Annotated in this window: 55 protein-coding genes and 1 pseudogene (2 of these 56 cut by a window edge); 30 read left to right on the top strand and 26 right to left on the bottom strand. The window is 33.9% G+C overall.

The features are described 5' to 3' along the window. Together RTY06_RS09620 and RTY06_RS09615 are read right to left on the bottom strand one after the other, a co-directional pair. A protein-coding gene (locus RTY06_RS09620; RefSeq protein WP_312824520.1) for an HD domain-containing protein crosses the window boundary here: on the bottom strand, positions 1–518 show its 5' portion. It extends 907 nt beyond the left edge of the window; the window shows 518 of its 1,425 coding nt (coding positions 1–518); its start codon is at positions 516–518; the stop codon falls past the left edge of the window. Positions 519–780: 262 nt separating this feature from the next. After that, positions 781–1,335 (bottom strand): L-threonylcarbamoyladenylate synthase, encoded by a 555-nt coding sequence (locus RTY06_RS09615; RefSeq protein WP_312824519.1) that lies wholly within the window; start codon positions 1,333–1,335, stop codon positions 781–783. Positions 1,336–1,621: 286 nt separating this feature from the next. Here RTY06_RS09615 and RTY06_RS09610 point away from each other — a divergent pair, with 286 nt between their 5' ends. The 4 genes from RTY06_RS09610 to RTY06_RS09595 all read left to right on the top strand — a co-directional run bounded on the left by RTY06_RS09610 (position 1,622) and on the right by RTY06_RS09595 (position 7,097). Continuing rightward, positions 1,622–4,102, top strand: a complete 2,481-nt coding sequence (locus tag RTY06_RS09610; RefSeq protein WP_312824518.1) for a TonB-dependent receptor domain-containing protein — start codon at positions 1,622–1,624, stop codon at positions 4,100–4,102. A 31-nt stretch (positions 4,103–4,133) separates the two neighbouring features. Then, positions 4,134–5,348, top strand: coding sequence for a hypothetical protein (locus tag RTY06_RS09605; RefSeq protein ID WP_312824517.1), 1,215 nt, complete (start codon positions 4,134–4,136; stop codon positions 5,346–5,348). 453 nt (positions 5,349–5,801) lie between these two features. Continuing rightward, positions 5,802–6,494 (top strand): dipeptidase PepE, encoded by a 693-nt coding sequence (pepE, locus tag RTY06_RS09600; protein ID WP_312824516.1) that lies wholly within the window; start codon positions 5,802–5,804, stop codon positions 6,492–6,494. Positions 6,495–6,503: 9 nt separating this feature from the next. Continuing rightward, positions 6,504–7,097, top strand: a complete 594-nt coding sequence (locus RTY06_RS09595) for an HD family hydrolase (protein WP_116034451.1) — start codon at positions 6,504–6,506, stop codon at positions 7,095–7,097. A 63-nt stretch (positions 7,098–7,160) separates the two neighbouring features. On the opposite strand, the gene secG is transcribed toward RTY06_RS09595, so the two are convergent. After that, positions 7,161–7,484 (bottom strand): preprotein translocase subunit SecG, encoded by a 324-nt coding sequence (gene secG / locus RTY06_RS09590; RefSeq protein WP_312824512.1) that lies wholly within the window; start codon positions 7,482–7,484, stop codon positions 7,161–7,163. A 64-nt stretch (positions 7,485–7,548) separates the two neighbouring features. Next, positions 7,549–8,046, bottom strand: a complete 498-nt coding sequence (locus RTY06_RS09585) for a T9SS type A sorting domain-containing protein (protein ID WP_312824511.1) — start codon at positions 8,044–8,046, stop codon at positions 7,549–7,551. A 214-nt stretch (positions 8,047–8,260) separates the two neighbouring features. Here RTY06_RS09585 and RTY06_RS09580 point away from each other — a divergent pair, with 214 nt between their 5' ends. After that, positions 8,261–10,255, top strand: coding sequence for a S9 family peptidase (locus tag RTY06_RS09580; RefSeq protein ID WP_312824510.1), 1,995 nt, complete (start codon positions 8,261–8,263; stop codon positions 10,253–10,255). Positions 10,256–10,364: 109 nt separating this feature from the next. Here the strand turns inward: RTY06_RS09580 and RTY06_RS09575 are convergent, their stop codons facing one another. Beyond that, positions 10,365–11,231, bottom strand: coding sequence for an aldose 1-epimerase family protein (locus RTY06_RS09575; protein WP_312824509.1), 867 nt, complete (start codon positions 11,229–11,231; stop codon positions 10,365–10,367). Positions 11,232–11,358: 127 nt separating this feature from the next. On the opposite strand from RTY06_RS09575, the gene RTY06_RS09570 reads away from it, so the two are divergent. From RTY06_RS09570 to RTY06_RS09555, 4 genes are read left to right on the top strand one after another with little or no spacing between them, the layout of a single operon-like run. Next, positions 11,359–12,519 carry a HAMP domain-containing sensor histidine kinase gene (locus tag RTY06_RS09570; RefSeq protein ID WP_312824508.1) on the top strand — a complete coding sequence of 387 codons (1,161 nt, stop codon included), beginning with the start codon at positions 11,359–11,361 and terminating at the stop codon, positions 12,517–12,519. A gap of 14 nt (positions 12,520–12,533) precedes the next feature. After that, positions 12,534–13,661: a DUF6438 domain-containing protein gene (locus tag RTY06_RS09565; RefSeq protein WP_312824507.1), complete on the top strand. Its 1,128-nt coding sequence runs from the start codon at positions 12,534–12,536 to the stop codon at positions 13,659–13,661. Between the two features lie 49 nt (positions 13,662–13,710). Further along, complete coding sequence (locus RTY06_RS09560) at positions 13,711–15,063, top strand: DEAD/DEAH box helicase (RefSeq protein ID WP_312824506.1); 1,353 nt, start codon at positions 13,711–13,713, stop codon at positions 15,061–15,063. A gap of 22 nt (positions 15,064–15,085) precedes the next feature. Continuing rightward, the gene (locus tag RTY06_RS09555; RefSeq protein WP_312824504.1) at positions 15,086–16,021 is read left to right on the top strand and encodes a 3',5'-cyclic-nucleotide phosphodiesterase; all 936 of its coding nucleotides are present in this window, start codon (positions 15,086–15,088) and stop codon (positions 16,019–16,021) included. Between the two features lie 66 nt (positions 16,022–16,087). On the opposite strand, the gene RTY06_RS09550 is transcribed toward RTY06_RS09555, so the two are convergent. Together RTY06_RS09550 and RTY06_RS09545 are read right to left on the bottom strand one after the other, a co-directional pair. Next, entirely contained in the window at positions 16,088–17,398 is a 1,311-nt protein-coding gene (locus RTY06_RS09550) for an ABC transporter permease (RefSeq protein ID WP_312824502.1), read from the bottom strand. A gap of 52 nt (positions 17,399–17,450) precedes the next feature. Then, entirely contained in the window at positions 17,451–18,356 is a 906-nt protein-coding gene (locus tag RTY06_RS09545) for an ABC transporter ATP-binding protein (protein WP_312824500.1), read from the bottom strand. 725 nt (positions 18,357–19,081) lie between these two features. On the opposite strand from RTY06_RS09545, the gene RTY06_RS09540 reads away from it, so the two are divergent. The 5 genes from RTY06_RS09540 (at position 19,082) to RTY06_RS09520 (ending at position 23,151) form a co-directional block, all read left to right on the top strand. Then, positions 19,082–20,155 carry a diphosphomevalonate decarboxylase gene (locus RTY06_RS09540; protein ID WP_312824499.1) on the top strand — a complete coding sequence of 358 codons (1,074 nt, stop codon included), beginning with the start codon at positions 19,082–19,084 and terminating at the stop codon, positions 20,153–20,155. A gap of 371 nt (positions 20,156–20,526) precedes the next feature. Continuing rightward, complete coding sequence (locus RTY06_RS09535) at positions 20,527–20,847, top strand: GIY-YIG nuclease family protein (RefSeq protein ID WP_312824498.1); 321 nt, start codon at positions 20,527–20,529, stop codon at positions 20,845–20,847. A gap of 91 nt (positions 20,848–20,938) precedes the next feature. Continuing rightward, the gene (bla, locus tag RTY06_RS09530; RefSeq protein WP_312824497.1) at positions 20,939–21,805 is read left to right on the top strand and encodes a subclass B3 metallo-beta-lactamase; all 867 of its coding nucleotides are present in this window, start codon (positions 20,939–20,941) and stop codon (positions 21,803–21,805) included. Between the two features lie 34 nt (positions 21,806–21,839). Continuing rightward, on the top strand, positions 21,840–22,772 hold the full coding sequence (locus RTY06_RS09525) for a hypothetical protein (RefSeq protein ID WP_312824495.1): 933 nt from the start codon (positions 21,840–21,842) through the stop codon (positions 22,770–22,772). Between the two features lies 1 nt (position 22,773). After that, positions 22,774–23,151, top strand: coding sequence for a VOC family protein (locus RTY06_RS09520; RefSeq protein ID WP_312824494.1), 378 nt, complete (start codon positions 22,774–22,776; stop codon positions 23,149–23,151). Positions 23,152–23,223: 72 nt separating this feature from the next. Here RTY06_RS09520 and RTY06_RS09515 read toward each other — a convergent pair whose 3' ends face one another. Continuing rightward, positions 23,224–23,610: a DUF1634 domain-containing protein gene (locus tag RTY06_RS09515; RefSeq protein ID WP_312824493.1), complete on the bottom strand. Its 387-nt coding sequence runs from the start codon at positions 23,608–23,610 to the stop codon at positions 23,224–23,226. Continuing rightward, entirely contained in the window at positions 23,611–24,441 is an 831-nt protein-coding gene (locus RTY06_RS09510; RefSeq protein ID WP_312824492.1) for a sulfite exporter TauE/SafE family protein, read from the bottom strand. Positions 24,442–24,625: 184 nt separating this feature from the next. Between RTY06_RS09510 and RTY06_RS09505 the strand changes: the two genes are divergently transcribed. Together RTY06_RS09505 and RTY06_RS09500 are read left to right on the top strand one after the other, a co-directional pair. Then, the gene (locus tag RTY06_RS09505) at positions 24,626–25,066 is read left to right on the top strand and encodes a nuclear transport factor 2 family protein (protein WP_312824491.1); all 441 of its coding nucleotides are present in this window, start codon (positions 24,626–24,628) and stop codon (positions 25,064–25,066) included. 163 nt (positions 25,067–25,229) lie between these two features. Then, positions 25,230–26,342 (top strand): 5-(carboxyamino)imidazole ribonucleotide synthase, encoded by a 1,113-nt coding sequence (locus RTY06_RS09500; RefSeq protein WP_312824489.1) that lies wholly within the window; start codon positions 25,230–25,232, stop codon positions 26,340–26,342. A 55-nt stretch (positions 26,343–26,397) separates the two neighbouring features. Here RTY06_RS09500 and RTY06_RS09495 read toward each other — a convergent pair whose 3' ends face one another. Together RTY06_RS09495 and RTY06_RS09490 are read right to left on the bottom strand one after the other, a co-directional pair. Further along, positions 26,398–26,811, bottom strand: a complete 414-nt coding sequence (locus RTY06_RS09495) for a hypothetical protein (RefSeq protein ID WP_312824487.1) — start codon at positions 26,809–26,811, stop codon at positions 26,398–26,400. A 73-nt stretch (positions 26,812–26,884) separates the two neighbouring features. After that, positions 26,885–27,856 carry an EamA family transporter gene (locus tag RTY06_RS09490; protein ID WP_312824485.1) on the bottom strand — a complete coding sequence of 324 codons (972 nt, stop codon included), beginning with the start codon at positions 27,854–27,856 and terminating at the stop codon, positions 26,885–26,887. A gap of 15 nt (positions 27,857–27,871) precedes the next feature. On the opposite strand from RTY06_RS09490, the gene purE reads away from it, so the two are divergent. Together purE and RTY06_RS09480 are read left to right on the top strand one after the other, a co-directional pair. After that, the gene (gene purE / locus RTY06_RS09485; protein ID WP_312824483.1) at positions 27,872–28,375 is read left to right on the top strand and encodes a 5-(carboxyamino)imidazole ribonucleotide mutase; all 504 of its coding nucleotides are present in this window, start codon (positions 27,872–27,874) and stop codon (positions 28,373–28,375) included. A gap of 58 nt (positions 28,376–28,433) precedes the next feature. Next, positions 28,434–29,276: a hypothetical protein gene (locus RTY06_RS09480; RefSeq protein WP_312824482.1), complete on the top strand. Its 843-nt coding sequence runs from the start codon at positions 28,434–28,436 to the stop codon at positions 29,274–29,276. A 26-nt stretch (positions 29,277–29,302) separates the two neighbouring features. On the opposite strand, the gene RTY06_RS09475 is transcribed toward RTY06_RS09480, so the two are convergent. The 7 genes and pseudogenes from RTY06_RS09475 to tsaE form a co-directional block, all read right to left on the bottom strand. Continuing rightward, positions 29,303–30,148 (bottom strand): prephenate dehydrogenase, encoded by an 846-nt coding sequence (locus tag RTY06_RS09475; protein ID WP_312824481.1) that lies wholly within the window; start codon positions 30,146–30,148, stop codon positions 29,303–29,305. Between the two features lie 279 nt (positions 30,149–30,427). Next, positions 30,428–32,703: pseudogene (locus tag RTY06_RS09470) on the bottom strand (cation:proton antiporter). Positions 32,704–32,818: 115 nt separating this feature from the next. Then, a complete protein-coding gene (locus tag RTY06_RS09465; RefSeq protein WP_312824480.1) occupies positions 32,819–33,526 on the bottom strand; it encodes a LytTR family DNA-binding domain-containing protein in 708 nt (235 codons plus the stop codon). Next, complete coding sequence (locus RTY06_RS09460) at positions 33,501–34,274, bottom strand: histidine kinase (RefSeq protein ID WP_312824478.1); 774 nt, start codon at positions 34,272–34,274, stop codon at positions 33,501–33,503. Before RTY06_RS09460 ends, RTY06_RS09465 begins: the two co-directional genes overlap by 26 nt. A gap of 50 nt (positions 34,275–34,324) precedes the next feature. Next, complete coding sequence (locus RTY06_RS09455; RefSeq protein WP_312824476.1) at positions 34,325–34,696, bottom strand: hypothetical protein; 372 nt, start codon at positions 34,694–34,696, stop codon at positions 34,325–34,327. A 9-nt stretch (positions 34,697–34,705) separates the two neighbouring features. Continuing rightward, a complete protein-coding gene (locus RTY06_RS09450) occupies positions 34,706–35,905 on the bottom strand; it encodes an alanine dehydrogenase (RefSeq protein ID WP_312824474.1) in 1,200 nt (399 codons plus the stop codon). A 57-nt stretch (positions 35,906–35,962) separates the two neighbouring features. Next, complete coding sequence (gene tsaE, locus RTY06_RS09445) at positions 35,963–36,370, bottom strand: tRNA (adenosine(37)-N6)-threonylcarbamoyltransferase complex ATPase subunit type 1 TsaE (RefSeq protein WP_312824472.1); 408 nt, start codon at positions 36,368–36,370, stop codon at positions 35,963–35,965. A 117-nt stretch (positions 36,371–36,487) separates the two neighbouring features. Here tsaE and dnaG point away from each other — a divergent pair, with 117 nt between their 5' ends. Continuing rightward, the gene (dnaG, locus tag RTY06_RS09440; RefSeq protein ID WP_312824471.1) at positions 36,488–38,413 is read left to right on the top strand and encodes a DNA primase; all 1,926 of its coding nucleotides are present in this window, start codon (positions 36,488–36,490) and stop codon (positions 38,411–38,413) included. A 124-nt stretch (positions 38,414–38,537) separates the two neighbouring features. Here the strand turns inward: dnaG and RTY06_RS09435 are convergent, their stop codons facing one another. Beyond that, the gene (locus RTY06_RS09435) at positions 38,538–38,918 is read right to left on the bottom strand and encodes a cyclic nucleotide-binding domain-containing protein (protein WP_312824468.1); all 381 of its coding nucleotides are present in this window, start codon (positions 38,916–38,918) and stop codon (positions 38,538–38,540) included. 428 nt (positions 38,919–39,346) lie between these two features. On the opposite strand from RTY06_RS09435, the gene RTY06_RS09430 reads away from it, so the two are divergent. The 11 genes from RTY06_RS09430 to RTY06_RS09380 all read left to right on the top strand — a co-directional run bounded on the left by RTY06_RS09430 (position 39,347) and on the right by RTY06_RS09380 (position 52,202). After that, positions 39,347–42,010 carry a hypothetical protein gene (locus tag RTY06_RS09430; RefSeq protein WP_312824466.1) on the top strand — a complete coding sequence of 888 codons (2,664 nt, stop codon included), beginning with the start codon at positions 39,347–39,349 and terminating at the stop codon, positions 42,008–42,010. Between the two features lie 23 nt (positions 42,011–42,033). Further along, positions 42,034–42,585 (top strand): hypothetical protein, encoded by a 552-nt coding sequence (locus RTY06_RS09425; protein WP_312824465.1) that lies wholly within the window; start codon positions 42,034–42,036, stop codon positions 42,583–42,585. A gap of 1,252 nt (positions 42,586–43,837) precedes the next feature. After that, the gene (gene clpP / locus RTY06_RS09420; RefSeq protein WP_312824464.1) at positions 43,838–44,515 is read left to right on the top strand and encodes an ATP-dependent Clp endopeptidase proteolytic subunit ClpP; all 678 of its coding nucleotides are present in this window, start codon (positions 43,838–43,840) and stop codon (positions 44,513–44,515) included. Between the two features lie 303 nt (positions 44,516–44,818). After that, a complete protein-coding gene (locus RTY06_RS09415; protein ID WP_312824462.1) occupies positions 44,819–45,073 on the top strand; it encodes a hypothetical protein in 255 nt (84 codons plus the stop codon). Between the two features lie 136 nt (positions 45,074–45,209). Then, positions 45,210–46,592, top strand: coding sequence for a dipeptidase (locus tag RTY06_RS09410; RefSeq protein WP_312824460.1), 1,383 nt, complete (start codon positions 45,210–45,212; stop codon positions 46,590–46,592). A 162-nt stretch (positions 46,593–46,754) separates the two neighbouring features. Further along, positions 46,755–47,456, top strand: coding sequence for an SDR family oxidoreductase (locus RTY06_RS09405; RefSeq protein WP_312824459.1), 702 nt, complete (start codon positions 46,755–46,757; stop codon positions 47,454–47,456). A gap of 266 nt (positions 47,457–47,722) precedes the next feature. Further along, on the top strand, positions 47,723–48,469 hold the full coding sequence (locus RTY06_RS09400) for an electron transfer flavoprotein subunit beta/FixA family protein (RefSeq protein WP_312824458.1): 747 nt from the start codon (positions 47,723–47,725) through the stop codon (positions 48,467–48,469). A 25-nt stretch (positions 48,470–48,494) separates the two neighbouring features. Next, positions 48,495–49,442: an electron transfer flavoprotein subunit alpha/FixB family protein gene (locus RTY06_RS09395; RefSeq protein WP_312824457.1), complete on the top strand. Its 948-nt coding sequence runs from the start codon at positions 48,495–48,497 to the stop codon at positions 49,440–49,442. 178 nt (positions 49,443–49,620) lie between these two features. Continuing rightward, positions 49,621–50,226, top strand: a complete 606-nt coding sequence (locus RTY06_RS09390) for a bifunctional nuclease family protein (RefSeq protein WP_312824455.1) — start codon at positions 49,621–49,623, stop codon at positions 50,224–50,226. A gap of 27 nt (positions 50,227–50,253) precedes the next feature. Continuing rightward, the gene (locus RTY06_RS09385; protein ID WP_312824454.1) at positions 50,254–51,588 is read left to right on the top strand and encodes an MFS transporter; all 1,335 of its coding nucleotides are present in this window, start codon (positions 50,254–50,256) and stop codon (positions 51,586–51,588) included. A gap of 38 nt (positions 51,589–51,626) precedes the next feature. After that, positions 51,627–52,202: a hypothetical protein gene (locus RTY06_RS09380; protein ID WP_312824453.1), complete on the top strand. Its 576-nt coding sequence runs from the start codon at positions 51,627–51,629 to the stop codon at positions 52,200–52,202. 26 nt (positions 52,203–52,228) lie between these two features. Here the strand turns inward: RTY06_RS09380 and RTY06_RS09375 are convergent, their stop codons facing one another. From RTY06_RS09375 to RTY06_RS09345, 7 genes are all read right to left on the bottom strand, one after another. Continuing rightward, a complete protein-coding gene (locus tag RTY06_RS09375; RefSeq protein WP_312824451.1) occupies positions 52,229–52,549 on the bottom strand; it encodes a DUF6804 family protein in 321 nt (106 codons plus the stop codon). Positions 52,550–52,653: 104 nt separating this feature from the next. Continuing rightward, positions 52,654–53,631, bottom strand: coding sequence for a chorismate-binding protein (locus RTY06_RS09370; RefSeq protein WP_312824450.1), 978 nt, complete (start codon positions 53,629–53,631; stop codon positions 52,654–52,656). Between the two features lie 11 nt (positions 53,632–53,642). Further along, positions 53,643–54,074, bottom strand: a complete 432-nt coding sequence (locus RTY06_RS09365; RefSeq protein ID WP_312824449.1) for a hotdog fold thioesterase — start codon at positions 54,072–54,074, stop codon at positions 53,643–53,645. A 2-nt stretch (positions 54,075–54,076) separates the two neighbouring features. Then, the gene (locus RTY06_RS09360) at positions 54,077–54,649 is read right to left on the bottom strand and encodes a 1-acyl-sn-glycerol-3-phosphate acyltransferase (RefSeq protein WP_312824448.1); all 573 of its coding nucleotides are present in this window, start codon (positions 54,647–54,649) and stop codon (positions 54,077–54,079) included. Between the two features lie 247 nt (positions 54,650–54,896). Beyond that, complete coding sequence (locus RTY06_RS09355) at positions 54,897–55,727, bottom strand: GLPGLI family protein (RefSeq protein WP_312824447.1); 831 nt, start codon at positions 55,725–55,727, stop codon at positions 54,897–54,899. 93 nt (positions 55,728–55,820) lie between these two features. Continuing rightward, positions 55,821–57,548, bottom strand: coding sequence for a PspC domain-containing protein (locus RTY06_RS09350; protein WP_312824445.1), 1,728 nt, complete (start codon positions 57,546–57,548; stop codon positions 55,821–55,823). A 4-nt stretch (positions 57,549–57,552) separates the two neighbouring features. After that, positions 57,553–57,671 carry the end of a PadR family transcriptional regulator gene (locus RTY06_RS09345; protein WP_027382663.1) on the bottom strand. It continues 223 nt past the right edge of the window, so only the last 119 of its 342 coding nucleotides appear in the window; its start codon lies beyond the right edge, outside the window — the gene reads right to left on this strand; the stop codon is at positions 57,553–57,555.

The following is a 57,671-nucleotide window of genomic DNA, read 5'->3' as shown; positions in this document are numbered from 1 at the left end:
ATTCTCAATGGATCGTCGGAATAAGTCTGATGAGGTTCCAAAGGTGTTCTCAGAATTTTATCAGACAAATCCTGCATTCCGCCAAATGGATCAATTAATTCTCCGAAATTATCTTTGTTAAGAGAAATTGCCATTGCATTGATGGTAAAATCTCTTCGTTTTTGGTCATCTTCAATCGTTCCGATTTCTACAGATGGCTTTCTGGAATCCTCGCTGTAGCTTTCTTTTCTGGCGCCAACAAATTCCAGTTCCAAATCTTTGTAACGAAACATCGCAGTTCCATAAGTTTTGAAAACTGCCACTTTTGTTTTTGGGTCGATTTCTTTGGCGATGCTTTCTGCCAATTCTATTCCGCTGGATTCTGTGACGAAATCAATATCGGTTGGGGCTTTTCTTTGCATCAGTAAATCTCTTACGAATCCACCAACAGCGTAAACGGATTGTCCGTTTCTGTCAGCAACTTCAGAAATGATTTTGAAAAGTTTGAGGTTTTTATTTTGGTTGAGGTTTATGAACATTACTAAATTTAAAAATAAAGTCATTATATATAATGACTCTTTTATAGGTTACAAAGATAATTGTTTTTGAGGTTTTATCTTGTTTTCTGAAAATCAAGACTTTTTGTCTTTTGTGCTTGGTTTAAATACTGGAAATCAGACATTCTGCTATGAAAATGGGAGCGGTATTCTTTTTGAGATTAAGGTAAATACAAAAAGTAGTTTTTTTTTCATAGTTTATTTTCCGGCGGATGGTCTTGCAAAAGGTCATCCGCTGGTTTATTTATTCGCGAAGGATTTTAATCTGATTATTATTCCAGACTTTGATAACAGATGAACCGGAAAATTCCGAAACCTTGTCGTGATTGTCTTCTACTATATAGTCAACAGAATTTTTTATATCCTCAGAGATATCATTAAATTTCATAGGTGACTTTTGTCCACTCAAATTAGCAGAAGTTGAAACCAAAGGTTTGTTGAGTTTTGAAATCAGTTTTTTGCAGTAATCATTTTTCACAATTCGGATTCCGACGCTTCCATCTTCTGCCAATAATTCTTTGGGGAGATTCTTCGGATTTTCATAAACTATTGTTACGGGTTTCTCGCTTAGGTCGATGATTTGCCAAGCCATTTCCGGTACATCTACCAAATCCTGCAGTCTTTTTTCGGACTCTACTAATATAATAAGAGATTTGTTTTGTTCTCTTTTTTTGATGTCAAATATCTTTTTGATGGCGTCCGGATTGGTTGCGTCACACCCGATTCCCCAGATAGTATCTGTTGGATAAAGTATGGTTCCGCCGGATTGTAATATTTCTAAGGCTTTTGTAAAGTCCATTTCAGTGCAAATTTTGGGGAAAATCAAATATTAATGACTGTTAAGATTTTTAATTTATTGATTTTCAATTGTTTATTTGTTTTTGGTGATTGTTACAGATAAAATTATCTATTGCAAATTTAACAAATAATGAACATATTTTTAAAAAGTATTAACCTGTTAAACTTCATTTAATATAATCTAGATTTTCGTAATGCTTAATTAAAGATTATTTAAAATTTATTATACAATCCGAACGCTTTCGAAATGATTTCTTTGGCAACGAAGAAAAAAGAAAAATGTAAAAATGAAAGCAAAAACAATCAGCATCAGTGCTTTGTTTCTTTGTATGTCAACTACAGCATTGTTGGCACAATCTACCCCTGATACTATAAAGGGTGAAAAGAAAATTGATGAGGTAAAAATCATCGGAACTTCTAAAAAGGGTACAGAAAATAATATCATCACTACCCAGAAAAAATCAGTAGAAGTTATTGAACGTGTTGGCTCCGCTCAGTTATCCAAACAAGGTATTGGAGATGTTGCAGCCGCAGTTACAAAAGCTACTGGAACTCTTAAACAAGAAGGTAGTGGACAAATCTTCGTAAGAGGACTAGGAGATAGGTACAATACAACTACACTTAACGGATTGCCAATTCCGTCAGATGATCCAGAATTCAAGAATATTGATCTTGAGATCTTCAAAACTTCTATGATCGAGTATATCTCATTAGACAAAGTTTATAATCCAAAATTATATGGTGACTTTGGTGGTGCTAATATCAACATTGTTTCAAAAGAACATACAGGTAAACCTTATTTCAAAGTAGGACTAGGAAGTGCGATTAATATGCAGACTTTTGATAAAGGTAATTTCAAACTTCAAGATGGTGGTCCTGGTTTCTTTGGATACAAAACATCTACTTTTAACAAGTCAAATCCAGGTGTTGCATATCCTTTCACTACAAAATGGAATTTTAAAAATGCACAAAACCCTTTCAATTCTAATTTAGATTTTGAAACAGGTGCTCGTTTTGGCAAGTTTTCAATATTTGCTTATGCTGGTTTTGACAACAGTTATGAGTATAGTTCGGGTAAAGAAAGTTTCTTTTTTGCTGACGGAAGACCTGACAAAGATTACAATGTGGAGCGTTACGAGTATGAGACCAATACCACTGCATTAGTTAATCTTGCTTACAAAATTAATAGTAATAATAAACTGACGTTTACCTCAAATTATATTCATTCATCTTCTCAAACTGCTAGATTCTTCGAGGGTTATACATTCGATATCGGAACAGATGTGGTAGTTAATCGTGGAGATAATAAGATTACAGATACGTGGATTAATCAATTGGTAGGTAATCATAAGCTTGGGAAAAGTTGGGAAGCAGATTGGGCTTTAGGATATAACAAGCTTAATAGCAAAAGACCAGATAGGTTACAAAACACAATGTCCGCTACAGACAACATCCTGATTGCTGGAAGTATTGTAGATAACCATCGTTATTTTGATGAATTAAAAGATGATACATTCTTAGGTTATTTACATTTGACAAAAAAACTGAATGATTTCAAATTTAGTTTTGGATATGATGGATCTTACAAAAACAGAACATTTGATTTCACAACTATCGGGATTCGTTACGCCAACCCATATGGTTTGTCTTTGAATATCGATCCTAACAATTATGATGCTTTTTTCAATTCAACAAACAGTACTTTGTATCAGTTTATTTACCAAACTTTCAGAGGTACTTCAGAATTGTACAAGCCTTGGGGTTACGATATCAAGCAACATTTACATTCAGGCTATGCTAATGTAGATTATAATGTTTCTGATAAATTAGTAGTACAGCTAGGAGGTAGATTCGATTATATCAATTGGGATATGGATTGGAATGATCCTTTGAACACAGATAAAAAACAAAAGAGTTATAACAAGTTCTTGCCAGCGCTTAATGCAAAATATTCTGTGAATGATAGAACCAATTTAAGATTATCTCTTTCAAAAACCTATACGCTTCCTCAACCAAAAGAGTTGATCCCAATTGCGTATTATGACGTTACAACCAACGTTTATGGTAACGAGAATCTTTATCCTTCAGATAATTATAACGTAGATCTTAAGTGGGAGTTTTTCCCAAAATCAGGTGAGATTATCTCGGTTGCTGCATTTGGAAAATATATCAAAAATCCTATTGCTAGAACAACTTATTCTACAGCATCTTCTAGTGATATGACTTACTTTAATATTGCGAATTGGGGATATATTGTAGGAGCAGAAGCAGAGTGGAGAAAAGATATCTATGAGTGGGAAGCTTCCAAAATATATACATTCATCAATGCTACATATATGCATTCTCAACAAGAACTCAAATCGTCAGATGAGTTAGCTGCAGAAAACGAAGGTAAGCGTGCTGAGTTCAGTGGGCAAACAAAAGAAGATGTTCAAGGAGTTGCAGATTTTATTGCAAACGCCAATTTGGGATATAACTTCAAATGGAACGATGCCAATTCATTGGATTTCGTAGTGTCTTACTCATATGTTGGTAAAAATCTATTTGCTCTTGGAACCAATAATACAGGTAATTTCTACGAAGCTTCTAGAAATATGCTTGATACAAACCTCAATGTTAATCTTAAAAATATAGGCATTGGAGTATTTGTAAGAAACATCCTTAACCCTGAATATAGAATTGATCAAGTTAATACTTCAGGAACTTACATTAACAGAAATTATACAAAAGGAAGATTGGTAGGACTTAACCTTTCTTACAAATTCTAAAAAATAAAATTAATCTATTAAAATAAAAAAAATGAAAAAGACATTTTTAAGAGCAGCTTTTTGCTTATCATTATTAGCATCAGCTACAGCGGTAGTAGTTTCTTGTGACAACAACGATGACGATACAACAGAAACTCCTTCGCAAACTATTGATCCTAACAAATTCGAAGGAACTATTGCAAAAGGTAATACAGTAACTCTTGACGCTACAAAAACTTATAAATTAACAGGTAAACTTTTAGTAGAAGGTGGAGCAACATTGATTATCCCTGCTGGAACAAAAATCGTTGCAAACGAAGGAGCAAATTACCTTATCGTAGATAGAAATGCAAAGATTTTTATCAATGGAACAGCTTCTGCTCCAGTAGTATTCGAAGGAGCACTTAACTCTCCAGGTTCTTGGGGTGGGATAGTAGTATTGGGTAACGCACCTTCTAACAGAAGTGCTGCTGGTACTTCTACTTCAGAATTAGGGGAATTGACTTACGGTGGTACTGCAAAAGACGATAACTCTGGTTCTATCCAATATGTTATTATCAAAAACAGTGGTTTCAAATATAACCCTTCAAAAGAATTCAACGGTCTTTCTCTTTTCGGAGTTGGTAGCGGAACAAAAATATCTTATGTTTCTGTTGTTGATGGTGCAGATGATGGTGTAGAATTTTTCGGAGGAAACGTTAATGCAGATCACATCCTTGTTTTAGGAGTTGGAGATGATTCTGTTGACTGGACAGAGGGTTGGCAAGGTACAGCAGATTATATCTATGCTGCGAGAAAAAAAGAATATTTTAACGCTGCAGAACCAGGTAATAGAGGTATAGAAGCTGATACTCAGGATACAGACCCTAACACTACTTTTGGTAACGGAGCTTCTAACCCAACTATCAAGAATGCTACTTTCCTAGGTAATGTAAAAGGAACGGAATCTCAAGCAATGAAAATCAGAGCAGGATCTCAAGGGAAGTTTGATAACATCGTTTTATCTAATTTCTCTACAGGTATCGATTTCGAAACTGATAGAACTTTAGCTTGGTTCCAAGCTGGTTCTTATGTGAAAAATGTTCGTTTCGAAAGTATCGGAACAAACATCAAAGGGAAAAATACTGCAGGTACTAGCGTAGATTTAACAGCTGCTGTTACTATTAATGCAAATGCTACTGGAGCAGGTAATGGATCTTCTCTTCCAGACTGGGCAAAAGGATGGAGTGGCGTTTCTTCTTTCACAGCTGCTGACGCTGGTAACTAGTACCGGTCTAATTTAGAAAATTTCTTTTTTCTTCATATCAAATCAAAAAATTATTTGAACCTGCAGGTCATCTGCAGGTTTTTTTTATGTTCGATGTCCTTAAAAAAATTAAATCCTTACAAAAGATAGAGACCTATTTACTACAAGTAGAAAGTTACCGACCGTCAAGAGAAAACTCGCTACTGTCAAGAGAAAGTTAGCTACTGCCAAGAGAAAACTCGCTACTGCCAAGAGAAATCTCCTTACTGTCAAAAGAAAGTTAGCTACTGTCAAAAGAAATCTCCTTACCGTAAAAAGAAAGTTAGTTACTGTAAGTAGAAACTTCCTTACTGCAACAAGAAAATTAGCTACTGCAAATAGAAATCTCCTTACTGCAAAAAAAATTATTGAAGCTTAAAAATAAAAATTCCAAAACATTTCCCGAAATTTGCCATCAACCTCAACCATCAACCAATGAACATCATTCTCGCATCCACATCTACACTCTTCGGCGGACAATACTTAGAGTATCTTAAATCAGAACTTCAGGTTCTTTTTAATGGAATTGATGAATTAGTATTCATCCCTTTCGCAAGACCTGGAGGCATCTCTCACGAGGATTACACTGCAAAAGCAAAAGAGTTTTTCTCAGCAATCAATATTAAAGTCAAAAGTCTCCACGAGTTCGAAGATAAAACAGAAGCCATCAATTCCGCACAAGCTTTTTTCACCGGCGGAGGTAACACATTTCTTTTAGTAAAGACTTTGCATGAGTCTGGATTTATGAATCTCTTAAAACAAAATGTAGAATCAGGTAAACCATATCTAGGTTGCAGTGCAGGAAGCAATATTGGAGGAATCAATATGAAAACTACCAACGATATGCCTATCGTTTACCCACCAAGCTTTGATTGTATGGGATTAGTTCCTTTCAATATCAACCCGCACTACCTAGATCCAAATCCAGAAATCAAACATAACGGAGAAACCAGAGAAACCAGAATCAAAGAATTTTTGACTCAGAATGATATCAAAGTTGTTGGTTTAAGAGAAGGGAACTGGATTAGAAGGATTAATGATTCAATTACCGTAGAAGGCACAGAACTTACCAGAATCTTTGAAGCAGGAAAAGAACCCTACGAAGTTAATCCCGGAACAGAATTATAAATTAGAACAATGAAAATCCAAAAAGAAATAGACTTCATCTTAGCCATAGATGCTTTGAAGAATGTCAACCGAAGAAACTATAACGCAGACGACTCGCGCAGAGAAAATACAGCAGAGCATAGTTGGCAAATAGTTGTCTTAGCACAGATTCTTTATCCTTATGCCAAAAACAACACAGAAATTAATCTATTAAGAGTGATAAGAATGCTTTCCATTCACGACTTGGTGGAGATAGATGCAGGAGATACTTTTCTTTTTGATGAAGAAGGAATGAAAGGAAAATTCGAAAGAGAAAAAATAGCTGCCAAAAACATATTCGGAATTTTGGATGAGCCTCTTTCATCAGATTTTTATAATCTTTGGATCGAGTTCGAAGAAGAGAAAACACCAGATGCCATTTTTGCTTGTGCAATCGATAGAATAATGCCTTTTATCCTTAATGCCCACACTTCAGGCAAGAGCTGGACAGAAGCTGGCGTTACCGAGAAACAAGTCCGCAATATGTTAGAAAATGCTATTTGCAGAGCTTCAGACGATATGGGAGATTGTTTCCATCAACTGATTTCTAAATGCATTGATGAGGAGAAATTAGTGAAAAGCTAAAACAATATCAACAAAAAAACGCTTCCAATTGGGAAGCGTTTATATTTATAAATAATTTTTTTATTACTTAGTAGCAGAAGCATTATTTGCTGGTGCTTTCACAGGCGCTTCAGATTTCACAGGAGTAGGAATCGACGGTGCTACTTGCGATGGTTTTCCTGTAAGAATGATACTTAGGAAAATCAAAACTACAATAGTCGTTCCCAAAGTCCAAGTTGCTTTTTCCATAAAATCGTTGGTTCTCTGTACTCCAAAGTTTGCAGCAGATGCACCACCAAAAGTTCCAGAAAGACCTCCACCTTTTGGATTTTGAGCCATTATAATGATAACTAATAAAATGCTAGCAATGATAATTAGAATCATAAACAGCGTAAATATTGAACTCATAGTATTGTCTTAATAATAAATTTTGAAGCGCAAATATATGGATTTTAAATCAATAACAGAAAACTTATTTCTTAATAAATTTCACAATATTCGTTTCGTTGCTCAGCGATTTTAATTTGATAAAATAAACGCCAGTCTTCAAATTACTAATGTCAATTTTCGGGCTTTTAAAATCTTTATTAAGAATTGACTTTCCACTCCCATCTATGATTTCATAAGCTATGAAGTTTTTTTCAGATTCTATGTTCACATAATCCTGAACCGGATTGGGGAAAATCTTTACTACAGCTATTATTTTAGACGAATCATTTACAGCTAAGAGACAAGCGGGCGGATTAGAAATTGGCCCTTCAGAATAATCATAGAAAATGTCTGTTTCTGTTTCCAGAGCATAGTATAAATAATTTGTATTTGGAGACCCAGAAATATAATTACAGTTATTAAACTCGACATAGGCTTTATTAAATGCGTATGTTATTTTGTACCAGCCTTCGCAAGCAGAGGTCATTGGATTTCCCGGCGGATAAAAATCAATAGTTACAACGGGATCTATAAAATTCATGTAAGAACAAGGAGTTGTCCAACTAGAAGGAGGTTTGAAATATGCCGTTTTTTCAGGAAGATTATCAAATTGTCCAAAACTTAGTTGGGAAATAATCAATAAAGAAAAGAGTAAAAGTTTTTCACAAGAATTAGTTTTAAAGTGGTTATCCTCAAATTTAGATAATATTTTAATAACTTCGTCCGAGTTTTTCTCAATATCAATTACTTAAATAATGAAACTAAAAAAGATTCTTGCTGTAGCAATTGCAGCTCCTTTTATGATGAATGCACAACAGGTAATGACACCGGAAATCATGTGGACACTCAACCGTCTTGGCGTGCAGTCCGTTTCTCCGGATCAATCTTCTTTGATTTACAAAATCAGCAAAACAGACCTTAAAACAGAAAAATCCAATTCCGAAACTTTTTGGCTTAAATCTTCTGGGCAATCTACCAAAATTGATCTTGGAAAGAAAAGTTTGATTCAATGGGATAAAAATGGGATTTATGCTTTAGAAAACAACACGATTTTCTTGTCAAAAAATTCTGGAAATACCTGGGCAAAATTCTACGATATAGATGAGGTAGATAATATTGTGATCTCTCCAGATGGGAAAAAAATCGCTTTCAGCAAACAAGTTTTAGTGGAAAATCTTCTTGGGAAAGACAAATACAAAGACTTGCCAAAAACAACAGCTCAAATTTACACAGATCTCAATCACCGTCATTGGGACTATTTTAATGAAGGAAAATATAACCACGTTTTTGTGGTCAATATTTCCGAATCTGCAGACAAAGCGAAAGATTTGTTAGAAGGGAAAACTTGGGATTCGCCACAAAGACCTTTTGGTGGTGCAGAAGATTTTGTTTGGAGTCCAGATTCATCGGAATTGCTTTATGTGACTAAGGCAAAATCTGGAGCCGAATATGCTCAAAGTACCAACACAGATATCTTTGCTTACAATATTGCTTCCGGAAAAACTGTGAATTTAACAGAAGGAATGAAAGGTTACGATGTGAATCCTAAATTCAGTAATGATGGAAAATTCCTGCTTTGGAATTCTATGGATAGAGATGGTTATGAAGCAGATAAAAATGATATCGTGATTATGGATTGGAAATCCAAAGCGAAAACTAATTTGACAAAAGCTTGGGACGAGAGCGTGACAGGTGATGTAAAATGGGCTTCGGATTCCAAATTGATATATTTCACTTCGGCTTTCAGAGGAACTAAGCAATTGTTCTCAGTCGATGTTAAAAACAAAACCGTAAAACAAATCACAAAAGGCGATTTTGATATCAATGATGTTGTTTTGGAGAACAAAGGCAAACTTTGGGTAACAAAAACGGATATCAATCACAGTGCAGATTTGTTCGAAGTTGATTCTAAAGGTTCTTTGAAACAAATTACTGATATTAATAAAGATAATTATTCCAAATTAGTCGCAGGAAAATCTGAACTTAAAATGGTTAAAACAACGGACGGAAAAGAAATGGGAGTTTGGTTCCATTATCCACCTAATTTTGACCCGAATAAAAAATATCCGACTTTGGTTTATTGCCAAGGTGGACCGCAATCTGGATTAACACAGTTTTTCTCCACAAGATGGAATTTTGCTTTGATGGCAGCTAACGGTTACATTGTTGTCGCTCCGAACAGAAGAGGAATGCCAGGCTGGGGCGTAAAATGGAATGAAGAAATCAGTGGTGATTGGGGCGGACAACCGATTAAGGATTATTTGTCAGCGACGGATTTTGCTAAAACGTTACCGTATGTAGATGGAAATAGAGTAGCAGCAGTTGGCGCAAGTTACGGCGGATATTCTGTATTTATGCTGGCTGGCGTTCACGAGAATAGATTCAAGACTTTTATCGCTCACGACGGATTGTTTGATATGAAATCTTGGTACGGAACAACTGAAGAACTTTGGTTCGCTAATTGGGATTTGGGTGGAAACTACTGGCAAAAACCAACTCCGAAAGCTTATTCAGAATTTAATCCGAGTAATTTTGTGGACAAATGGAATAAACCAATTATGGTGATCCAAGGTGGAATAGATTTCCGAGTTCCTTACGAGCAAGGTCAGGGAGCTTTCCAAGCGGCAAAACTGAAAGGTCTTAAAACCAAATTCCTTTACTTCCCGAACGAAAATCACTGGGTTCTACATCCACAAAACGGTTTGGTTTGGCAAAGAGAATTCTTTGATTGGTTGAAAGAAACTTTGTAGAATCAAAATCTAATAACAAACCCTTTCAGAGTTCTAAACTCTGAAAGGGTTTTTCTTTGCGACTTTTTCAATAATCTTAAAAGTTTTTTTTGCGACTTTGCGATAAAAATTACTCAATCTCAACCGCCCAATCAGCTTTCCAATCTCCATTTTTTTCCAATTTCAAAATCCCAGATTTCTTCGTCAATTCCTGATTGTGATTTTCCAAATCCGCAATTCCTTGCCAAGGTTCTAAGCAAACAAAATCCGCATTTTTCGCTGCCCAAATTCCGAAGTAAGGAAAATTTGAGAAAGTGAAAATTACTTTATCCATATTTTTGTGATTTCTCAGAATCAGTTCTTTGCTTTTCATTGTTGTTGTTACCAAAGCATCTTTTGAGAAAGTTTTATAAGACAAAGGCAACGTTTTATTTTTAAATTCAATGGTTTGAGTTTCGTTGCTGATAAGATTATCAATCAAAGGATGGATTTCCAGTTTTTCATCATCAGAAAAAACAATTTCGTAATCATTATAACTCAATCCATTTTTTGTGTCAATTGCGAATCCCGGATGTGCACCAAGTGAAAAATACATTTCTTTTTCAGACAGATTTTTTACTTGATAAGAAACCGTCAGTTTATTCTCAGCCAAAGTATATTTGATTTCCAAACTGAATTCGAAAGGATAGATTTTCAAAGATTCTTCATCAGATTTTAATTCAAAAATAACTTCGTTTTCAGAAGATTCTTTGATATCAAAAACTCGTCTTCTTGCAAAACCGTGGCGAGGAAGCTCGTAATTTTTACCTTCAAAAATATATTGTTCATTTTTCAAAGCGCCGACAGTTGGAAAAAGAACAGGACTTTGTCCGCCCCAAAAATCAGGATTTCCGCTCCACATTATTTCTTTTCCGTTTTCGAGATTGATTAGAGAAGTTAATTCTGCTCCCAGTTCGTTGAAAGTCGCTTTCAGTTTTGTATTTTGAATTGTTATCATTTTTTTAAATTTAATCAAATACAAATATCAACATTAATCTTTGAATTTTACTCTAATATCTAATGTCTAACATCTAACATCTAATTTTTATATAATAAATTCCTAAATTGCCGTTTTATAAGTAACAATGAAAGGTCTTAATTTTCTGAAACGTATCAATAGCTGGGTTGTATATTTTATATTGACCTCTATTGTTGCAGGAATTATCATTTCGTCCAATTTCCTGATTCAACATCTTAGAAGTAAGGAAACTGAGAGAATCAAATCTCTGGCAACAGCAATGCGTTATCTTCAGGATACTGATATTGACCCGAGATTCAATGAATTAGCACTTTATGTCATTAGCGAAAACGAAGATTTGCCAATCATTGTCACAGATAAAAAAGGGAACTTATTGGAAAGCCGAGGAATTTCCGATGATATTCTGAAAGATAAGGAAAAATTAAAATCAAAACTGACCGAAATGGCAAGCAAGTATCCGCCTTTCGAGATTCAGCTTCCTGATTTTAACAATCAATATTTGTATTATGATAATTCTGATTTGATGAATTATCTACGTTATTATCCACTTTTGTTGGCAATTTTTATTTCGCTTTATCTTGTTTTTTCTTTTTGGTTTTTACGATTGTTGAAGAAAACCGACGAAGGTTTTGTTTGGGCAGGTTTGGCAAAAGAAACAGCGCATCAGATTGGAACACCGCTTTCCTCAATGATTGGCTGGGTCGAGATTATGAAGCTGGAAGATGAAAATGGATTAGGTGTAAAAGAATTGGAAATGGATGTTAATCGACTGAAAACCATTTCGGAACGTTTCTCAAAAATTGGTTCAATTCCTACGCTTAATGATCTTGATATTAATGAAACAGTTCAGCAGAACTATGATTATCTGAAATCCAGAATTTCCACAAAAGTTGAATTCACTTTAAGAAAAACTTACGAACCCGTTCTCGTTCCACACAGCAGAATCCTGATGAGCTGGGTGATTGAAAACCTAGTAAAAAATGCAGTTGATGCAATGAAAGGCGAAGGGAAATTAGAATTGTCACTTTATAAAAAAAATAAAAGCGTTTACATCGATGTTACCGATACAGGAAGCGGAATGACAAAACAACAAATCCGAAACGCTTTCAAACCTGGATTTTCCACCAAAAAACGCGGCTGGGGATTAGGACTTTCCTTAACAAAAAGAGTAGTTTCCGAATACCACAGAGGCGATGTCAGAATTGCAAATTCTGAAGTTGGAAAAGGAACGACTTTTAGGATTATTTTGAGAGAAGAGCAGAAGTAATAACAATTTTATTTATGAAGTTGATTTATCAAATATTTCTTGTGACAATCTTTTTGATTTCTTGTAAATCTGAAAAGCAGGAACAATTTGAAAAAGATATTATTGGAGAATGGAATTTTGCGAAATATTTACAATTGCATAAACAAGATGATAAACAAACTATAGAAGAACCACCTTCTCCGTTTAATTTAAATCTAGGCGGTTTTATTTTTAATAAGGATGGAACTTTAGTTGATGAAGCAGGTTTTTTTGATATTGATGAAGGAAAGTCAAGAGAAGAAAGAAGAGTTTTTTATAAAGGCGATTCAACAAATTATAAAATTATTGATGATAGTCTGAAGATTTTTAATCCCATCGAAAAGTCTTGGAATAGATATAAAATAATCTCTATTTCTAAGGATACTTTAACGCTTCAAAAAAATAAAGACTATTACTTAAAATATTATAAACCGACTTATAAGCTAAACCCAAATGAAACTTTCGATAAGATAATTGTTTCATCTTCCGGTTGTTATGGGACTTGTGCTATTATGAGTATAGAGTTTAATAAAAATGGAGATGTTCTTTATTTGGGCGAAAAATACAATACAGTCAACGGATATTATACTTCTAAAATCCCAAAATCAGAATTTAAGTCTATTGAAAAATCATTTAAAAAAGTGAATATTAATAGACTTGATAATATCTATTCTGCCAATTTTACAGACGGAAATACGATTACTGTTTCATTTGTGAGAAACAATAAAATTATCAAAACTATTTCAGATTACGGAAGTCAAGCTCCATCAAAATTAATTTTTGCTTATAGAAAAGCAATGTTTAAGTATCAACAACTAAAGTTATCCAAATTTCCCAAAAAAGAAAATTTTCCAAATTCAGCTTGGATAAATTTCGATGAAAATAGTAAACAAATTTTTCTATCACAATCAGAGAAATTTCTTCTTTTAAATGAAATTTTAAATGCGAAAAAAGTTCAATCTAATTTCAAAACAAAGTACAAATTAATAATCTATAACGATAACGATAATGATTTTGTTTTAGAATCAGACGGCAGATTCTATAAACATAAAAATGATATTTATGATTTGGGGTATAATTTCTTTGATATTAATAATTTAGAAAATAGAACTGAACATTTTTGAAATGTCAATTGTAATTTCCCTTTGATTTCAAAATCCATATCTTTGCAAAATGAATAAAACCACTTTTGCAGATTTCGATTTACCGGAAAAGATTCTTGATGTTCTAGCCGATTTAGATTTATTTGAACCGACTCCGATTCAGGAAAAAAGTTTGAAACCGATTCTTTCGGGTCGCGATGTGATGGGAATTGCACAGACCGGAACCGGAAAAACTTTGGCTTATCTGCTTCCTGTTCTCAAAACTTGGAAATATAACAAAACGGGAAATCCAACAGTTTTGGTTCTCGTTCCTACAAGAGAATTGGTAGTTCAGGTAACAGAAGTTCTTGAAAAACTGACGGAAAATATTACTGCAAGAGTTATCGGAGTTTATGGTGGTAAAAATATTAATACACAGAAGTTGTTGTTCAATGACGGATGTGATATTTTGGTGGGAACGCCTGGGCGTGTAATGGATTTGTCGATTGACAATGCAATTTCTCTCAGAGAAGTTAATAAATTAATCATTGACGAATTCGACGAAATGCTGAATCTTGGTTTCCGTCCGCAATTGACTCATATTTTCGAAATGATGAAAGAGAAAAGGCAAAACATTCTTTTCTCAGCAACAATGACCGAAGCTCTAGACGAAATCCTAAATGAATATTTCGCTTCTCCAATCGAGATTTCCTTGGCAAGATCAGGGACACCTTTGGAAAAAATTACGCAATCTGCAATTCCTGTTGATAATTTTAATACCAAATTGAATTTGCTGATTCATCTTTTGAAAACCGAAGATAATTTGGAGAAAATCCTGATTTTCGCTAATAATAAAAAACACGCGGATTTAATTTTTGATAAATTAAATGTCGAATTTCCTAATGAATTTGGTGTTATTCACTCGAACAAATCTCAGAATTTCAGATTAAGAGTCATGCAGGAATTCAGCAATGAAAAATTGCGAGGCGTGATTACTACGGATATTATGGCGAGAGGTTTGGATATTCCGGACATTTCTCACGTTTTCAACTTCGAAGTTCCAGAAGTTCCGGAGCAATACATCCACAGAATTGGTAGAACCGGACGTGCAGATAAAGACGGAATCGCTATTACTTTCTTCACCAAAAAAGAAGAAGCTCAACTTCTTGACATCGAATTATTGATGGATAAAGAAATCAATAAAACCGAATTCCCACAAGAAGTTACTATTTCTAAAGTCAAAATAGCTTCTGAACAGGATGAAGTGAAAATGAAATTCCTAACCACAGCCAAACTCAACGAAGGCGAATCTGCTTTCCACGAGAAAAAAGACAAGAACAAAAAAATCAATCTTGGTGGACCAAGTAAGCGAAAAGCACCAAAAAAATTTGGAGCAAACAGAGCGCAACAAAAAGCGAAATCTAAGGCTAAGAAAAAGAAATAAACAGAACATCGGATTCAATGTTATGAAGAAATTTATCGTTTCTGCTATTGTTTTCTTTTCGTTAATGATGGAATCGCAAACTTTTGATATTGTCCCGTTGGGAATTTATGGAGGTGAAGAAGAAGATAATTTGTCATCCTATTTAATTTCTAAGCACAATGCTAATCAGTTTTTGGCGCTGGATGCAGGAACAATTAATGCAGGAATTAAAAAGTCTATAGAAAAAGGTACGTTTTCGGTTTCAAGAGATGTTGTTCTCAAAGATTATATCAAAGCTTATTTTATATCACATGGTCATTTGGATCATATTTCTGGTTTAATCATCAATTCTCCTGCAGATTCTAAGAAAAACATCTATGCCATTCCGTTTGTGCAAGATATTATAAAGAAACATTATTTTATTAATGATACTTGGGCAAATTTTACAGATGAAGGTGTTGCTCCTATTGGAAAATATACGTTGAAAAATTTGGATACTCAGAGTAATACAGAAATCCCAGAAACTGGATTGAAAATAAAAGCTTTCGAACTGAGTCATACCAAATATTATAAAAGTTCTGCAGTTTTGGTTAATCACAACAATCAGTATGTTTTATATCTTGGCGATACTGGAGCAGATAGAATTGAGGAAAGTAAAGATTTAGAAATTCTTTGGAAAAGCATTGTTGAATTAATCAAGAAAAATAGTTTAAAGGCGATTTTGATAGAAGTTTCTTTTCCTAATAATCAACCCGAGAAATTTCTTTTTGGTCATCTTACTCCCAATTTGCTGAACGAAGAATTTTCTAAATTGGCAAAACTTGCAAGCAAGGAAAAGATGAAAAATTTTAAGGTTATAGTTACCCATAGAAAACCAACCGGCAACAACCCAGAGATTATAAAAAAAGAATTGCTGCAAAATAATTCTTTGGAACTTAATTATATTTTCCCCGTTCAGGGAGAAAAATTAAGTTTTTAATTACAGAATTTGATTTTGTTTTTAGCTAAAATAAACCCTCAGAATTTTCTGAGGGTTACTTTTTTATTAATTCCTAATCCACTTCCAAATCTCCTTCAAAGTCGCCTTATTTCCATACATTAAGATTCCAACTCTATAAATTTTCGCTGCAATGTAAACCATCAATAGAGTAGAAGCAATCAATAGGAAAATCGATAACAAAATCTCCCAAAGCGGAACTCCAAATGGGATTCTCGCAATCATTGCAACTGGCGACGTAAACGGAATAATAGACAACCAAAAAGCCATTGGTCCGTCTGGATTTTTCATAATCGTAAAACTTCCATAAAGTCCCAACATCAACGGAACAATCGCAAACATCGTGAATTGCTGAGTTTCCGTTTCATTATCAACTGCACTTCCAATCGCGGCATACATCGAGCTATAAAAGATATAACCGAACAAAAAGAAGAACACAAAAACCCCGATAATTCCAATATAATTCATATCCAAAAGAACGTGAGAAATCTCGGTAGCTGTTTGTTGGAAATCCATATTTTTCATCATTTCGCCTTGTTCTGCGGGGATGTTTTTGTGCATTGCTGCAAATCCTGTGTTGAGGAAAAGCGCCGCAGTTACAGACATTGCAATCCAAACGATAAACTGAGTGAGAGCTACCAAAGTCACGCCCAATATTTTTCCCATCATCAGCTCAAAAGGCTTTACAGATGAGATGATGATTTCTACAACGCGGTTGTTTTTCTCTTCCAAAACGCTTCGCATTACTCTTACGCCATAGATAATGATGAACATAAAAACGACATACATTAATCCAAAACTCAACGCTGTTTTGATTCCGAAAGCGAGATCGCTTTCTGGGCTGTCACTTTCCGTCACATTTTGAGAAATGATTTTGAAATTTTTATCAAGATTTACAATTCTGTCTTCGGAGATTCCCAGTTGTTTTATTTTTTCTTTTTTTAGAATATTGCTTAGGTCTGTCGCAACAGCAGATTTTGTATCGATGCCAATTTTTTTATTCGTTAGTAGTTTTGTTCCACTTTCCAGCGCATCAAAATTCTTATCTTTCAGTTCAGGAATAATGAGAATTCCGTCAGAACCTTCTCTTTCTTTCAGTGTTTTTACCAAAGCATCTTCTGTATTCGCCGGTACAAAAGTGTAAGTAATATCTTTTGTTGATTTCAATTGACCAGCGAAAATTCCGCTTTTGTCAACCACTTCAAATTTGTATTCAGCTTCGTTGGCTTTGAACATAAAACCAATTAACGCACCAAATCCCACTATCATCAATGGGGCCAAAATCGTCAAAATAATAAAAGATTTTTTCTTAACCTGCGTCAGAAATTCTCTTTTCGTTATGAGGAATATATTTTTCATTCTTTTTGTAAAAAGTAAAATGTATTAAGTAAAAAGTAAAATCCGTCAACTATCAACCACGAACAGCATTAATGAAAACCTCATTCATACTCGGGATTTTCTCGTTGAAGGTTCTTATCGTTCCCGTTTTCAGAAGGTCTTGCAAAAGAATGTTTTGATTCTCTGTATTTTTCAATTCAAAATTGAAAAGACCATTCGCAGTTCCAAGATTTTCGATTTGATACTTTTTCGTCAGTTCCTCCAGGTTTTCAGAATTCACATCCGACAAAACCACAGAAAAAACATTTTGTTTAAACTGCTCTCGAACATCAAAAACTTTCCCGTCCAGAACTTTCTTAGAATTATTAATCAACGCCACAAAATCACACATTTCCTCCACACTTTCCATTCGATGCGTTGAGAGAATGATTGTCGTTCCTTCGTTTTTCAATCGGATGATTTGGTCTTTGATGAGATTTGCATTCACAGGGTCAAAACCAGAAAAAGGCTCATCCAGAATCAAGAGCTTTGGGCGATGCAGAACAGTTACCACAAACTGAATTTTCTGCGCCATTCCTTTGGAAAGTTCACTCAGTTTTTTCTTCCACCATTGGTCGATATTCAGTTGTTCGAACCAGAATTTCGCTTGCGAAAGCGCTTCTTGTCGGGACATTCCTTTCAATTCACCAAAATACAAAAGCTGGTCGCCCACCGTCATATTCTTGTAAAGACCGCGTTCTTCCGGCATATAACCAATGTTTTTGATATGTTCCGGATTCAGTTTTTGGCCGTCAATCCAAACATTTCCTTCGTCGGCTTGAGTGATTTGATTAATGATTCGGATAAACGACGTTTTTCCGGCACCATTTGGCCCAAGAAGCCCGTAAACACTCGCTGTTGGAACTTCAATAGAAAAGTCCTGAAGCGCAATTTTCTTACCGGCGTTGTATGTTTTTTTGATATGTTCTGCTCTCAGCATACAGATTTTTTTAATTTTTTTAGAAGCAAGACGATTGGTCCTTCGATTCACTATTCCAACCCGCTTTCCGTTACAATCTTTTTGTTTTCCGAAGAAAAACAAAAAGGATTTCCACTACAATCGGGGCTATGTTGAGGTTTCGTATTTCTTCTCAACCGATTTTTAAAACCTCACAAAATTAGTTTAAAAAAGACAAAAATGTTACATAAATACTTTGTAATTCAACTGTACTTTATCATTACGCCAAAACTCAATTACGACTTACTGGGATTCATTAATCAATTTTTATCATAAAAAAATAGAATTAATGATTTTTGCAACTTGCTGATTTGTAATGAAATCCGTGCATCTGCCTCAACGTAATGAATCAACAGCTCAACGTAATGAATCAACGACCTAACGAAATGAATCAACGCTTCAACGTAATAAATCAATGAGTTAAATAATTAAATCAAAGGCATTACTAACTTAATCAACAAGACTTTGTAATGGATCAACCACTCTTCGAAATGTGTTTTGAGCTTATCCAAGCTCTTTAGGAGTTAACTGATATAGTCAAAGCTCCGTAGAAGTAATCCCATTGCTTTGAGATTATATTCTTAGCTATCAACAAAATATTTTTAATAAGTTCAAAAAATCTTTGTGGACTTTGTATTCAAAACCCCAAAGTCGAATTTAAAATAATTAAATTTGCCCAACAAAAGCAATTTGCTAAAATCCAAACTATGACTCAAGAATTTTTGGGAAGTTCCCAATTCCAGATATCCAATCAACTCGTTTACGCAAGCTGTCCATCCAATATCGCACTCATCAAATATTGGGGAAAATACGAAAATCAAATTCCAGCTAATCCAAGTATCAGCTATACTTTGAACCATTGCAGAACCAACACAACGATGGAGTTTTTTGCAGGAGAGGACTTTTCTGTTCAGACTTTTTTAGCTGGAAACGAAGAGAAAAAATTTGCGGAAAAAATTGAAAAATATTTCAAAAACATCGAGCAATACTTGCCTTGGATTCTGAAAGGAAAATATATCATCAAAACCGAAAATACCTTTCCTCACAGTTCAGGAATTGCAAGTTCAGCTTCAGGTTTCGGAGCGATTGCAAAATGTCTGATGAACTTAGATGAAATTTTTGCAGAAAAGAATCAAGAAGGCTTCGAGAGCCTCAGCCTGACAAAAGAGAAAAAAGCTAGTTTTTTAGCAAGATTGGGAAGTGGAAGTGCTTGTAGAAGTCTTTACGAAGGTTTGGTTGTTTGGGGGAAAACCGAAGAAGTAGAAGGAAGTTCGGATTTGTTTGCTGTTCCTTATAATAATGACGAGATTCATCCGATTTTCAGAAACTTCAACGATTGGGTTTTATTGATTCACGAGGGGCAGAAATCGGTTTCTTCAACGGTTGGTCACGGTTTGATGAATACCAATCCTTATGCAGAAAGACGTTTTCAAGAAGCTCACGAGAATTTTACCAAACTGAAAACAATTCTTTCATCAGGCGATATGGAAGGTTTCATCAAATTGGTTGAACACGAAGCTTTGACACTTCACGCTATGATGATGATGAGCGCCCCTGCTTTTATACTGATGCAAACAGGAACTTTGCAAGTCATTAATAAAATTTGGGAGTTTAGAAGAATTACAGGTTTAGCTTTGTTCTTTACACTAGACGCAGGAGCGAATGTTCATCTTCTTTTCCCAAATGATATAGATAACGATAGAATCACAGATTTCATCAAAACAGAACTGATTCCATTCACGCAGAAAGGTGGAGTCGTGAAAGATGTGATGAGGTTTTAGTTTTTGTAAGATGTATTAAGTTAAATTATTAAATCAACATCTAACAGTCTTTTTGTCATTCCGTAGGAATCTCAACACAGAAGCAACATAGCAGTTTATATTCCTCCGGAATGACAAAGCAACTTTTTAAATTTTTATGAAAAAGAAAATTATTTGGTTTGTTATTTTGTTAATTATACTCTTGTTTGGGTTATATACATATTCTGAATATCAAAAAGGAACATTAATTGGAACTTGGGGGCGAAATAGAACAATTAATTGGAAGTAAGTATAACCACACTATTTGTCATTCCGAAGGAATCTCAACATAGAAGAAAACAGCAGTTTAGATTCCTTCGGAATGACAAAATTGCTTAAAAAACACAATACAAATGATTGAATTTCCAGAAGGAGCTTATACGTTTTATGTTTACATTCTGACAAATAAAAACCGAACAGTTCTTTATACTGGAGTCACAAACAATCTTCATGTTAGATTGCATCAACATAAAACTAAAACAAATCCAAGCAGTTTTACAACAAAATATAATATTAAGTTTTTGGTTTATTATGAAAAGTTTGGTTGGATTCAGCAAGCGATTGAACGCGAAAAAGAAATAAAGGATCTGTCAAGAAATAAAAAATTGGAATTGATAAGAATTCAAAATCCTAATTTGGAATTTTGGAATCATTTATTTCAGCAACAATTTTAAATAGCCCATTTTTGTCATTCCGGAGGAATCTCAGCAGTCTAGATTCCTCCGGAATGACAAAATTGTGGATAATCAATCAATATTATTAATTATGAAAAAACTTACAATACTTTTCCTAATAATCATTTCTTTCATCGGAAATGCACAAACTGTAACTGAACCAAAAAACAATCCTGAAAAATGGTCGCAGCCTTATGAACCATTCAGAATTGTTGGGAATTTGTATTATGTCGGAACGTATGATTTGGCGTCTTATCTTATTGTTACCAACAAAGGAAATATTCTTATCAATACAGGTTTAGCCGATTCTTATCCACAAATCAAAGCGAATATTGAGAAGTTAGGATTTAAATATAAAGACATCAAAATCTTGACTTTGACTCAAGCTCATTTTGACCATATGGGCGCAATGGCTGATATCAAAGCTGATACAGGTGCAAAACTTTACGTTGACGAAGCAGAATTAGCAGAACTAAAATCCGGTGGAAAATCAGATTACGAATTGGGGAAATACGGAGTGACTTTCAAACCTTTGACTCCTGATTTTCTTTTGAAAAATAATGACAAAATCAAATTAGGAAATACAATTTTAACTTTGCTTCATCATCCTGGTCACACAAAAGGTTCTTGCAGTTTTATTTTCGAAACAAAAGATAAAGATAGAACTTATAAAGTTCTCATCGCAAATATGCCGTCTATTATAATTGACCACAAATTTTCTGATGTTCACTCTTATCCAACTATGCAAAAAGATTATGCTTATACTCTGGATGCAATGAAAAAATTGGATTTTAATGTTTGGGTAGCTTCACACGCAAGTCAGTTTGATTTACACGAAAAACGTAAATCAGGAGATGCTTATAATCCGAAAGTATTTATGGATAAAGAAAATTATTTCAAAGAGTTGAAAGAGTTAGAAGTTGAGTATTTAGAAAAATTGAAAGAGGAATCAAAATAAAAATATTGTCTTCATCGTTTTAAAATCAAAAAGAATGAGGAACAAATTTCTACTCTGCAATGTCATTTTTATTTTAAGTCTAATTATTCTTTTCTTGAATGACCATTTTTTGAAGTTACATTTTCACAATTGGTTTACGGGAAAATTATCTGATGTCGCAGGAATTATTTTATTCCCTTTTCTATTGTCTTTTTTATTTCCAAGACTTCGTCATAGCTCTGTTTATATTACTGCCTTATTTTTTACGTTTTGGAAATCTATTTATTCAGAAAAATTCATTGAAATTTATAATTTGATATCACCGATTTCAATTCATCGAGTTGTTGATTATACAGATTTGTTTGTGTTAATTTTTCTTGTGATTCCATATTGTTTTATTAGAAATCAAGGTAGAATCAAGTTTCTTGAAATCGGAAAAATCTCTCCTGCTTTTCTTGTTCTTCCAAGTGTTTTGGTTTTGATGTCAACTTCTCCGTCTGGATATTATCACTATAATCCTAATCGTGGAAATATTTCGTTTAGCAGTAATTTTGTTTTTTCGGTTGAAGGGAAGAATAAGGACGAAGTGATTTCAGAATTCAGTAAAAGAAATATCTCAGTTCATAAAGATACAGCCTATATCATTAATGAACATTATTATCAGCTTTTAAACGGCAAAATAATTGAAAAGAATCTTAAATCTGAAACTGAAATTTATAAAATTAATCAGGACTCATTGAAACAAGAGATTTTTAAAAAGGTTACTTCCAGTGATGACTATGTTATCGATTCTCTGCAATTTGGAGATGAAAAAGTGAAAAATGTTCGTTTTGGGATGTTCAATGTCACAAATCCTAAAACAGGAGTTTCAGCAGAAATTCATCTCAGATATTTGACAACAGACAAGAATTTATCTGAAGGTTCTGTTCAAAGGAAATTGAAGAAATTTTATAAGGAAGCCATAAAAGAAGAATTTAAAAAGTTTTAAAATGCAAATCCACCACATCGCAATCATCTGTTCCAATTACGAAGTCTCCAAAAAATTCTATACGGAAGTTTTAGGGCTCAATATCATTCGTGAAGTTTATCGTGAAGAGAGACAATCTTACAAACTGGATTTGGCAATCGGGGAACATTATGTCATCGAATTATTTTCTTTCCCAAATCCGCCAAAACGTCCTTCAAGGCCAGAAAGTTGTGGGCTTCGCCATTTAGCTTTTTCAGTTGAAAATGTAGAAGAAAAACGAAATGAATTAATTCAAAAAGGTTTGGATTGTGAAGAAATCAGAATCGATGAATTTACCGATAAACGATTCTTTTTTACATCTGACCCAGATAATTTGCCTTTGGAATTCTATGAGGATTAGACTGGGAGATAATAGACGGATAGATGATAGACTTTGAAAAATCATTTATAATTCATCAATAATTTATAATTACTAATGTGCATATCCTGTTAAGAAACTGACAGTCATAATCACAAGAACGATGGTTGAAATCACTACATAAACGTAATCTTTCTCTTTCAGATAACCGATTAAAGCAAAAATAATTCTTACTAACGGCGTCAAAATCAAAAGTAAAATCCCCAGCTGAATAATTGCCATTCCTTCACCTTTACAAAGAGAGTTCCAAAAATGTCCCCAAACTTTTTCAGAGGAATCTCCCATTTCCAAAAGCGTATATTTTCTAGGCATCACAAAACCTTCGGAGAAAAGTTTTATAAAACCTACTAGTGAAGTTACAACAGAAAGAATTACACCTAATCTTAGGAGATTGCCAACCGAACGATTGAGGTCTATATCAGTAAAAGGTCTTGTTCTCATTTAGTTGAAATTTTTGGCAATACCGTTATACATCATATAAATCGAAAGAATTGTAATCACAATGGCGAAAAATACTTTCAGCTTCTTTGTTTTAGAAATCATGAGCGTTTTAGAACCAATAAAACTTCCGACAACTACACCAATCAAAACCGGCGCAGCAATTACAGGAATAATCTGTCCTCTTTGGAAATAAATCAAAGCACCTGCAACAGCTGTTACTCCAATCATAAAATTACTTGTCGTAGTTGAAACTTTGAAAGGTAATTTCATCATATTATCCATCGCGAGAACCTTCAAAGCACCAGAGCCAATTCCTAAAAGTCCGGACATTGCACCTGCAAAAACCATCATACAAAATCCTCCAATACTGTTTCTGGCAGCATAACTTTTGATTCCGTCTTTGTCTGGGAAAGTTCCGTAGAGCTTCAGTTTGTGTTCTAAACTTCCTTTGATTAATTCTTCTTGATGGTCGGGTTTTCCTCTTAAATTTAATAAAACTGTCAGAATTAAAATGCTTGCGAATATGATTCCGATTGTATTTGGATTAAGAAATCCTGAAACTAATGCACCGGAAACTGCTCCTGCTGTAGTAGCAATTTCCAGAAACATCCCGATTCTCATATTAGTAAAACCCTCTTTCACAAAAGCAACAGCAGCACCCGAAGAAGTTCCTATAACCGAGATAAGAGAAGCGCCAATTGCATAATGCATCGGAACGCCAAAACCAAGTGTAAGAAGAGGAATAATGATGACACCGCCACCCAGACCTGTAAGAGAACCCATCAATCCGGCAGCGATAGCTCCAATAAAGAGAATTATGATTTCTGACATCCGACAAATATAAAACCTTTGAGAGGAATTTTATCTTAAAATTCATTAATTTTTAATGTTTCTGATTCCGATAAAATATACCGAATTGATAGGAAATGAGCGTTTTAGAACTTTGATTTTATCTTATTTCGTAAAAGAAAAATCCGACAAAAAATCTCTATTTTTGTGAACAAATAATCTGCAGATGAAAATCGGAATTTTATTATTGACTATTCTTCCAATGGTTTGTTTTTCTCAGACATCGGAAGAGGGTTTGGTGAAAGCAACAGTCAATCAATTATTTAACGGAATGAAAACTTCTGATTCTATATTGATAAAAAAATCATTTCATAAAAATGCTGTTTTGCAGACCATTACAAAAACTGCGGAAATTAAAAATGAAAGTATTAATGATTTTGCATTGAGTATTTCCAAAGCCGAAAAAGGAAGTTTGGATGAGAGAATCACTTTTTCGAATGTTTTAATTAATGGAAATCTGGCTTCTGTTTGGACGCCTTATGAATTTTATTACAAAGGTCAGTTCTCGCATTGCGGTGTCAATTCTTTTCAATTGGTAAAATCGAATAATGAGTGGAAAATCCAGTATATCATCGATACAAGAAGAAAAGATAATTGTAGGAAATAATATCAATAGGAATGGGCTTTAGCCCATTTTTTAATTTAAAAATCAATTGACTTTAGTCAAAAAATAATTTGCGAAATTTGCGTTTAAAAATAAATCTAAAAAGAAAGTAAAAAATGAAACGCTTAGCGTTCCATCTAACAAATTAAAAAAAATAAATATTAAGATGAAAATCGGAATTTTAGGAGGTGGACAACTCGGTCGAATGTTCATTCAGGAAGCATTGAAATATGATGATGAATTCTATGTTCTAGATCCAAATCCAGAATGTTCTTGTGCGAATATTTCACATTTCACAAGAGGAAATTTCAATGATTATGACACGGTTTTGGAATTTGGAAGAGACAAAGATGTTGTAACGATTGAGATTGAACACGTGAATGCAGATGCGCTGGAAGAACTGGAAAATCAAGGTGTAAAAGTCGTTCCGAATTCTAAAATTATCAAAATTATTCAGCAGAAGATTCTTCAGAAACAATTCTATGAAGAAAATAGAATTCCGTCTCCAGAGTTTGAAATAATGGACAGAAGTGAAGATGAAATTAAAATCCAAATTCCGTTTGTTCAAAAACTAAATACAGGCGGTTATGACGGAAAAGGCGTTCAGTTGCTTCGTTCCAATGACGATTGGAGAAATCTTTGGACTCAGGAATCTGTTTTGGAAAATCTAGTTGATATCGATAAAGAATTATCCGTTATTGTTGCTAAAAATGAAAGCGGAGAAATCAAGACTTTTCCGGTAACAGAAATGGTTGCTGATCCAAAGCTAAATCTTCTCGATTTCAATATTTGTCCGGCTGATATTTCTAATGAAACTCAGAATCAGATTGATGTCATTGCGAATCAATTCATCAAAAGTGCAGATTCTGCAGGACTTTTTGCCATAGAATTATTCCTTGATAAAAACGGAAAAGTTTGGGTGAATGAAACTGCACCGAGACTGCATAATTCTGGGCATCAATCACAAGAAGGCAATGCCAATTCTCAGTTCGAACAATTTTATAGAGTTGTTACAAATCAACCTTTAGCGGATACAGACGCATTCGGATTTTCAGGAATGCTGAATCTTGTTGGAGAAGAGAATCACTCTGGAAAAGTAAAATATCAAGGTTTACAAGAAGTTCTGAAGCTTCCAAAAACCTATGTTCATCTCTACGGAAAAACCGAAACCAAACCGGGAAGAAAAATGGGACATATCAATGTTCTGGCAGATTCTAGAGAAGAATTGATGGAAAAATTAATTCAGATTAAATCTTTGGTAAAAGTGATTGCAGAATAATAAAAACGGTCAGGAAAAATCTGACCGTTTTTTATTTGATTTTGTTGATAGAATTTTATTTAGCCTTCATTTTTTCCAAAGTCTCGTTATAGGAATCTTTGAGGTCCTTTTTTGCATTTTCTGTACTTTGTTTTGCTCTTAATCTCGCACTATCCATATCATTTTTAATATTTTGCGAGGTTCTGTTAATACTTGCTTTGGTATTTTGCCAGGCGAGATTAGCATCGTCTAAAGCTTTTTGAGCCGCAATTTCTGCTTGTTTATCACCTCTTTGTATCGCTGTATTTAAGTCAGATTGGGCTTTATTAATTTTGGCTTTCGCTTCTGCATCTGTTAAAGTAGAAGTTTCTGTAGTTACAACAGCCAGAGTATCACGGTTTTGATCTGTTACAATGGTTTTTTCTTCCTTTTTACAAGAAATTGCAGATAAGAACAGGATAGAAGAGGCGATTAATGTTAGGTTTTTCATAATAAGAATTATTTTGATTGATAATTTGATTTTCTATTGCATATCAAATTATGTACTAAAAATAATTTCTTTTTTATTTTTTTCGGAGTTTAAGCATCCCGGGTTTATAATTGATGATAAAAACACCGCTGATAATTAAAGCTGTAGCAATAATGAATTTTTCAGAAATCGATTCTCCAAGAATCAGCCAGCTTAAGAAAATACTGATAATCGTATTAACATAAGAAAGCATAGAAACTTGCGTTGGAAGTAATGTTTTTAATAAATAATTATAAGCGAAGAAAGCTAGAACAGAACCGAAAACTGCCAGATAAATAATCGCAGAAATACTTTTTACAGACCAACTTTCAAAATCTATTTTATCTGAAAAGGAAAATGCGAAAATCAATTGGATAATTCCTGCCCAAGCAAATTGATAGAAAAGATTCAGGAAAAGGTTGTTATTTTGAACGTGAAGTTTCTTAGTGTAAATTGTTCCGATTGCCCAGCCTAAAAGTGCCAAAATCATTACAATCAAACCATTTCTGTAATCTGGATTTGAAAGTTCGCTCAGTCCGTCCCAGAAAATAAAAATGATTCCGGAAAAGCCCATTAGAAGCCCAACTAAAGTTCTGAAAGTAAATTTTTCCATTCCAATAATCATACTTCCGATAAATATAAAAACTGGCGAAAGTGCGCTCATCAAAGAGGCTAAACTACTCGTTAAGTTTTTCTCAGCGACAGTTGTTAAACCATTCGCACCAATCAAAAGTAATGAGGATAAAGTCAATTGAATTCTAAAATTTTTCCAGCCAATCCATTTCAGATTTTTGGTAAAAATTAAAAATGGTAAAAGAATCAATGAGGCTAAAAACTGACGAAATCCTGCAACAAACCAAGGCGGAACTGTTTCCACTCCGATTTTGATACCAAGAAAGGTTGTGCCCCAAACAATGGCAACAATGAGAATAGCGATAATGGTTTTGGAATTCAAATCTGGAAAATTAAGAAGCAAAGATATTTCAAAAAACTCGAATTCTACTGATAAATCTTTATCTTTGAGCATCTAATAAAAATTGAAATGGTCGGAATAATAATGGGCAGTCAAAGTGATTTGCCAATAATGCAACAAGCTGCAGATTTTCTAAAATCTTTGGAAATTCCGTACGAACTAACAGTCGTTTCTGCACACAGAACGCCGGAACGTATGTTCGATTATGCAAAATCGGCAAAAGAAAGAGGATTGAAAGTTATTGTTGCAGGAGCTGGAGGCGCTGCTCATCTTCCCGGAATGGTTGCCAGTTGTACGACTTTGCCAGTGATTGGCGTTCCGATTTTGTCCAGCAATTCTATTGACGGTTGGGATTCAGTGTTGTCGATTCTTCAGATGCCTTCTGGGATTCCTGTTGCAACGGTAGCATTGAATGGCGCTGCTAATGCCGGAATTCTCGCCGCAAAAATCATTGGAACTTCCGATTCTGAGGTTTCAGAAAAACTTCAAAAATATCAGGAATCGTTGAAAGATAAAGTGCTTGGAACTGTTGATGAAATTAAGAAGTTGCATCCGAATCAGTTTGATAAATAAATATGCTTTCTAAATGAAAATCTTGGTTAAAATTCTTTTTACAATTTTCATTTTAATTATGACAGACATTTTCGCAAGCCCGCAAATGCCTGATTATATTATTTATAAAAAAGATACAATTCCAACTTATAATTTAATTCTAGAGCAATATCTCCAAAAACAAAATTCAGATGAAGGGAGATTATTTGGATTAAGTTTTAGAGGCTCTGAAAATCTTGGTGTTTCACTCAATTGCTGGAGAGGTTATCAAGCAATATATGAAGTTATTAATAATAAATTATATCTTACAAAAATAATTTCTTGTGGTGCATTGAAATATACAACTTCAATTAATATTGAAGAATCAACGAGAAAAATTAAAGAGATATTTGGAGATAAAGTTGAAGACAATCGAGTATTGATAGATTGGTTTTCGGGAATCATTAATTTTCCTCAAAAGATTAAAAATAATAGACAGCTTCGTTGGGATGGTGTTTTCTATAAAATATTTGAATATGAAACTGTTTTGGAATTTAGTAGCGGAAACTTGGTAAGACAAGAAGAAGTTCATAATTATCAAAAAATACCGAAAGCAATAAATCGGATTGATAAGGACAAAGTTTCAGATATTCTTTTCAAAAAATTAAGAAAACAAAAATGGGAAAACGATTGTTCTGAAAAGTACCTTGTTACTATTGGTGAAAATGGTAGAATTTCTCAAGTCAGAATGACATATTCTGAAAAAGAACTTGAGGACCTTTTTGAGAAAGATGATTATAGCTATTGTATTAAAAAATTTGAGAGCGCTCTCAGTGATTTACAATTTGATATTATAAAAGATAGAGGAAAAGCTATTTCCGAAGATATTTACATTCAAATATGGCAAAAAGAAAATGGAAAACTTGAAAATTGGACTCATTGAGAATATTTCAGTTTTCCATTCAGATTTTACTTATCCAAAATCCCCCGAATCTTATTCGCATTTCTAATTAATTCCTCCAAGTAATCAAAATTCTCTTTTTCCAAAGCAGATTTGAATTTTCTAAGCTGTGAAATATGCTCATTAAGAACATCCAAAACATTTTCTTTATTCTGACGAAAAATGGGAACCCACATTTCAGGATGAGATTTAGCCAAACGAACTGTACTTGAGAAACCCGAACTCGCTAATTGAAAAATCGTATCTTCTTCACGTTCTTTTTCCAAAACTGTGTTAGCAAGCGCATAAGAGGTAATATGTGAAATATGCGAAATGTAAGCTGTGTGAATATCGTGTGCATCAGCATTCATATAGATGGGATGCATTTCTAAAGTATTGATGACTTGTTCTACAATTTCCAGAGCATTTTTGTCGGATTCTTCTTTGTTACAAATCACGGCTGCTTTTCCTGTAAAACTGTTTTTGGTTGCAGCAATTGGACCAGAATTTTCTGTCCCCCACATTGGATGAAAAGCGACAAATCGTTTCCTGTTTGGATGATTTTTAATCAAATTTACAATGCCAGATTTTGTAGAACCAACGTCCATTACGGTTTGATTTTCATTAATCAAATCCAAAACATCTGGTAATATTTTCTTTGCTGAATCTACCGGAACAGAAATGATAATCAAATCAGAATTCTTGATTCCATTTTCAAACTCTGCTTTTTCATCAATGATATTGAGTTCTAGAGCTTTGTTGAGGTTTTCTTCATTTTGGTCAATTCCGTAAACGAAATTGGTAAAGTTTTTCTCTTTTAATTTCAAGGCGATAGACCCGCCAATCAATCCTGTTCCTATAATGCTTATCTTCATTTTATTTTCAATTTTTTTAACGAAAAAACCCCGTCTTTAGGACGAGGTTTTGATATTTCTACATACGAATCCTAATCCTGTTTCAGGGTCAAAATTGCGTAATAATATGTTCTGTTTGTTGTTTTCACAAAACGAAGATAGAAATTAATTTTCTAAAATTCAAATTAAAAACTTTATAATTTACCACATAGACACATAGTTTACAAAGTTTTGATTAAGGTAAAATAGTTATTTAGACTTTTTAATGCTAATAATTCTATATGTCTATGTGGTTTTATTTTAAGGATTCGAAACAATTAAAGTGGACGGAATATCCGATAACCAAAGACTTTTTGTATCAATCAGACTTTTCCAACTTCTACTGCTAATCAACATCAAATCCTGAGATTCCAAGAAATCTTTTTCAATAGTTTTCTCGTTGTAAAGCGTGATGTGATTCGGTGCGATATGTTCGATGTTTCTTATCAATTCACGGATTTCTGTATTCTTACGGATTTGTCCCGCAGCGTCAAGAATGATAACCTGAGAATCATTATTATTGATTAATCTTTTTGCATATTCAACCAGATAAAAATCGCTCAAATCAAAAATCGGGATGAAGATTTTGTCCGCACTTTCGAAGTTTTTGTCAACCATTATTCCGACAGGAATATTCGTTTTATCGAGAATACTCAACGTAAAATCGTCAAAAGGAGAGGAATTAAAAATATAAGATTTTCCTTTTACCGTGTTTAATAATTTTCCGGGATTGATGATTTTAGTCGTAAAACCAAGCAATTTTCCAAGCAAGTTCCTTCATAAATCGATTTCCCCAACATTATCAAAAGCAAATCATAATGACCTTTGTTCGTGATGTTTACTAAATCATTTTCAATATCGTTGGAAGCTTTGAAGAGTGTTGTAACTTCCAGTTTCAATTCGTGAGAAGTATCAATCACATCTTCGAATAAATCTTTCTCATAATCTTCAATATCAAAAGCGTGAAGTTCATCAACAGGCGCAATATTCATTGCTGTTACACTTTTGTTTCCGTTCATTTTATGAGTGAAATTATCTGCTAATTTTAGAAGCGTACTTCCAGATTCAGGCGTGTCAAATGAAAGAAGGACTTTGTATTTTCCACTGTTTTCATCAGTTTCTTCATCAATCATCGATTTTTTTCCTTTGAAGATAAAATTAATTAAATCTAATGAAGGTCCGGTCATAAATGTGGTAAACAGCGCCATTATAACCATCATCGCAAAAATCTCAGGACTCAAAACGCCTAAATCGTAACCGATATTAAGGACAATCAATTCCATCAAACCTCTTGTATTCATTAATGCTCCAATGGTAAGGCTGTCTTTCCAGTTGATTCTAAGAAATTTCGCAGTTAACGCACTTCCAATAAATTTTCCTGTAACTGCAGTTGCTATTATTAACCCTGCAATCATCCAAAGATGTCCGTCATTCAGTAGTCCGATTTGAGTTCTCAATCCTGTAAAAACGAAGAATAATGGTAATAATAAAACTAATGCAACATCTTCAACTTTCTCAATGAAAAGATTTCTGAATTTCACATTTTCAGGCATTATCGCACCTGCCATAAAAGCTCCGAATAATGCGTGAATTCCGATAACTTCTGTCGCATAAGCAGAAATAATCAATGTCAAAAAGAAAATCGCAACGATAGATTTGTTGATTAATCCTTTTCCAGCTTGCAATTCTCCGATTCTTTTCAAGAAAGGTCTTACGATTTTTATCATTAGAAAAACGTAAGCAATCGCCATTAGAATGACATAGATTGAACTTGCAAAAGAACCAGCTTTTACAATCGCAATGACGGCCGCCAAAATACACCAGGCTGTAATATCATCTGCCGCAGCACAAGTGATAACAATAGTTCCGAGTTTTGTTTTTTGGAGATTTCGTTCCTGAACGATTCTTGCCAAAACAGGAAAAGCAGTAATACTCATCGCAATCGCAATAAACAACGCAAATGAACTGAACTGAATCCCATCCGGTGCAAATTCCTTATAAATGAAATAAGACAATCCAATTCCTAAAGCAAACGGAATAATGATACTCGCGTGGCTGATAACAACTGCATCGTGTGCTTTCTTCCTAAGAACACTCAAATCCAGCTCCATTCCTACGATGTACATAAAAAGAATCAAACCGATTTGACTCAAAAACTGTAAGTTTCCTAAAGATTCTTTTGGAAATAGGAAAGCGGAAAATTCAGGGAAATAAAGTCCTAAAAGTGAAGGTCCGAGAACAATACCCGCAATCATTTCTCCAATTACAGAAGGCTGTTTCATCTTCATACAAATCCAACCGAATAATCTCGCCACCAAAATAATGGTTACGATTTGCGCTAAAAGTAATGCTAACGGATGATGAAGATTGGCTAAGAATGACTCAGCAAAGTTTTCCCACATTGTGCCTATGCTTTCTTTTATAATGATATTTTCGCCTGCTTCCAGCGTTTTTCCTTGTATCAAGAACCAATATACGAGACAAGAGAAGAACGCAATTGTAACGGTGTAAAATATAATATTTCTGTACTTTTTCATATGCAATTTCATTTAAATCTTACTTGATTTCAAGATGTAAAATTGAGAAGTTTTTGAATACGAAATTCATCTTCAATTGAAAAATGTAATGAAACGGCTAAATTCTGCGCTGAAATTATTTCGATAGTTTTTCAGAAACCTGATTTCTGAAAACATCACTAATACTCAATTTCACAGGATTTCCTTCAGAAGTATTAATATCCAAAATAATTTCCGATGAAGAAAAAACCTGAATATGCTGAATATTAACCATTTCTTTTTTGTTGATTTGAACAAAGTTTTTCTGTGGTAATAATTCTAATAAATTTTTGAAGCTTAAGTTTTTAAGGATGATTTCGGAATTGTTTTTCAGCCTCAAATCTTTGTCTCTACTGTCAATTTCAGAAGTTTTGATGTAGATAATATCGTTGACAAAAATTCGTGTTTTTCCAAGATTGGTATTCCATTCAAAAAACTGATTTTTTTGCTGTTCGTTAAGCAGTTTTTCGGCTTTTTCAAAAGCTTGTTGCAGGCGTTCTTTCTTGATTGGTTTTCGCACATAATCCACAACATCTAGGTCAAAAGCTTCCGCCGCATATTCCTTATAAGCCGTTGTGAAAATTATTTTTTTGTCCTTGATTAATTCAGCAACTTGAAGTCCATTCATAGTCGGCATTTCGATGTCGAGAATGCAAAGGTCACAGTCTATATTATTAATTTCGTCTAGGAAAAGTTTAGGATTGTTGAAGGCTCTTACAACTTCGATTCCTTCAATCTGGTCGCAAAGAAGTTTTAGGTAGCTGATTGCCAGTAATTCATCATCCAGAATAACGCATTTTATCATAAAATTCTGAAAGATTAATGGTTAATTGCGCTGTGAAAACATCATTACTGATATTTTTACTGAGTTTGTAATAATTCTTATAAATCAGTTTCAGTCTTTGGTCAAAAGATTTGCTTCCGAATCCGCTGTTCTCTTTTTCGAGCGGTTTTTTGTCCGAAATTTTGTTGGAAACTTTCATTTCAAATTTTCCGTCTTCGAGAATTAAGTTAATTGAAATAAATGAATCCTGAGCCAGAAAATCTGTATGTTTAAAAGCATTTTCAATCAAATCAACAGAAATCAACGGCGCAAAAACTTTCTCAGAATAGATTGAATCTTCTTTATTGATTTTAGTCTTAATTCTGAAATCAAATAATGGATTGATTTTGATTTTATTAATGTCAATGAGATTCATTGCAAACACCAATTCTTCTTTTGGTGTAACGAATTTGTTACTGCTTTCATAAAGAATATAATCAAGAATATTGGCTAATTTATCCAGCGAAATGTAAGTCTGATAAGCGTGCGACTGAACCGAATTCAGGATATTTTTGAAAAGATGCGGATTAAGTTTCGTCTCGATGTGTTCCAATCTTACATTGTCGAGTTTGCTTTCAATAGCTTTGTAATTGTCTTCTAGGATTTTATTTTTTGCCTTGACTGATTTGTATTTTCCAAACAGAAAAAAACTTAGAACCAACAAAAAAAAGATGACAAAAATCCCACCAAATAAAAGATAATCGGGTAGAAGGAGACTTTTGCCGTTCATAAAATAAATATTAGATGTTAGACTTTAGAAATTAGATTTAAAATCAACATTTATCTTAGTTTTTTAAGTCCTTTGAATTCTGCAGTTTCCTTACATTTAGAATAATTGACTTCAAATCTTGGATTCTTTTTCGGGTAAATCAAAAGATATTCTGGACAAGGTTCATTCTGAGGTTTGCTTCGGTCAAAATCGATTTCTCCTTTTGTAATAATGCTGTCTTTCAGAAATTGTTCAGAAATTTTGCTCGTTTCCATTTCTATTTGAAACTCTGGAGAATAGATGAAATTTTTTGTCAAAGTCTCAGCAATCACTCTGTCATTCGGGAAGTATGAACAACTCGCACCTTTTTGATTAAGAACAAAGAAAACGATTAATAATCCCGGAACTAGTCCAATTGTATAGAATTTAAGTTTTTTAAGCATTGTTTGATTTTAAAAAATCAGAAGATTGATGTCGTGATAAGGAAGGTCGAACTTGTTGCAAATCAACTGTTTCGTGTGTCTTCCTTTGTACATATAAAGCGATTGTTTGATTTCGTTTTTGTGAACCAGCATATTTTCGAAACCACCTTCTTCATCATAACCAAGAAGGTAACTTAGAAAGAAATTACTTACAGCTTTTGTTGTAGTTCTCGGCATTTTTGAAGTCAAATTCGGAAGTCCGCAATGGATTACGCCGTGTTTTACAACGAAAGGATTTTCTGTAGTTGTCAATTCTGAAGTTTCAATCACTTTTCCGTTATCAATTGTGATATCGATGATGACACTTCCTTTTTTCATTTTCATTACCATATCTTCGGTAACGACTGGAGGTAGATTAAGTCTTGGTAAAGCGCCAATGACAACGTCAGCTCTTCTAAGAGATTTTGTCAGTTCTTTTGGGTCGATGATTGAAGTTGGAACGCGACTGTCAACCAAAGTATGAAGTCTTCTCAGTTTTGAAAGTGAATTATCAAAAACCTTAACGCTTGCTCCTAATCCAATTGCCGCTTTAGTTGCAAATTCTCCTACGATTCCTGCTCCTAGAATTACCACTTCTGTTGGCCTAACACCTGTAATTCCACCTAACATCAATCCATTTGACATTGCCAAAAGTTCCGATGCGTAAAGGATTGAAACACTTCCTGCAATCTCACCGATTAATCTTACTAAAGATAACTGCTTGTACTCATCCATTATGAATTCGAAGGCAATTGCATTGACTTTTTTACAAGCCAATTTCATAAAGTAATCTTTGTCTCTTAGGTTGATTTGAAGCGCAGAAATCAGATACGTCATTGGTCTGAGATATTCGATTTCTTCTTCGGTTGGTGGATTGATTTTAAGAACAAGGTCTTGAGAAAAAGCCACTTTTGGATCATTGGTAATTTCTGCGCCAGCTTCTGAATACAGAATATCCGGAAAATGTGAGCCCAAACCTGCACCGCTTTCTATAATGACTTTGTGACCATTATTGATTAATATTTGAACAGCGTCCGGAATAAGACAGGTTCTTTTTTCATTAAGGCAAGTTTCTTTCGGAACTCCAATACTGAAAGCTTTTCCTTGCTTTTTTACAACTTCTAATTTCTCTTCTTTCGGAATCAATTCTTGTTCAGAAAAAGGTGTAAATATGGTTGATGTGCTGCTCATAAAATCAAAACATTAATCAATAATATAAAACAAAGATAAAATAAATTATGTTAAATGTTATTTAAATTCGATTTCCCTTCCTGATTCTGTATTATTGATGCTCATCTCGTGGAAATCATAGGCTTCAAGCTCATCCATATAGATTTCTGGCCATTCGATAATCGAGAGAAAAGCATTGTCAAGGTATTCTTCAATCCCGAAATCGTAAGCTTCTTCTACGGATTTTAATCGATACAAATCGAAGTGGTAAACTTTTCCTTTCGGAGTATCGTATTCGTTTATAATAGAGTAGGTTGGAGAAGATATCTCGTCTGTACTTCCTAATTCTTTAAGCAAAAATTGACTGAATGTAGTTTTTCCAGCTCCAAGATTCCCTTTTAATAATAAAATGTTATGATGAAGATTTGGAATGATTTGATTAACAATGTTTTTCCATTCTTCAAGTTGATGAATCGTAAATTGCATCTTTTAATTTTTTACAAAAATAAGCTTTTGAGAATTGAATTATTAAATGTTTTTAAGTATAATTAATCAACTTGTATTAACTTTACCAATTCAATTTTTTCTAAATTTTATCCAAGATTGATTACCAAAGAAACCATAGACAAGATATTTTCTACCATCCGTGTAGAAGAAATTATCGGGGAGTATGTTCAACTGAAAAGAGCAGGTTCTAACTTCAAGGGTCTGAGTCCTTTTCATGAGGAAAAATCACCAAGTTTCGTTGTTTCGCCAAGTAAGCAGATTTGGAAAGATTTCTCGACGGGGAAAGGTGGAACCGCAATTTCTTTCTTGATGGAAATTGAAAGTTTTACTTATCCGGAGGCACTTCGTCATGCTGCGAAAAAGTACGGAATCGAGATTGAAGAAAACATCCGAGAATATTCCGAAGAAGAAAAACAGTCCCAAACCGAAAAAGATTTACTTTACAAGATCCACGAGGTTGCCAATGATTATTTTCAAGATCAACTCTGGAATTCGGAAGAAGGAAAAATGATTGGTTTCTCTTATTTCAAGGAAAGAGAACTAAGAGACGATATTATTAAGAAATTTCAACTCGGTTATTCGCCGGAAAAGAAAAGTGCCTTTACTGAGTTTGCTCTCGGAAAATCTTATTCCAAAGAAATTCTAGAGAAATCCGGACTTTCTATTTTTCCGGAAAATACACCTTCGGGGATTGACAGATTCCGTGATAGAGTTGTTTTCCCGATTCATAGTTTTTCGGGTCGAGTTCTTGGTTTTGGTGCGAGGATTCTCAAGAATAATGTCAAAACGGCAAAGTACCTCAATTCTCCTGAAACCGAGATTTATCATAAATCCAATGTCCTTTATGGTCTGAATCAAAGTAAACAATCCATTTCCAGAAAGAATCTTTGTCTTTTGGTTGAAGGTTATATGGATGTTGTTTCGCTTCACCAGTCAGGAATTGAGAATGTTGTAGCAAGTTCCGGAACATCTTTGACAACGGAACAAATCAAACTCATCAAAAGATTAACGGAAAATGTTACTATTCTTTTTGATGGTGACAAAGCCGGAATTAAAGCGAGTTTCCGAAGCATTGATATGTTGTTAGCGGAAGGAATGAACATTCGGGTTTTATTGTTTCCAGATGGTGACGACCCCGATTCTTTTGCCAGAAAACATCCGCAGGAATACGTTGAAAATTTCATTGAGAAAGAAGCCAAAGATTTTATTGATTTCAAAGCAGAAATTCTTCTTCGTGATGCAGGAGATGACCCGATTAGAAAAGCTGAATCTATTCGTGATATTGTAAAATCGGTTTCATTTGTTCAGAATGCTTTGAAGCGAGAAGTTTATCTGAAAGAGGTTTCCAACAAATTTGGATTAAGTGAACAAAGTTTATTTAATGAACTTCAAATTCAAACCAATGTAACGCAACAGCAGGAATCAAAACCAAAGTTTGAAGAAAAAAAAGCACCTCAGAAACTAGAGATTGTTCAGGAAGCTTTTATATCTGTCAATCCACTTTTATTATTGGAAGAGAAGTTGGTGGATTTGATGCTCAAATATGGCGATGTAGTTTTAGAAAGAAAAGATATTGAAGGAAATGATTATAAAATCACAGTTATTGAAGAAATTCTGAATCATTTGGAAGAAGACGATTGCGAAATCCAATTGGATATTCATAAAAAAATTGTTTCTGAAATTAAGGAAGGAATCTTGCAAAATGAAATCCGTTCTGGTCAATTTTTCTTTAATTTTATGGATGAAGAGATGTCCGGCAAATTAGCAAACGCTTTGATTGATAATTATCAAACTAGCAATTGGAACAAGTTTAATATCTATTTCAGTTCAGAGGAAGAAGTTTTGCCTAAAATGGTTTCGGATATCGTTTTGCGACACAAAAGAGAATATATAGTCAAATTAATTAATGATTTTAAAAATTCTCTCAGCACAGAAGACGATAATACAACTATTTACCAGCAGATTATTTTATTAACGCAACTTAAAAATAAATTGGATAGCGAATTATTTCGTATTCTTTAAATTATTACTTTGATTTTTTTCTAAATCTAGTTTTTTTCTAATTCTGCTTAATGCTTGAGGCGTAATCCCAAGGTAGGAGGCAATGTGATTTAGCTGAATTATTTGCGTGATTTGGGGTCTATCTTTAACGAAGTCTAAGTATAATTCTGTTGCTGTTTTTATTTATTTCCTTGTTCTCTATTGCAATGAAGATCATTTCGGTTATTTTTGTTGCAATATGACTTGCCGCGATTGGTTTTTTTGGGATTTCCTCCAAATTATGATGCGACAAACTTAGAACTTGCATGTTTGTTATGGCTTCTAAGTTGAATCTGGATGGTGACCTTGTAAAAAAAGAGCTATATGACGAAGTTATATTATTGTTAAATGCAAAATCCAAAGTGTAGGTCTTATCACCATTGTTAAAATAAACCCTTGAGATACCTTGTAGAATAAAGTGTACATAATTTTCTACAGAGTTCTGTGGTGTGATTATTTCATTTTTTATGAAATTTTCTGTATTCAATTTTATCCATAATAAATTCCCATTCATTATCTGGTATCTGATAAAACTGACAAAGGAATTTTTTTAAAATTGAAAGTTGGTTAATCATTTTTGTATTTTTTTTATAAATCTTGTTGTAACAATTAATTATGTTGCAATTTAGGGCTATTTCATAGATTTTAAATTACGTTATTTATGTTTTTATTTGCTTTTTTTCAATAATGAACTTGGGTTTAGTAATTAGCAGTTGAAAATTGGTAAATTTGTACAATTTTTGTAGGCCTTTATAGACTCCTCAATCTTTTTGCAATCTTATTTGATTTCAGATTGTTCATAGGGCTTGCGATTTTTTATCTATCAGTACGATAAAAATTATTTTTTTATAAAAGTAATTCATAAAGGAAAAAAAACACGTAAAAATGATTAAAAATTTATTGACATTTTTTGTCTTGTTATACTTTTATGGTATAAAAGCACAAGCGATTTTTTTAGAAGATTTTGGGCAAACTACAACCAGAATTCCTTCTATTTACACTCCGTCTGGTTTCGGATATTTTATCTATGCAGATCCCAATACTACAGATAATCCCAATACAATATCTGAAAACCCATATCGAACTAATGAAGCTTTAATGGCTTATGTTGTAGAAAATAATTATTATGTAGTTATAGATCCAGCTAGCCTAAAAAGCTCTATGACTGTACCATCTGCATATCAAGGGTATGATATTTGGCAAATTAGAGAAGATCATACAGTTGGTGATACTAATGGTGCGGCGATGTTGGTAAATGCGGGAACAACCACTTCAGCTTTTTACAGTAGAAAGGTAGAGAATAATTTAGTTGCTGGGCATTACTATAAATTAAGTTATTATGCATATTCACAAGATAACTCTTCTATTGTAAGAAGCCAAATAATGAGTTCTAGTGGTAACACGCTCTTGGCAGAAAACAGCCAGTCTCTTTCTGGGGCTGATTGGAATTTGTATGAGACGGTTTTCTTTATTCCTACAGATTGTTCTTCTGTGGATATGAAGTATTATGTTCGTTTAACAAATGGGAGAAGTTATGATTTGGGAAATGACTTTTCTGTTGACGATATAAAATTTGAAGATTTGGGAACCGCATCTCCTGGTGGCACTATTTATAATACCAATTGTCAACCGCGTGCAGAGCCTGTTGCAAATAACGACGAAAAGTTAAACCAACCCTTAGGAGCAGTTGCAGTAGATATTCTTAAAAATGATAAACTTTATAATGGCGAAACGCCAATTGCTTCTCAAGTAGATTTTAGATTATTTGGGATTAGAGATCTTACTAGTTATACAGTTGTAGGAGAAGGGAAATGGTCTTATAATTCTAGCACAGGTTTATTAACATTTACACCAATTTCTGGTTTCAATGGTAATCCAAGTATAATTAGTTATACTGTAGTTGATAAAACTTATCCACTGTCAGGTAATAGTTCAACGCCGTATGGGCCAGGTTCTGAAAATGGAACTACAAATAGAGCAACAGTTAAAATAACCTATGAAGGATCTCCCGTACCTTTAAATGATAAAGCAGAGGCAGAAGTATGTTCGTTTTCACCATCTACAATTTTATCTATTTCTATTTTAGCCAATGATAAAATATATAATAATACTCAAGCAACAACATCTAATGTAGTAGTTCAACTATATGATAGTTTCGGAAATGTTGCTTCAGATAATACCTTTACAAACTCGGGCAAAGGCAAATGGGTGTACAATCCTTCCACAGGTGTATTAACTTTTACTTCGGTAGCTGGTTTTACTGGAACAGATAATGCTTATTACACATTAACAGACACTAGTACAAAAAGAGTTTCGGAAAAAGTAACCGTTACAGCAACTTTAACATTATCTACTAGTACTGTTGATTTGGACGGTGATGGTATTCCAGATACTTGTGATTTAGATGTTGATAACGATGGTATTCCTAACTCTAAAGAAGGGACAAGCGATACAGATGGTGATGGTGTTCTAGATTATAGAGATTCGGATTCAGATAACGATGGTATCCCTGATGTTGTAGAAGCTGGTCTTGGGCAATTAGATTCTGATAACGACGGTAAAATAGATTTGGGATTATTCGTAGATATAAATAAAAACGGTTTGCATGATCCTATTGATGGTAATTGTATAACTTCTGTTTATGCTAGTTCTGTATCAAGCCTTGGCGGGTATTCAGAAAATCTTTCAAATGCAACAGGCGTTCCAGATGCTGATTTTGCGTCGGTAGGGGTAGACTGGTCAAATCCAAGTGCTGTTTTAGTTCAGCCATCACAAATGATCCCGAGCGGAAAGACCTTTACTGTGATGCTTTCTAAGATTGATACTTGGCATACAGATGTAGTGGTTTCCGTTTATAATTCAAATGTTTCTGGTGAGCAGTTGGCGTTATTAGGAACTGCTAATATAGAATCGAATGAAAGTCATGAGTACAGATTTATCAATGATACAGGTGCAAATATTAGTTATTTAAGGATGTCTGTTTCTAAAGCAAGAGGAGTTAAACTTTATGGCTTGGTATACAACTCACCTTGCGGTGCTTTTGTAATTCCTACAGATACCGACGGAGACGGAACGCCGAATTATAAAGATCTTGATAGTGATAATGACACTTGTTTTGATGCAATAGAAGGATCGGGCAATTTCAAAACCTCTAATCTTACATCTGGTCAAATTTCAGGAAATGTTGATCCTGCCACGGGTATTATCACAGGTATTACTCTGCAAGGAATAGGGACTTCTATTGATGCCACGGTTCAGGATCCAGATTGTACCGCAACAACTTCGGTTTGTACAAAGCCAGCAATGGGAGGTACACCAGATTCCTATTCTAAGGTTGGTATAACAACTCAGAGCACAAAAATGGCGCTTTGGCCAGAAAATGTCCCAAATGGACATATCGTATTGGAGTCAACAAACAAAGGATTTGTAATTACAAGAACTTTAGCTGCATCTATCAATAGTCCGGTAGAAGGTATGCTGATTTATGATACAGGAGATAAATGTATCAAACTTTACACTATAGATAATAGTACAAACATAGGATCTTGGCATTGCATCGAAAAAACGTGTAACGAATAATTAATTTAGTGATGAAAATAATTATGAAAATTAAGACCTTAATATTAATTTTACTGGCTTTCAGTATTAATAGTAAAGCGCAAGTGGCAATAGGTAAAACATCTGTAAATACAAATGTTATTTTAGATTTTGGGCAAGAAAACGAAGGTATAATCCTTCCTGTAATCACGACTTTGCCTGTTTTTCCTGCCAATGGCACTTTTGTTATGGATGGAAGAACGGGTCAGCAAAAAGTCAAAGTATTTGAAAACGAGGTTTGGAAAGACCTAAGTGATTCTGGTAGCCTTGCTGAACAAACCAATTCAGGCGTAAGTACAACAACTGCTACGGTAATAAATAGCTCTTCGGAAATAGGGTCTGGCCTAGTAATTGGTAATGTGAAAGCTAATGGTGAAGCAACTTCGGGAGCTACTGGTGTTTTGGTGCTAGAAGCTACAGACAAAGCTTTGGTTTTACCAAAAGTTACAAATCCACATCTCAATATAAAATCGCCAAGAGCAGGAACTATTTGTTTTGATCAAACAAGTAAAACATTAGCGGTTTTCGATGGCGTGGTGTGGAACTATTGGAAATAAGCAATTTCAATTTCTAAGAATTTTTTTGTAGTTTTTTCATTTTTTTTAAAGTATTTCTATTTCTACCAAAATTTCCTAACTTTAGCATTGGAATAAAATTACAAAATCAAACTAGATTTTAAATATTTAGATATTATTGGGTGATAATAAAGAATAAATAGATTTCACCGTAAAATATTGGGGAAATAACGGTCTTGCTACAGACTACTATATGAGATGTTTAACCCAACTAATTTGACGCTTTACAATTTAAAGTAGTGTAGGAAGAAGGTTACGTAGATAAACGATTTTTCAAGATTGATGATGGATAAAATCATTTTCCGGGCAACAGGATTTGATGAGGCTATTACATTTGTTACTGTCTAGTCCTACGAAAAAAAGTATTTATTGTAGGTAATTTTAAATTTTGCAATTGAACTTCAAAAAAATTAATAGTTAGATTGTGTTCCAGAATTCAGATGTTAGCTATCTCCACAGAAAAACATCACTTTTTCCAAACCCTATCAAACAATTCTTTTCAACCATAGTAAAGATGTGGTCACGGCTAAAAAAAACTATTCTTTTTGCTTAAGACAAAGGTCTGTCTCAAATAATTGTTTCCAGCCTATTGGCACATAGTTATCATAATAAATTAAAAATATTAAATAATTTTTAAAATCATAAAAAACTAACCAATTATGAAAACTATTTTTAAACCCATTTTTTTTCGCTTAGCTATTTGTTGATTTCCATTGCTGTAACATCTTGTTCATCGTCCTATGAGGGTAGAGAAGATTCAGTAGCGCAAACTTCGGAAAATATTACTGTTGGAGACAATCTCCATTTAAAATTCAAGACGCCAGATTGGGAAAGAAATATAATTGTGAACATTTAGATTTTTATCCTTTCAGTATTAATGCCGAAACTTATGTTGTTTCTGCAACTTTTGCATCTACCAACGAGACTTTTTATTTTTCTTATCCCCTTTTTAAGTCAAATGCAGATATAGAATGAATATGAATGTTCTTAATAATGCTCGTACAACAAAATTTGTAGAAAGCACATATCATTTCAAAATAAGAACAACCAAAAACTAGAATTGCTTAGAATAATCTCTAAATTTCCAAAACTAACTTTTTATATATAGAAAACCTGCAAATTATTTTGCGGGTTTTTGATTTTCTGTCTTTTCTGATTTCCATTTCTGCCAGAATGTCCTTACATTTGTTTGGAATGATATTAGTAAAAACTAAAAGAGATTATACAAATTAATATGGACATTAAAAAAGAATTCAGAGATTTCTCAGTAAAACATATGGGAAACAACGGTCTTGTTACAGACCAATATATGGGAATGTTCAATCCGACCAATTTGACGCCTTACATTATGGAGGAACGTAGAATGAACGTGGCGCAAATGGACGTTTTTTCGAGATTAATGATGGATAGAATTATTTTCTTGGGAACAGGGATTGACGATCAGGTTGCCAATATTGTAACAGCACAATTATTGTTTCTGGAAAGTTCAGACTCTGCGAAAGATATTCAGATTTATATCAACTCTCCGGGAGGAAGTGTTTATGCAGGATTGGGAATCTATGACACGATGCAGATTATCAAGCCAGATGTTGCAACAATCTGTACAGGTATGGCGGCATCTATGGGAGCGGTGCTTTTGGTTGCAGGAGAGAAAGGGAAACGGTCTGCCCTAAAACATTCTCGAGTAATGATTCACCAGCCTTCTGGCGGTGCACAAGGTGTAGCTTCTGATATGGAAATCAATTTGAGAGAGATGCTGAAATTGAAAAAAGAATTGTACGATATCATTTCAAACCATTCTGGGCAGACTTACGACTGGGTAGAAAAAGCTTCTGACAGAGATTACTGGATGACATCAGAAGAAGCAAAAAGCTTCGGAATGGTAGACGAAGTTCTCGAAAGAAAAAAATAAAACAACAAAACCTGATTCATTTTGAGTCAGGTTTTTTATGATAATTCAAATTATTTGGGCGCCTTTATCCGCCTTCCGCTCCCAATCTTTTCGCTCCACTGCGTTACGTAAAAAGGATTTCCGCTCAAGTCGGGGCGCGCTTCGCAAAGTAGAAACATTTCCTCTTCAATTAGAGACTTGTAAAGAAAAGAAGAAAAATTAATTAGATAGATTACATTTTACTTTTTACATCGTACATTTTACAAAAAATAATTTTGCAGAAAATCTCAATTTTACTACTTTTGACACGTTAAATAATAAAAAATGAAAAAATCTGTAATATTACTGGCTTCTGCTATCTTAGTTGTATCTTGTGATCTTCCTGCTGGAGGTAATAAAGGCCGTCTAAAAAAAGAAGAAGGTGTAGTAAGATATGATGATCCTAACGCACCTCACGGAACTTACAACCCAACTGCAGATTCTACAAAAACAGTTTCTCACGTTGTAGCAGATTCTGCAAAAGTGGCAACACCGGAAGCAAAACCAGCAACAACAGAAGCTCCGGCTGAACATCACTAAGAATTTTATAAAAATATTATAACAAAAAATGTCTTGCGTTTGCAGGACATTTTTTATTTTTACGAACCAACTTTGTCAAAGTTTCAGATCCTTGATAAAGTTTCAAATCATTTATCAATCATCATTTATAATAAAAATGAGTAATACACAACAATACATCAAAGATAACAAGCAACGTTTCCTTGATGAATTATTCGATATCCTTAGAATCGCTTCCATTAGCGCAGACCCAGCTTACAAATCCGAAGTCCTGAAATGCGCAGATGAGGTGGCAAGACACCTAAAAGTTGCTGGAGCAGACAATGTAGAAACGCTTGAAACCAAAGGTTATCCAATTGTTTTTGGAGAAAAAATAATTGATGCTAATTTGCCAACGGTTTTAGTTTACGGTCATTATGACGTTCAGCCAGCTGACCCATTGGAATTATGGACAAGTGACCCGTTTGAGCCAGTTGTAAAAACGACTGAACTTCATCCAGATGGCGCAATTTTCGCAAGAGGTTCTGCGGATGATAAAGGACAATTCTTTATGCACGTCAAAGCTTTCGAGGCAATGATGAAAACAGATTCACTTCCTTGTAATGTTAAGTTTTTGATTGAAGGAGAAGAAGAAGTAGGTTCTGCAAGTTTGGCAGATTTCCTAGAAGACCATAAAGAAAAATTGAGTTGCGATGTTATTTTAATTTCTGATACTCATATTTATTCTAATGAACAGCCAACGGTTACAACAGGTTTGAGAGGTTTGAGTTATGTAGAAGTTGAGGTAGAAGGTCCAAATCGTGATTTACATTCTGGGCTTTATGGAGGTGCAGTTCCGAATCCAATCAATGTTCTGTCAAAAATGATTGGAGATTTGATTGATGACAAAGGACACATTACAATCGATGGTTTTTATGATAATGTTCTGGTTGTTTCCGATGAAGACAGAAAGGAAATGAACAAACTGAAAGACGATCCAGAAGCTTACAAGAAATCAATTAATCTTAATGATATCCAAGGAGAAGAAGGTTATACAACTTTGGAAAGAGCTTCGATTCGGCCAACTCTTGATGTGAACGGAATTTGGGGCGGTTACACTGGAGAAGGTGCAAAAACGGTAATTGCTTCTAAAGCTTTTGCTAAAATCTCAATGAGATTGGTTCCAAATCAAACACCTGAAGAAATTACGGAAAAGTTCACAAGATATTTTGAGAAAATCGCTCCGAAAAGTGTTAAAATAAAAGTGACACCACATCACGGAGGAATGCCTTATGTTTTAGAAAGTAATACCAAAGAGTTTTTGGCTGCTAAAAAAGCAATGGAAAAAGCTTTCGGAAAAGAAGTTCTACCTTACAGAAGTGGAGGAAGTATTCCAATTACCTCTTTGTTCGAAAAAGTTCTTGGCGCTAAATCCGTTCTTATGGGATTTGGATTGGATTCAGATGCTATTCATTCACCTAATGAACATTACGGATTGTACAATTATTATAAAGGAATCGAAAGTATCCCTTATTTCTTTGAGTTTTATGCTCAAGGGTAAGAAAAATTGAAGACAGTTGAGGCTGTCTTTTTTGTTTAATATTAATCAATAGATACAGTCAGACTAAAATTTCAGTCTCGTTGATTAAGCCGATTTTCTCTTATTAATCTGCAAAATTTGCTTAATCTGCGAGAAAAATTTAATTAAATAAAATTTAAAATTATGTCAACAGTTATTTATATCACAGGTGGAACCAAAGGAATAGGTTTCGGAATCGCAGAAGTATTATTGAAAAACGGTCACAAAGTGGCTATTAGCGGACGAAAACAAGAAGATGTTGATAAAGCTGTTTCTGAACTTAAAACCATTTCAGAAAGTGTTTTTGGAGTAAGTTCAGATGTTAGAAATTTCGGAGATGAGGAAAATGCAGTTTCTAAAATTGCGGAAAGGTTCGGAAGAATAGATGTTGTTATAGCAAACGCAGGTTTAGGAATTTTCAAACCAGTTGATGAATTGTCAATCGAAGATTGGAATGCAATGCAGGAAACTAATTTGACAGGATGTTTCTACACTCTAAAGGCTTCTGTTGAAGAACTTAAAAAATCTCAAGGTTATTACATTACGATTGCAAGTCTTGCTGGTACGAACTTCTTTGAAAATGGTGCTGGCTATAACGCTTCAAAATTCGGAGTTGTTGGTTTTACACAGGCTGCGATGATTGACCTTAGAAAATATAACATCAAAGTGTCTGTAATAATGCCAGGTTCTGTTGCTACTTATTTCAATGGAAATGTACCTTCGGAAAAAGACGAGTGGAAAATCCAACCAGAAGATATGGGAAATCTTATCCTTGATATGTTGAATATGAATCCACGTGTTTTGCCAAGTAAAATTGAATTCAGAGCAAGTCAGGTAAAGAAATAAAAATTATTGATTTTTTGAAAATTCTATAATTCGGCTTTGATTTTTGTTGCGCTTAGAATCCTTTAAATCGCCTTAAAAAGGACAAATTTATTTATAAAGAATCTAAATACCCTTTTGTTAAAGCAGTTTTCGATGTTATTTAATAAATAACAATAAATTATGCATGCATAGTATTTTTTATATATATTAGCCACAGTTAGTAACATCAAATGTTATCGTTAAGATTGATTTTTTTTTCGATAATTAATTAAAAATATATTTAACAGATGAAAATATTAGTTTGTATCAGTAGCGTTCCGGACACTACAAGTAAAATTAATTTTACAGCAGATAAATCTGCGTTTGACAAAAACGGAATCCAGTGGGTAATTAATCCATTAGATGAGTTTGCTTTAACAAAAGCTATAAAATTACAAGAATCCCAAGGTGCAACTGTAACGGTTGTTAACGTTGGAGATGCAGGAACAGAAGCTGTTATCAGAAAAGCTTTGGCAATCGGAGCGAATGATGCAGTGAGAGTTAACGCAGAAGCTAAAGATAGTTTCTCTGTTGCAAAAGAAATTGGAAAAGTGGCTCAAGACGGAGGTTATGACCTAATTCTTACAGGAAAAGAATCTATCGATTATAACGGTGGAGCAGTTCCTGGAATGGTGGCTCAATTACTTAATATTCCTTTCGTTAATGCAAGTGTTGGATTAGAGGTTAACGGTTCAGAAGCGACTGCAGTTAGAGAAATCGAAGGCGGTAAAGAAACTATTTCTGTGAAATTACCGGCTGTTGTTGCAGGACAAAAAGGTTTGGTTGACGAAAAAGATTTGATTATCCCGAATATGAGAGGAATTATGTCCGCAAGAACAAAAGCTCTTAATGTTTTGGAACCTTCAAATTCTGAAGTGAAAGTTGAAGCAGTTTCTTTTGACAGTGTTGCACCAAGAGCGGCTGTGAAATTGGTTTCTGCAGATAACCTAGATGAGTTGGTAAGATTACTTCACGAAGAAGCGAAAGTAATTTAATTATTAATCTTTTAAATCAAACAAAATGGCAGTATTCGTATACGCAGAAAATATAAACGGAGTTTACAAAAAAGCAGCATTTGAAGCTGTTTCTTATGCAAAAGCTATTGCAGGAAAAACTGGAGATTCAGTGACTGCAATTTCTATTAACCCGACAGATTCTTCAGATTTGCTTTACAAATATGGAGCAGATAAAGTGGTTAATGTAAAAGATGCAGGTCTTAAGAATTTTAGTTCTAAGGCTTATGCAGAAGCGGTTGGTCAAATTGCTGACGGAAATATTATCGTTTTTCCTCATACAACAGATGCTTCTTCTATCGCGCCAATGTTAGCGATTCAAAAAAATTATTCATTGATTACGAATGTGATTGATGTTCCTGAAAGTACTTCGCCTTTCCAAGTGAAAAGAAGAGCTTTCTCAGGAAAAGGTTTTATGCACGCAAAAGCTGATGCAGCTGGAGTTATTGTAACTGTTTCTCAAAATGCTTTTGGTGTTAAAGAAAATGCAGCTTCAGGTTCTGAAGAAGTAAAAGAATTGAGCATTGCAAATGAAGATACAAAAGTGATTAATCACGAACAGTCTTCTGGTAAATTAGACCTTAAAGAAGCAGAGATTGTAGTTTCTGCAGGTAGAGGTCTTAAAGGTCCTGAAAATTGGGGAATGATTGAAGATTTGGCAAATGTTCTTGGTGCGGCGACAGCTTGTTCAAAACCAGTTTCCGATATCGGTTGGAGAGGACACAACGAGCACGTTGGACAAACAGGAAAAGCAATTTCTCCAAATCTATATGTAGCAGTTGGTATTTCTGGCGCCATTCAGCATTTGGCGGGTGTTAACAGTTCTAAGACGATTGTTGTTATCAATAATGATCCAGAAGCGCCTTTCTTCAAATCTGCGGATTATGGAGTAGTGGGTGATGCATTCCAGATTATTCCTGCATTGACGGAGAAAATCAAAGCTTTGAAAGGCTAATCAATTTTTGAAATATATTAAGAACCTGAGTTTTTGCTCAGGTTTTTTGTTTCTATGTAGAGATCAAATTCTAATATTGTATTTCAAACTTTAAAAATTATAATGATTTTCCAACGGAAACATGGTAATAATCTTCAAATGTTAAATAGGAATTAACAAAAAATTTTATATTTGCTGAATGGATTATAAAAAATTAATCATCAGAGGAATCTCCTACAGCCAAACCCAATCGGGAGCTTACGCGCTGTTGTTGGAACATGAAGAAACATCGGTCAAACTGCCTGTTGTTATTGGGAATTTTGAAGCACAATCCATTTCTTTAGGATTAGAAAAAGACATTACTCCACCTCGTCCTTTGACTCACGATTTATTTACAAAATTTGTTAAGAATACTGGTTTTAATTTAGAATCGGTTATTATCTATCAGATCAAAGATGGCGTTTTCTTTTCAAACATCAATTTCAAAAATCCATTAACTGACGAGGAATTGATTCTGGATGCAAGAACTTCTGATGCTGTTGCAATGGCTGTTCGTTTTGATGCACCTATTTTTACTACTTCTGAAGTTTTGAATGAAGCGGGGATATTATTAGAACTTGATGAAACTCCAAAAGTAGGAGATGAAGATTTAGGTTCTGATGAAATTTCAGACTTCAATGATTTGTCAGGAATCTCTTTGGAAGAATTAAATCTATTGTTGAATGATGCTGTAAAAGAAGAAGATTACGACACAGCTCTTAGATTACAAGAGGAAATCAAAAGAAGAAATAAAAAAATAGAATAAATATATTATATATTATCATTTTAAGATATGAATTTAAAATTACGATTAATTATACTTAATTTCCTGCAGTTTGCAGTTTGGGGAGCCTATTTGACATCGATGGGGAATTATCTCGGTGCAGTAGGACTTGGTTCAAAAATTGGACTTTTTTATGCTATGCAGGGGATTGTTTCTATTTTTATGCCAGCAATAATGGGAATTATTGCAGACAGATGGGTTCCTGCTCAAAAATTATTAGGTATATGTCATTTAGCTGCTGCCGTTTTTCTTGCTGCTGCTGGCTATTATGGAATGACTTCTGGCTCTAATGTTGATTTTTCTACATTATTCTCTTTATACTCGGTAAGTGTGGCATTCTATATGCCAACTATTGCTCTTTCCAATTCTTCTGCTTATGGAATACTTGTAAGTAATGGTTTTGATACTATTAAGGCTTTCCCTCCAATTAGAACTCTAGGGACAGTTGGTTTTATCTTTGCAATGTTGTTTGTAAATTTTGCAGGAACTTTAGATGGGCAGTTTTCTATTAGCTTTTCGGGAGATAAAAATTTTTTAAGTTTCCAGAATAATTATAATCAATTTTTTGTTTCTGCAATTTTAGGATTGCTTTTATTCCTTTATTCTTTTACATTACCCAATGTTTCCATTAGCAATAATGAAGAAAAAAAATCGCTTTCTGATGCTCTTGGACTTAAAGCTTTTGCATTGTTCAAGGAAAGGAAGATGGCTATTTTCTTCATTTTCTCTATGTTCCTGGGAGTGTCTCTACAGATAACAAATGGTTATGCTAATCCTTTTATCACCAGTTTTAAGGATGTTCCCAATTATGCAAATAGCTGGGGAGCAAATAATGCTAATGCATTGATCTCTTTGTCACAGGTCTCAGAGACACTTTGTATTCTGTTAATTCCATTTTTCTTAAAAAAATTCGGAATCAAAAAAGTGATGTTGATGTCTATGTTTGCTTGGTTTCTGAGATTTGGTCTTTTTGGATTAGGAGATCCAGGATCTAATGTTTGGATGTTTGTATTATCAATGATTGTTTATGGTGTTGCATTTGATTTTTTCAATGTTTCAGGTTCATTGTTTGTAGATAAAGAAACATCTCCTGAGATTAGATCTAGTGCACAAGGTGTTTTTATGATGATGACCAATGGGTTTGGTGCTACTTTAGGGATGCTAGTTGCTGGTGAGGTTGTGAATCATTTTGTCTTTTCTAAGACGGATATTATAGAACAATTGAAAGGCTGGGAAATTAGTTGGTATATATTTGCTATTTATGCCTTGGTAATTGGGGTTTTATTTGCTATTGTTTTTAGATACAAACATTCTGCAAAAGATGTTCAAAACATTAATCATTAACAATACCGGCGTGTTTTTTACGTTTATAAAATGAAATTATGAGAAAAATAACCGCAAGTATATTTTTAATGTCCATGCTTATAGTGGCAGGAAGTGTTGTTTACAACTGTAGTAAAGTAGATGATATAGTTGAAAATATCTCTATACCAATTCCTTTCTCAGTTCCTACTACAACAGACATAACAGTTCCGTTGGTAATTGCCGATACTATAAATGAGGTTACAATACCAGAAATTCCGCTGAATATTAATTTTGATACAGATATAAAAGAAGAGTATCCGTCCTTGTCTATTAATAATCTAAAATCTGCTAAACTAAGTCTATTAAGTATAGATTATGTTAGTTCTGAAGATAGTACGGCATTAAGTGTTATTAAAAATGCTAAAATACTTATCAAAGCACCTAATTTGGATGAGGTTGTTATGGCAGAATCTACAAATAACACAAATAGTTCTTCTATTAGTTTTACTCCGGTCGCGGATTTACAGTTGTTAAACTATTTTAAAACTAATCAAAACTCTATTATTTTAAAAGTTAAAGGTCGTGAAGAAGATGTTGATGATATTATGAAATTGAAAATTAATGCCACTTTCAAGTTAGAAGTAGGATTGTAAAAAACAAAAAAAGATGACTAAAACTATTAGTCATCTTTTTTTGTTTGATCCTCGTAAGGATTGTCTTCTGCAAAAAGGATATTCAGTATTAATCCTATGATCACTATCACATTAATGATAACCCATAAAAAATGTGGCAACGGTAATGTTATAAAAGGATTGTAGAGTAATGCAAGAATCACAAAAATCTTGACATCTATGAGGTCTTTTCTTTGAAATGAATCGTATGCTAACCATCCAAAACCAGAGAATAAAATATATCCAGAAAATCTGTAGAAAATGAGAGGCATTTTCAAAAAACAGAGAATCAAAATTCCTGTTAAGATTAATTTTAATAGCTGATTCATACGTCTCAGTTTTTTGTAAAATTAATCAATTAATATTAATATATTGATATTAATTTTATTGGTTGGAGTGTTTTATTGTGATTAATGAGTTGTTTTGGTGTTGCTTATTCAAATATAAGATTATTTTGTATTGCCAGAGATTTTAATTCTGTTTCCTGCCACTCTTTTTCCGCATCGCTTTTCAATGTAATGCCACCACCAACAAATAAGAAAGCATAATTTTTGAAAAAGCTAGCGCATCTTAGATTCACAAAGTAATATATAAAATCTGCTGTTTCAACTTTGATATAACCTGCGTAAAACTCACGATTAAAATGTTCTATACTTTTTATACCTTGAGCACAGAGTTCTTTTGGGAAGCCACAAACAGCTGGTGTGGGATGAAGCTCTGAGATGATTTTATCAAGACTTTCTGGACTTATCTCTGCTGAGAAATCAGTTTTCAGATGTTTTATATTTCCAGATATTAAGTCTTTGGTTGTAGATGTTTTTAGATTCGAAGAGAACTTTTTCAGTATAGATTGTATATAGTCAGTCACTGCTTTTTGCTCTTCTATCTCTTTATCAGTCCAGCTTTCTTCCACAGGAACTGTTCCTGCAACGCTCATTGTTTCAAAAGAATTATTCTTTTTGTTAAATTTTCCCAGAACTTCCGAAAAACCGCCCATCCAGATTTCTCCTTTTTTTTCGAACAAATAACAAAAAGCATTAGGGTAACTTTCACAAAACTTTAGAAAACTCTTTGTTAGCGATAATTTTTTTTCAGAATCAATATCCAGATACATCAAAAGTTTTCTCCTGGAAAGAACTAGTTTTTTTAGTTCATTCTGTTCTATAAAGTCTTTCGCTTGAGCTATTTTCAGGGCATAAGATTCTGGAGTCTCTTTTCCTATTTCTATAAGAGGACTTTTGCTTTTAGGAGAAATGTTTTGTCCTTCTATATTCTCTCTGGATATTTCTTGGATTGAACCTTTAAAATCCAAAACAGTTTTGTTATCAAAACTTACAAAAGAAACATTTTTTTCCTGAGATTTTTCCAAAGTGTAGAAAATATCGGAATCGGGTAATTTGAAAATGAGCATTAACAAAAATATTAAACTTTCCCGACAGGAACAATGTTATTCGTCATAGTTGTGTGATTGATGAGGTGACCTTTCTCATCACGAATTTCGATTTGCGAGACGTGCATTGTGTTGCCTTTTCTGATAAAAGTTGCAGTTCCTGTAACGATACCTTCTCTTATTGCTCTTAAGTGATTGCTATTGATGTTTGTACCAACGGGAACGGATTTAGTTGTGTCTAGATTAATCAACGAAAGACAAGAACCCAAAGTCTCTGCCAAAACACAACTTGCGCCTCCGTGCATAATTCCATAAGGTTGATGAACTCTTGAATTGACAGGCATTGTGGCTGAAAGATAGTCGTCGGAAACATCTGTGTAAGTGATTTCCAGAGTTTCGCCTAACGTATTTTTACTCGCTTTGTTGAGGTGGTCTAATATTTCTTTTTTTCTTGATTCTTCCATTATTAATAGATTTTTGGATTCCAATTTTCAGGATGTTTAGGCGTGATATCATATTGGATATAAAAATCCTGAATCTCCTGCATTATTTCCTCAAAAGTATGAGTCTCCAATTTTTCATAAGGAATTTTATAACCCAAATTGATTGTTTTTCTTTTGTAATCTCCGCCAGCTAAAACAATTGGGACTTTTGCAGTCAAAGCCATATTGTAAAATCCTTTTCTCCATTTTGGAACCCAACTTCTTGTTCCTTCTGGAGTAATTACAAGACTGAAGTCATCTTTCTTAAATTCGTTAGCAACAAAATTAACAAGATCATTTTTCTGAGAACGATCTATCCCAATTCCACCAATTCCCTTTACAATTGCTCCATACCAAGCTTTTGTGTGAGCGTCCTTAATGATGATTTTTAGTTTTTTTCCAAGGGACCAATAGGCGAGATTACCTAAGATATACTCACTATTGTCGGTATGTGGAGCAACTACAAGGATGCACCTGTCAAGATTGTCAACATCGCCTTGAAGTACCACTTTCCATCCGATGATTTTAAGAATGATTTTAGCTAAGATTTTTTTCATAAAAAAAAGTATAACCATAACGGTCATACTTTACAAATTTACAAAATATGTTTATTTTTAAGAAATATCTAAGTATTCTTTACGTCTCAAAACAAGTTGCTGATGAAATCTACCAATCTGATTGCGATTTCTAGTACTAATTGAATCATTGTTGTGGCTTTTTGTGATTAGAAGTTTATTTGTAATAACAAATTTAATAATAATTTTGCTTTTTTAATAATTGAATAGTTAAAATTTTATTAAATTATCAATTAATTGCTGGGTAATTTACAGCATTGGTCAAGTCTAGTGGATTATAAGTTTTAAGAATGTGTTCTTGTACTTTCTTTGTAAGATCTTTGAACTGATCTTTGCTTCTTACTTCCACGCCGGCAACTTTAAAAGTTCCAGGTTCTATCTTATCAAATTTTTCCTTCATCTCGCTCAATGGATCGTTGAAGAAGTCCAATTGCATTTTTTTGAATCGAGCTATAGGAACGTTAAGTGATTTTTTACTTCCGAAGTTTTCTAAGAAATCAAATGTTTCATAAGTTGTAGCCAGTTTGTCACTTTTTATCAATTTGAAATTAAAATTGTCTTTGTCATCATTCAATTCGAAGATTAAACCTGGCAACCCGCGAAATTTGTAAGGTCCTTCGGAGATATTTACATCTTTACAGAACCAAGCTGTCCAATGTCTTCCTCCAAAATTTGTGGTGGCTTTTTGTAAAGTATATTGTGCAGATTGCTTGGTCTCATCTTCCAATTTCCAATCCATCTTATCATTAGTGGTATAAGACATATAATCTTTCATCATTTCATAATTGGTGTTTTCTGATGAGTTTTTTTTGCGTTTCAAAGCAGGAACGCCGCTCCAGCTATAACTTCTTCCACCATTTTTGTTGATAGAATCATTTCTCAAGTGTCCGAATTCGTAAAATTTAACTTCATCTGGATTAACATCCAAAACCATATTGGTGTGTCTTTTATTCTCCGAAGTGGAGTCTGGTTTGTAATCAAATTGATAAACAAAACGATGCGTTTGCGCTTTTAATAGAGTGGTGAAAAATATCAAAAGTAGAATAATATAAGTTTTCATAGTTAATATTTTGTGATGGCTTTGATTTGAGAACTAGGAGAAAAGCGGAAGTCCTAAGACTTTTGCCCGCTTTTCAACTAATCCACTCTCAATTTATTTAGTTTTGATAGAAATTTCTTTCTTTCCGTCCTTGATGTTGATGTTCAAGTCTTTGATGCTTTTCTTAACTTGGTCATCTAATTTCATTCTTTCCAAAACAACATCTGCAGAATCTTTAGAATAATTTTTCCCATTGATTTTCACGCTATCACTTTCTTCGGAGTTATACTCGATTGTAGTTCCGTTGATATTGATTTTGTTTTTCTCAACCGTGATTCCGTGGTTGTTGTGATTATCATAATCGTTATCATTGTCATCATCGTCGTCATCTCCACGAGTGCTGATTTCGTATTCTTTCTCATTGATGATTTTCATTCTAGAAGGAACTACCAACTCGTAATCTAATCTGTAATCTCTAAATCTGTATTCATAAGGATACTCAAAATAGTTTGGAAGAAGAATTCTGTTACCTCGGATTTCCACAGGAACTTTCATCTTAAGAGGTTGATTATATCCGTCAGCTTCTTTTTTGATGATAATGTAAGGTGTTTTGATATCATCTCTTCTTGTGATTTCTACACTTGGCCAATCTTTTTTGTAAATCGTAGCTTTATCAGAATATATTTTGCCAAAATAAGCTTTGAAGTTTTCAGGAATATTAACCTTTTTACTATCAAGATAGATGGTGTCGTTAGGAGCTGTGATTGAGATATTTTCAAAATCTTCATTTTCTCCACTATATCGGAAGTTGAAGCTTGATGCGCTCGCTGCTAATACTCCTATTAAGATAATCCAAATGATTCCTAAAGTTCCAAGAACTGGTCCAACATAATTGAATTTTGATTTTGGTGAGAATAATTTGATTGATAATAATAAGAATGCAACTCCGAAGATAATTGTTGGCAAAGCTGCAATCGCAAGCAACAGATAACCAAGATTGTTTTCCTCAAGATAAAATCCAAGATTATTGTCCATTCCGAATTTATCAGAACCATAAGCAAACATCATTGCGAACAATCCGATGAAACATCCTGCTGCCATTAATGCTAGCAAAATAGCAAGACAATATTTCAGAACTTTCAAGAAAGAATCTCCTGCAGAACCGATTTTAGGACGATTCTCATTATAGATTTCTCCTGCTCTTGTAGTTGTCTCATTGGCAAACTGCACTATTTTGCTGGATTCTTCCTTTAGGTTATCGAAGTTTAAAGGTTTTCCTTTCATCTTCAAAAAATCAGAAGCTGATTCTGCTTTTGGTAAAACTGCCCAAAGAATGAAATATAAAATCACGACTAAGAAAGATGAACCTGGAGCTACCCAAAGGAATAAAAATGCACCAACCCAAATCAATCTCATCCAAGTGATATCCATTCCAAAGTAAGCTCCTAAACCTGCGCAAACTCCGGCAATTTTTTGTCTTTCTGGGTCACGGAACAATTGTTTCTGAGAATTACTGCTGTAACTGCTGTAGCTTGTAGAGGATTTTGATTTACTTTGTTTTCCTTCAGAGAAATAAGCTTCTTCTTGCTCATCAATTTGTTCTGGTGTTCCGATTTGAGCAATTACTTTTTCTACGTCAGAATCGTTGATAACTTCTCTTTTGGCAAGTACTTCTTTGAAAATCTCGACCATTCGGATTTCAATATCGTGCATTACTTCGTCTGCTTCCTGAGCGTCTAGAGAATTTCTCAAGGCATTCAGATAATCGCTAAGCTTGATGTAAGCGTGTTCATCTATCATAAAAGAGAACCCTGCGAGTGCTATAGATAATGTCTTGTTCATAATATTAGTTTTGAGAGTGAGAGTTTGATGTGATTTGGTTGACGGAATCTGTCAATTCCTGCCAAGTGGTTTGTAATTCTGCTAGGAAGAGACTTCCTTTTTCAGTAATCTGATAATACTTTC

The sequence above is a fragment of the Epilithonimonas sp. genome (assembly GCF_032055105.1).
GTDB lineage: Bacteria > Bacteroidota > Bacteroidia > Flavobacteriales > Weeksellaceae > Epilithonimonas.
The sequence above is the reverse complement of the archived record's forward strand: the minus strand, read 5'-3'. Positions and strand labels throughout refer to the sequence as shown.

Excerpts from the sequence above, each read along its gene's own strand:
- RTY06_RS09615 (WP_312824519.1), bottom strand. The coding sequence starts at position 1,335 with ATGGACTTTACAAAAGCCTTAGAAATATTACAATCCGGCGGAACCATA.
- RTY06_RS09610 (WP_312824518.1), top strand. The coding sequence starts at position 1,622 with ATGAAAGCAAAAACAATCAGCATCAGTGCTTTGTTTCTTTGTATGTCA.
- RTY06_RS09605 (WP_312824517.1), top strand. The coding sequence starts at position 4,134 with ATGAAAAAGACATTTTTAAGAGCAGCTTTTTGCTTATCATTATTAGCA.
- pepE (WP_312824516.1), top strand. The coding sequence starts at position 5,802 with ATGAACATCATTCTCGCATCCACATCTACACTCTTCGGCGGACAATAC.
- RTY06_RS09595 (WP_116034451.1), top strand. The coding sequence starts at position 6,504 with ATGAAAATCCAAAAAGAAATAGACTTCATCTTAGCCATAGATGCTTTG.
- secG (WP_312824512.1), bottom strand. The coding sequence starts at position 7,484 with ATGAGTTCAATATTTACGCTGTTTATGATTCTAATTATCATTGCTAGC.
- RTY06_RS09585 (WP_312824511.1), bottom strand. The coding sequence starts at position 8,046 with ATGAATTTTATAGATCCCGTTGTAACTATTGATTTTTATCCGCCGGGA.
- RTY06_RS09580 (WP_312824510.1), top strand. The coding sequence starts at position 8,261 with ATGAAACTAAAAAAGATTCTTGCTGTAGCAATTGCAGCTCCTTTTATG.
- RTY06_RS09575 (WP_312824509.1), bottom strand. The coding sequence starts at position 11,231 with ATGATAACAATTCAAAATACAAAACTGAAAGCGACTTTCAACGAACTG.
- RTY06_RS09570 (WP_312824508.1), top strand. The coding sequence starts at position 11,359 with ATGAAAGGTCTTAATTTTCTGAAACGTATCAATAGCTGGGTTGTATAT.
- RTY06_RS09565 (WP_312824507.1), top strand. The coding sequence starts at position 12,534 with ATGAAGTTGATTTATCAAATATTTCTTGTGACAATCTTTTTGATTTCT.
- RTY06_RS09560 (WP_312824506.1), top strand. The coding sequence starts at position 13,711 with ATGAATAAAACCACTTTTGCAGATTTCGATTTACCGGAAAAGATTCTT.
- RTY06_RS09555 (WP_312824504.1), top strand. The coding sequence starts at position 15,086 with ATGAAGAAATTTATCGTTTCTGCTATTGTTTTCTTTTCGTTAATGATG.
- RTY06_RS09550 (WP_312824502.1), bottom strand. The coding sequence starts at position 17,398 with ATGAAAAATATATTCCTCATAACGAAAAGAGAATTTCTGACGCAGGTT.
- RTY06_RS09545 (WP_312824500.1), bottom strand. The coding sequence starts at position 18,356 with ATGCTGAGAGCAGAACATATCAAAAAAACATACAACGCCGGTAAGAAA.
- RTY06_RS09540 (WP_312824499.1), top strand. The coding sequence starts at position 19,082 with ATGACTCAAGAATTTTTGGGAAGTTCCCAATTCCAGATATCCAATCAA.
- RTY06_RS09535 (WP_312824498.1), top strand. The coding sequence starts at position 20,527 with ATGATTGAATTTCCAGAAGGAGCTTATACGTTTTATGTTTACATTCTG.
- bla (WP_312824497.1), top strand. The coding sequence starts at position 20,939 with ATGAAAAAACTTACAATACTTTTCCTAATAATCATTTCTTTCATCGGA.
- RTY06_RS09525 (WP_312824495.1), top strand. The coding sequence starts at position 21,840 with ATGAGGAACAAATTTCTACTCTGCAATGTCATTTTTATTTTAAGTCTA.
- RTY06_RS09520 (WP_312824494.1), top strand. The coding sequence starts at position 22,774 with ATGCAAATCCACCACATCGCAATCATCTGTTCCAATTACGAAGTCTCC.
- RTY06_RS09515 (WP_312824493.1), bottom strand. The coding sequence starts at position 23,610 with ATGAGAACAAGACCTTTTACTGATATAGACCTCAATCGTTCGGTTGGC.
- RTY06_RS09510 (WP_312824492.1), bottom strand. The coding sequence starts at position 24,441 with ATGTCAGAAATCATAATTCTCTTTATTGGAGCTATCGCTGCCGGATTG.
- RTY06_RS09505 (WP_312824491.1), top strand. The coding sequence starts at position 24,626 with ATGAAAATCGGAATTTTATTATTGACTATTCTTCCAATGGTTTGTTTT.
- RTY06_RS09500 (WP_312824489.1), top strand. The coding sequence starts at position 25,230 with ATGAAAATCGGAATTTTAGGAGGTGGACAACTCGGTCGAATGTTCATT.
- RTY06_RS09495 (WP_312824487.1), bottom strand. The coding sequence starts at position 26,811 with ATGAAAAACCTAACATTAATCGCCTCTTCTATCCTGTTCTTATCTGCA.
- RTY06_RS09490 (WP_312824485.1), bottom strand. The coding sequence starts at position 27,856 with ATGCTCAAAGATAAAGATTTATCAGTAGAATTCGAGTTTTTTGAAATA.
- purE (WP_312824483.1), top strand. The coding sequence starts at position 27,872 with ATGGTCGGAATAATAATGGGCAGTCAAAGTGATTTGCCAATAATGCAA.
- RTY06_RS09480 (WP_312824482.1), top strand. The coding sequence starts at position 28,434 with ATGACAGACATTTTCGCAAGCCCGCAAATGCCTGATTATATTATTTAT.
- RTY06_RS09475 (WP_312824481.1), bottom strand. The coding sequence starts at position 30,148 with ATGAAGATAAGCATTATAGGAACAGGATTGATTGGCGGGTCTATCGCC.
- RTY06_RS09465 (WP_312824480.1), bottom strand. The coding sequence starts at position 33,526 with ATGATAAAATGCGTTATTCTGGATGATGAATTACTGGCAATCAGCTAC.
- RTY06_RS09460 (WP_312824478.1), bottom strand. The coding sequence starts at position 34,274 with ATGAACGGCAAAAGTCTCCTTCTACCCGATTATCTTTTATTTGGTGGG.
- RTY06_RS09455 (WP_312824476.1), bottom strand. The coding sequence starts at position 34,696 with ATGCTTAAAAAACTTAAATTCTATACAATTGGACTAGTTCCGGGATTA.
- RTY06_RS09450 (WP_312824474.1), bottom strand. The coding sequence starts at position 35,905 with ATGAGCAGCACATCAACCATATTTACACCTTTTTCTGAACAAGAATTG.
- tsaE (WP_312824472.1), bottom strand. The coding sequence starts at position 36,370 with ATGCAATTTACGATTCATCAACTTGAAGAATGGAAAAACATTGTTAAT.
- RTY06_RS09425 (WP_312824465.1), top strand. The coding sequence starts at position 42,034 with ATGAAAATTAAGACCTTAATATTAATTTTACTGGCTTTCAGTATTAAT.
- clpP (WP_312824464.1), top strand. The coding sequence starts at position 43,838 with ATGGACATTAAAAAAGAATTCAGAGATTTCTCAGTAAAACATATGGGA.
- RTY06_RS09415 (WP_312824462.1), top strand. The coding sequence starts at position 44,819 with ATGAAAAAATCTGTAATATTACTGGCTTCTGCTATCTTAGTTGTATCT.
- RTY06_RS09410 (WP_312824460.1), top strand. The coding sequence starts at position 45,210 with ATGAGTAATACACAACAATACATCAAAGATAACAAGCAACGTTTCCTT.
- RTY06_RS09405 (WP_312824459.1), top strand. The coding sequence starts at position 46,755 with ATGTCAACAGTTATTTATATCACAGGTGGAACCAAAGGAATAGGTTTC.
- RTY06_RS09400 (WP_312824458.1), top strand. The coding sequence starts at position 47,723 with ATGAAAATATTAGTTTGTATCAGTAGCGTTCCGGACACTACAAGTAAA.
- RTY06_RS09395 (WP_312824457.1), top strand. The coding sequence starts at position 48,495 with ATGGCAGTATTCGTATACGCAGAAAATATAAACGGAGTTTACAAAAAA.
- RTY06_RS09390 (WP_312824455.1), top strand. The coding sequence starts at position 49,621 with ATGGATTATAAAAAATTAATCATCAGAGGAATCTCCTACAGCCAAACC.
- RTY06_RS09385 (WP_312824454.1), top strand. The coding sequence starts at position 50,254 with ATGAATTTAAAATTACGATTAATTATACTTAATTTCCTGCAGTTTGCA.
- RTY06_RS09380 (WP_312824453.1), top strand. The coding sequence starts at position 51,627 with ATGAGAAAAATAACCGCAAGTATATTTTTAATGTCCATGCTTATAGTG.
- RTY06_RS09375 (WP_312824451.1), bottom strand. The coding sequence starts at position 52,549 with ATGAATCAGCTATTAAAATTAATCTTAACAGGAATTTTGATTCTCTGT.
- RTY06_RS09370 (WP_312824450.1), bottom strand. The coding sequence starts at position 53,631 with ATGCTCATTTTCAAATTACCCGATTCCGATATTTTCTACACTTTGGAA.
- RTY06_RS09365 (WP_312824449.1), bottom strand. The coding sequence starts at position 54,074 with ATGGAAGAATCAAGAAAAAAAGAAATATTAGACCACCTCAACAAAGCG.
- RTY06_RS09360 (WP_312824448.1), bottom strand. The coding sequence starts at position 54,649 with ATGAAAAAAATCTTAGCTAAAATCATTCTTAAAATCATCGGATGGAAA.
- RTY06_RS09355 (WP_312824447.1), bottom strand. The coding sequence starts at position 55,727 with ATGAAAACTTATATTATTCTACTTTTGATATTTTTCACCACTCTATTA.
- RTY06_RS09350 (WP_312824445.1), bottom strand. The coding sequence starts at position 57,548 with ATGAACAAGACATTATCTATAGCACTCGCAGGGTTCTCTTTTATGATA.